Below are 57,671 nucleotides of genomic sequence, written 5' to 3'. Positions count from 1 at the left end.
GTAGCACCGTTATTCTCATTAAAATCAATCTTTTTTGTATACACATTCGTTTGAGGGTCCCATTCAAAAATTACACCTTTATCATAATTACCACCTCCCAGCGTCATACCATACAATTTGCTGTTTTTTACAGTTAAACTTCCAGATGAGCTACTTCCATTGGCCCGGATCAAATCAATCTTTTTTGTATAGATATTCGTAACCGGGTCCCACTCAAATATTACAGCCTGCCTATTGTTTCCCCCCTGAGATGTTATACCATAAAATTTTCCTGCATACAGTGTTAAGTTGCCATGAGGATTGCTGCCATTGACAAAACTTAAGTCAATCTTTTTTGTATACCCGTTAGTAGCTGGATTCCATTCAAAAATCACCCCCTCATCATTGTTTCCTCCTATTGGTGTCATCCCGTAAAACTTTCCTGCATGCAGTGTCAGGCTGCCATGAGGATTACAACCGGTAGCCGTACTAAAATCAAATCTTTTTGTATAGGCATTTGTTACAGGATCCCACTCGAAAATTACTCCTTGACGATTCTTCCCGCCCGTGGGTGTCATACCATAGAATTTTCCATTATATTCTGATACTTCTCCAAGGGGAGTAGCTCCTGGGTTTATATACTTAAACTCATGCTTTACTTTAAAATTATTGCCTTTGGCATTCAGATTGAATATAACGCCTAAATCATCCTCACCGCCTGTGTTTGTCAATCCCCACATTTGGTAAATACCCTGCGCATTAATTACAAAAGAAACTGTGAATAGCAATAAAAGCAGTGACCCCACCTTTTTCATAAAGACGAATTTTGGTTGAAATAAAAAAAATTGAGGTAAAACAGGAAGGAAACTAATTATCTTTTTGACGATTGCATCTAATCCGGCTTTCGCCAAAAAATTCTGCTCTAACTCAATACTAAACGGAACAGGGGTTAACCCAGGATGGAAGTGCGGAGATTAATGGGATAGATGGATGAGCTGAGATTGCCCGCGCAATATAGAATACAAAAGGCAATAAAAAAATACTCTCAAAGGAGACAAGATAAAGAAATACCATTTGATTGAATAATGCGTGGGCATTAGTCACTTAAAAGCTTTTTCGGGTTTACATTGACTCACTTTATCTCACAATCATAATATTTCCTTTGGTTTCTACTACCTGGTTGTTATCGCAAACCATCGCAAGGGTGTACACATATACATCAGGCGCTAATGGCTGCCCTTTGAAAGTTCCATTCCAGCCTGCGCTTTTATCATCCGTATTAAAGTTTTGTTTTTCAAAAATCAATTGACCCCAGCGGTTATATACCCGCAGATATTTCACTGACCGTATGCCATTTCCTCTTGGATAGAAAATATCATTTACCCCATCACCATTTGGTGTAAATGTATTCGGCACAAAAACACTTTCATTGTTGCACAACAACGTGATTGTGCGGGTATCACTTGCTTCGCAATGATGATCATTTTTAACTGTTATCTTATAAGGTATGTCTTCTCTGGGCATTGCTACCGGGAAAGGACAGCTGATACAATCAAGGTTGGTTGATGGTGACCAATTATATTCTTTCACATCGGTGCTATAGGTTGGCAGTAATGAAAAACTGCTGCCAACCATTACTATCGTATCCTTGCCAGCATCAACTATGGGAAGTGGAATCACATCTACCACGATATTGGCGGTTTGCGTAAAACAATCATTAGCACCATAGGCTTTTACAGTGTAAGTAACGAAACCAGATGCCGGCGTTGCTTTGACGACAGCACCTGTTGATTGGCTAAGTCCCTGGCCCGTCCATTCATAACGCACAGCCCCGGATGCCTGTAAGTTTACACTGGCGCCTGCGCAAACAAATGTATTGGCGCTGGTAGTTAAAGAGAAGGGCTGAATCACCTTCACAAAAATGCTATCAATGGCCTCACAGCCGGCTGCATCGGTAACGGTTACATAATAGCGGGTGTCTGTCGCCGGGTTAGCAACAGGGTCAGCAATAGTGGTGTTGCTTAATCCACCAGCCGGAGTCCATTGATACCCTGTCCCTCCCTGTGCATTCAATGTGGTGCCTGTACCCGCACATATTTTTGCCTCTGCTCCATTCAGTCCTGGTACAGGTAGCGCTGCCACTTTTAATGCATGCTCAACTGTATCTGAACAACCGACAGCATTTGTTGCAATCAAACGTATCGTATAATTGCCGGCAAGCGGATACAACTGAGCCATCGGGTTTTGAACTGTGCTTGTTGCATTATTTCCAAAATCCCAATTCCATTTAATGCCGGTAGGATTATCTACCTGTCCTGTAAAAGAAGTGCTGGTTCCCGCACAGATTTGTGGCAATCCTTTAATGCTTGCGGTCGGCGTTTCACTTACTATAATCGTTTCCGAACTTTCGCTTTTACAACCATTGGGTGTTGTCACTTGTAGTTTTACAATATAAGTTCCGGGCTGCTGGTAAGTGAAAGATGGATTTCTTTGAGAAGATATATCGGTTGCAATGTCGGTTCCAAAATCCCATTGCCAGTTTACGTTCACAGTGTTATTGGTAAAATTTACTTTCAACGAACCACAACCTGCTTTTGTACTCGTTGTAATCTTTGCATCAGGTAAGGCAGTTACATTAATCGTAATGGAATCGATAGCCGGTTGCACCGTGCAACCGTCACTTACGGTTAGTTTATATTTCGTTGTTGTGATCGGACTGATCGTAATGGAGTTACTATTGCTATTCGATCCGGTCCAGCTATAGGAGTATGGTCCTCCGTTACCACCTGTTACTATGGCTGAAATTGTTGTACTGCCTCCACTACAAATATTTTTATTTCCGCTCAAGGTAACTGTCAACGCCGGCCTTACAGAAATAGTTGTGATAATGATACTATCGCAGCCATTCAATGTTTTTAATGTATCCCTATAAACACCGGCAGCATTTACAATTTTACCTAATGGCAGCGTATGGCTTTCACCATTGCATAGCGTTATTGATTTTTCTTCTTTGGTTGCATTGTTCACCTGCAGGTTGATGGTGTAATGCAGACTATCGCAGCCACGGCTATTGTGTAATGTGTCAAGATAAATTCCTGCCGTATACACTAACCTACCCGAAGGCAGTGCATATTCCTGGTCTTTACAAATTGCAGGATTAAGCGTTTGTTTTTGTGGCGCATCAACAATTACTGTAATTGTGCTGACAAGGCTGTCGCAACCAGTTATTGACCGGGCCGTGTCTTTATAGATAGCCGCTGTACTTACAATACGGCCTGAAGGTAACTGATAAACATTGCCCTGGCAGATATAAGCTGTTTTTGTTTCCTGCAAAGGGGCCGTTACTTTCAATGTAATGTTTGTTATCAAACTATCACAGCCGTTGGCATAGCGAAGTGTATCCCGGTAAAGGCCATTCGCATTGACAATCCTTCCCGACGGCAGTGTGTAAGTTTTGCCGGAACAGATGATAGCATTGGCCGTATTGACAATCGCATTATACACTTTGAGATCCACTGTTGTTATCACACTGTCGCAACCACTCTTATACCGCAGTGTGTCATTATAGATGCCTGTAGCGTTCACTCTTTTACCTGAAGGCAATGTATAGTTACCGCCGCCACAAATAAAGGCATTACTGTTTTTGCGGGCAACTGATTGCATTGTCAGATCAATAGTGCTGATCAAACTATCGCAACCAGCAACATTGCGAGCTGTGTCTTTATAAATAGCAGTTGTATTCACCTGCCGTCCTCCTGGTAAAATATAGGACTGCCCTTCACATACAAATACTTTTTTATTTTCGATTATAGCAGTGCCTATACTTACGGTAATATTACTGATCAGGCTGTCGCAGCCATTTACATATTTTATAGTATCCTTATAAAAACCGCTGCTACTAACTACACGACCGCCGGGCATGGTGAAAGTTTTACCGAAACATACGGAAGTAGTATATGTATTTACAATGGGTGATAATATTCTCAGGTCAACAGTCGTGATCAAACTGTCGCAGCCCGCCCTGGCTTTTAAGGTATCGCTGTAAACCGCTTGGTTCATTACCGTTTTTCCGGATGGCATCGTATAGGACTGCCCTTTACAGAGCGTTACTGATTTATTTTCACGTTTTACATTGGCAACTGTAAGATTAATTACGCTGATAATACTGTCACAGTCCCGAATATTTCTAACGGTGTCGGCATATGTATTTGCGGTTGTAACCATTTTCCCGCTAGGTAAAGTATAAGATTGACCTGCACAAATGGAGACATCGGTATTGATCCGCTTAATCATATCTACAGCAAGCGTAACCGTAGTGATGAGGCTATCACATCCGCGGATATTTTTCAATGTGTCTTTATAGGTAGCTGCCACGGTTACAAACCGGCCACCGGGTAATTGATATTTTTGACCTTCACATATAGTGGCTTTGACAGTGGCTGTCTTAAAAGAATCAACTTTTACCATCAATGAATCGCGGAATGTGCAGCCGCTAAGGCTGATATCCACCCAGTACACCCCTGGCTTTGTAACACTGAATGTTGCGGAGGTTGTCCCGTTCTGCCATTGATAGGCGCTGGCGCCGCTAACTGTAGCGTCGGCAGTGTAAGGCATATTGCCCTGGCATACTGTTATATCTTTTCCCAATGGCCGCAGATCAGTGCTCACGACCAGGAATGAATCACGGATGGTACAACCATTCAAATAGAGATCAACCCAATAATAACCTGGCTGACTAACTTCTATTGAATAAGTAGTAGCACCTGTATTCCATTTGAATTGCTCACCGTAACCCCGATTGCTATTGAGTGTTACCTTGTCTACATTACAAAGGGCGACGGTTTGCAAATCTTTTTTAGCAACTGGGTTGATCCAAATGTTCACGGTATCACGGGCTACGCAACCTTTATAGGTTATCTCCACCCATGGATTTTGTGTATAGGTCCATGTTGCTGTAGGCTGCGTGCTGCCATTGTACCAATAGTAGGTAGCGCCGCTATGTGAAGTAACATCATAACTTATGCTGGCCCCATTGGTGCAGATAACCGTATCTCTTCCAAGATTAACCGCAGGTCTTGCCGGAATGGTTACAGATTGTGTTATGGAATCTTTTTTACCACAGCTTGTATTGGTAACGATCAGTTTTACATTATATGTTTTCGCTGTTGTTAATGCGGGGTAAAAGAACTTTGGTGAAACAGCATTGCTCTTTTGATTGTTATAACCAAAATTCCACTCGTATTTGATATCAGAACCATAAGTGCTGAAGTTGGTAAAGGTTACATCACGGTCTTTAGTGCAATCAAACTCGGGTGTAAAGTTGGCAACCGCAATGCAGTTAGCTGCCGGAAGACAAGTGTCAGCATGTTTTACTGCTGAAATATTTAAATCAATATCGCCCGTCACCTGGTAATAGTTACTAATTAGTTCCGGAGTGAAAACCTGGATATAATAACTATTGCCCGGCGCCAGGCATTTGTAGGTATTTCTTGTGAGTGCATCCTGCACGCAGCTTTGCTCCTGCATGGCACCACAGGTTCCTGTCATCATCCGGTATTTTATATCTGTACTGCCGGCATTTGTTTTTTCATTGATGTAAACGGTTACATCAAGTGTGTCTTTTCCTCCGATATCGAGCCTGTACCAACTGGTTTTGTAATCTGAAGTTTTACCTCCTGCCGGGCAGGTAAGGGTAGGATTGAATTCGCCATAATCAGTTCCGATGGTATGGCAATCTACCGTGACCGAAACCACTTTAGTGCCGGCGCCATTCAGGTTGGTAACCATCGGTGCGCTGCAAAAATCGCCGGCCTGTGGTATGATTTCGATTTCAGGATATACATCTTCATTGAGTGCATTACAGCCCGGTAAAATGATATAGTATGTGCCGGGTGAAATACATTGTTGTGCCCAATTGCCATTGTTGTAATAAGTGGTAGTATAGGGCATATGCTGTAAACCTGTACTGGAGGAGTCATTGTCCTTTATTTTCCGGAACAACTGGATATGATCGTAGTAGTATTGATATTGGCCTTTAAAGAATGCGGCATATCTTATTTGCCCGGTAGTGGTAGTGGTAAACTTATACCATAATGTTTTCTGACATTGTGTATAGGCATATAGCGGATCAGGCAAATCCCGCGTGGCGCAAGTGAAATTATCCGTTGCTCCTTTTTTCTTACCGCTATTGACCGTGCTCATATCGTTGGCCTGGCTGTAATGGTCAAACTTTGTGGCAATAGCATCCGCCTGGTCAAGCAATACCGATACTTCTACCTGGTGGTTGGGATTCATATCATGCACGTTGCCGTAGCCATAGGGATTGCGATTTTCCACCAAAATGTAATAGCGGGTAGGCTTGAAGCTACAAGGGTCGTTGTAAAAACTTATATCATTTAAACTATTGCAATAATAGTAGTAATAAAGGTTGTGGCCTACAAAACTCAAACCCTGCAGTAGCGTAGAATCTACCAATCCGCTACTTACCACCGAACTAAAAGGCAGTCCTCCATCCACATCGCTTTTATACACTGCGAAGGGGTATTGCCAGGTTTTACCGGCCGTTTTATTATCCACCTTTATTCGTACCGTTCCGGGTTGATTGATCGTAAAAGTGTACCAAAGATTACGCCGGTCAATCTCGTAGTATACGGGAGATTTGGCATTGTCAGGATGCATCACCACATTATCACCTGCTGTATATATTTCAGGATTGTATTTTGACATACAGGCAGCATCGGCGGGATCTTTTTCCTGGGCCCCGGTAGTGCAATAAAAGAAATCGTTGCTGGCAGCCCGCCCCGTATTCAACGGATTTTTATCACCCGGCTTGCCATTATACCAAATACTGTCAGCTTTAATCGTTCCAAAATCGTATGAATTTGATGCATGATCAAAACGGCTATAGCCTACCTGGTCAATATAAATAGTTGGTGTTACGGTATGGCATGTATAGCTGGACGGCGCAAAAAATACCAATGTGTATTTACCGGGTTGCAGTTTACAAATTTGAATTTGTCCGCCTTTATTTAAGCAGGTTTGGAACGGTTGATCTGTTTTTAATTTAGTTGAATCCTTTGTTCTTACGTCAAAGTCATAAACAGCGCCCCAAAGCCCATCCGGGATTTCAAGTTGAACAAAAGACTCCTGAGTTGTTTCAAATACATAGAACGCCACTTTCACATTCTCCGCGTTGCATTTTTGCATATACTGCCTGATAAATGCGGTATCCTCCGTGCAGTTTAAGTTTTCCTGGTCAAGTGTATATTTTTTATAGGTAACCGGATAGGCTGCTGTATGCCCGGTTTGCGGCCCCCATTGTATCAGGTAAGGTTTTTTTGTAACCGTATCAACCGATGCTTTATGGGGACGATTAAATTGAGGATCAGGACAGGGCTTGGTAAGCCTTATATAAAATCCATTTTCCTGGCCCAACTCTCCGAAATACGAGTCACTAATACTGCTTCTCGTCGGTTCAGCAAATGATGGCCCTCCGCCATACGATACCACCGTGTACCAGCCGGCAGGCAATGCGTCACATTGCCCATCACTATTTGCACTGGTGAAACAAGTCCATTTAGTGCCCATGGTCTTCAATGTTGCGAGGCCATCAGTGGCCTTGCCTTTAAACAATGAGTATCTGCCTGAAAAACTTTTGCCGTAGTAGTAGTAATAATTGGTAATGTAAACCAAGGCAGGTTCGTTGAGATAAAACTGCCTGTAAGCTAGTTTCTGCGTTGGTTTACCAGCATTATCGTTGCAAGGGGCCAAACCATCTATGGTAGCCGGATTATCGTAGCAGATAAAAGTGTCCACGGCACTCATTGTTACCCCGTCTGAACCTAGCTGATCCCAAAGACTGCCCATATCCAGGGCTGTAGCGGGACTGGCAAATTTTGCTTTTGTTTTTCGAGGCGTCACTTCAACTGTTGATTCCAATCTCATTCTATTGTCAAGCGAAACCAGCGTATAAGTGCCGGACGTGATGCAGGCATACTTGCTTTCATATCCATTAAGGCATTTCGTATAAGGAGTAAGCCCCGTAATTTTTTCCGGATAATCAAAGGCCGATTGTGCGACAGCCAGGTCATTGGCATTTCCTTTATATAACTTGGCAATCCATGTCGGGGATGGCAACTTTATCTGTAACATGAAACTATCTGTCACTTCAAATTCACGATAAGAGGCTTTGGTCATTGGTTCTCCATAAGGTGACTTACAAATCCCATTATCGTCTGGCAAAACAGTATTGGCGCAACCAAAGGTATCTTTAGCGGAAACATATTGCTGGTAAGCAACCAATGGCTTCATTACACCAGCCACAGCATTCAGTTTATCAAATTTTCCGGAGGCGCTGAGAGAAAACTTATTGGTCGTTATTTCCGTTATGGCCTGAATATTAACAGTAATAGCATTTCCAAGGTTTCCCATTATATTCATGGGATATGCTGAAGTATAAAGATGACCGTAATAGTAGCCACTCTTTCTTAAATCAAAAGTTGTATCAACTCCCATCACCTGCAACACATAATCGCCGGGATCAAGACAGGTCATGCTCAGGTAGCTGACGGCATCCCCAATTAGATTTACTGTATCGAGGTCTGTACACGCAGTTGTTAATTTCTGTCTATACAAACGGAGCAAAGGCCCGGGGCTTCCTGTATTAACCGATATATTCAGAGAAGAAGTACCGGAAAGCTTAAAAGAAAAGAAACTGCTCATGTTATAATTCCATCCACTAACGTTGATTCCTTTTACCGGTAATGTTTTTGGACAATTGTATAAACTGTGCCTTGCATTGCAGGCAAAGTTGTCGGTTGCAGTATTGTTAGTTCCATATGCACTGGCTGAAAGTGTACCCATATTATTTGGGGTGGACAGGGTTACCGGTTGAGGACCTTTGGTAGCAGCAGTACCATTCCAGGCTACAGCCAGCCGCATGGTGCGCATAAAATCTTTGTGATATAAAAACTGGATCGTGTAGGTGGTGTTTGTTTTAAGCTGACCGCATTTATACATTTTTTGATCGGGGTAATAGCCGTTGGTTTTCATACTATCACACCCGCCGAGTAAAGTCAATGAGCCAACTGATGTTGTACTAACATCGCCTTCATAAATGCGATAACCTACTGTGTAAGGGTCGTCATAATAATTAGTAGTGTAATTTTCAGATAACAACACACTAAACCAATCAAAATAATCCGGCGTTTTAAAGGTATGCCAGGTACTCTTTGTAAAATCTTTTAAGGAACCGTTGGGCGAACAGTTTTCAGCAGCGTTATCCAGTGTTTGGCATTCCACATAAAAATCAACCGCCGTTATCTTATTCGTACTCACCTTGCCAAATTTTTGTGCCGTGGAAGGTTTATCATACAAGGCGGGAGATGGTTCCGCTATTTCCACAGTTATATAAATCTTACCGTTTGCCGCATTATTGCCAGACACCTGTACCAGGTAATCACCCGTTTCAACACAAGGATGAAAGGTGTTACCGAAGGTTTCAATGGGAGTAAGTTTAGTACTGATCTGCCCATTGAGCGGTACGCAATTACTGGCCTTATAAACGGCAAAGCCAACATTGCCTGCTTGTATGGCGCTACCGGGTTGAAGCAAGCTCACCCTCATACTGCGTGTAGTGGGAACGCTGAACTTGTACCAAACACTTTTTTTGTTCAAACCGGCCACGGTAATGGATGGTGCGAAAGATTCACCTGTTTGCTGTGTGGCGGATGTCATATCTTGTTGCGCACTGGTGAATGTGCCTAATGCATAACCGCCATCGCCAATGGTAATAGGCGTTGCATTAGCGCAATTATCGTTTGCCGGTTGTGCATTAGATTTTATAGATTGAAAAAGAAAGATCAGCAAAAGAAAAAATATTCCAATCCTTCTCATCATCTTAGTTCGTAAAAAGCTTACCCGGTTACAGAAATTCATGGTGGTGAGTCAGTTTATGGCTGGTGATTATACTTTGATTTTTTAAAACCGGGGACATCTCATGTAGGAAATTGTATTACTCCTGGTGAACGCCCGGTAGCTTAATGATAATTCGTATCCGCCGCGACCACGACTGGCTACTTTCAGATCGGAGATATTAATATCATAGCTAAGACCTATATCAAAATGATTATAAGAAAGCTGTACTTGCGGGATCAGGGCATCATTCACCCGCATAAAAAGACCAGCACCGATTGATGCATTGCTAATACGGCTATCACTGCCCAATTGATCATTGAAGGAATAAAATAAAATAGCGCCGCCAACTGTCTCTCTATAGTTCGCCTGCATAAGATGATTGGCCTCGGCTTGTAGTGAAATGAAATCACTTAAGCTGGCTCGTACACCGGCATTGAATTGCCATTTAGGATCAAGTTGTATTCGCCTATCGGAAAGAAAATTCGCTTTGGGCTTATTAAAATGCCAGAGTGAGGCGCCGAGATAATAATTGGTGGCTTCGCCAATGCTACTATTATAGCTAAGACCCGCCGCAAAGTCAGCAAAACTTCGCCTCATGCCGGTAAAGCTCTCACCCGAAAAAGCAGCCGGGTCATATCGCCCATTATTATACTGGTTGTCGAAGGTTAAATATTTGCCATCAAACTGGCGTTGTACAATACCTGCCATAAAACCAGCTGACAAATAACTGCTCTTATTTTGACTTAAACTTTTATGATAGTTAAGCGCAGGCATCAACTGCAATGTTTTTAATCGCATGACTCCGGCAACATCATAAAAGCAGCTAAGACCTGTGGTTATAAAATCATCATTATCTCCGACAGCAAACTTGTATTCCCCGCTCAATGCAGCGGTCTGGTACGGATAGCCGATACTTTGCCATTGGTTTCTATAAACAGCCTGGAAACGGGTGTCACCCGTAAAAATGCCGGCCAGCGCAGGGTTGCGCAACAAGGGAGTGCTTGAAAATTGTGACAGGTGAATATCCTGTGCATTGCCATTTATAAGCGATGTCCAAAAAAAGATAGCAAGAGCTGTCCCTTTTGCGAAAGACGGAATTCTCATTTTACAGGTTCGTTTATCAGTTATCAGATTGGTTTCTGATAGTACAGATCAGGTTTGTTCGAAGGAAATGTATTCGAGAGGCTGGCTGTCATGGATAAATAATCGAAATAACTGGGTGCAGACATTAGTTCATGTCTTCATAGAAATCACCGGCAAGTGGAGATTTATGCTAAGCTATTGGATAGAGCGGGGCTAAAATAGAGTCTATTTTTTTATTGTGCAATACCAACTGATAAGTTTTTTGTGGCAAACTAAAAGAAAACAATATTCTTTGAAGCTCTTGCCCACCTCTTTTTTGCCAGGTATTAGTCTCCTTTAAGCTTTTTAAATCTTTCCCCATTGATAACAGCGTAATTTTCGTCTGTCACTACAGTAACACCCATCAGGTCATACTTTCCCGTTGGATAATTGCCATTAGCGCTTTCACCATACTTTACCAGCAGCGTTATTCTAAAGCGGCCATTATCGCCTTGTTGTTTTCGCACAATGCCCTTGTCATCACAATCAAGCCAAAACTCCATGGGAACAGGGGCCACCTGGTGAGGTTGAAAAAAACCGGTGCCATCCAGGTTGAGTTGTATAATGGGTTCTTCCCCATTTTTCCCCCACTCATAGGTATATTTTCCCAGTATTGGTTTTAAGTCATCTGGGATCTGTTTGGTAACGGTGTAAACAGTTCCTTTTAATTCAATTTTCTCCACGGCGCTTTGGGCCTGTAATAAAAAGCAGGAAATAGAAAGTAACTGTGTAAAAATTATCTTCTTCATAAATTAAGAAGTTCATTGTTTGATGAATTGTTTCCGTTCATTAATAGTTTCACCTTTCAGTTCCTGGTAATACATGCCGCTGGCTAATCCTTTTATATCAACAGATAGGGAAGTGCTGACGGGTGATAAAAGAAACTTAACCCTTGACCTTGATTGAATAATTACTGGGTTTCGCTCCGATAGTAAATTTCAATTTTATTGTTTGATGAATGGTTTTCGTTCATTAATAGTTTCTCCCTTTAGTTCCAGGTAATACATGCCGTTAGCCAATCTTTTTATATCAATAGATAGGGAAGTGCTGCCAGATGATAAATTCCATTGCTGTTGCCTGACTATTTTTCCAGCATTGTCAATGATCCTGGAGCAGACTTGTTCCGGCCCGTCAATGGTTATGGTAAGGTTGGCATCATTGCTAACAGGGTTGGGATAAAAAAGAACGATGTGCTTTTTATAGTCAATGGGCAAGGCAATGATTTTGGAATAAGTAAAGCGGCCGTCAATATCTGTTTGTTTAAGCCGGTAATAAATAACCGATGCGCTTAAAGAAGTGATATCATTATCGGTGAAATGATATTGATGAACGCCGGGTTGGTTGACTGCAGCTATATTTCCAATAGTGATATAGGTTCTGCCGTCTGTGCTTCTTTCAATATCAAAAGAATGAGTGTTTTCTTCATCAGTTGTTTTCCAGGTGAGGAGGCTGCTGCTGTTGATGAGTCGCCCTTTGAATTCTAATAGGGAAAGTGGTAAGGGAAATGCATCATTTAAAAGTGAAACAAGACCAAAATCCCTTCCCCCTTCCGTAAAAACATTTCCTGCTAAATAAATGCGATCAGAATAGAGTTTTAAAGCGTATGCTTCCTCATTGCCTTCTGAGAAAAACTCAATACTCTTTTTGCCGTCACTGTTAAACCCAGCATCCAGGCTGCCGTCTGTATTGTAACGAACAAGGACAAAGTCATTATTGTTGCCATTAAAACTTGTTCCTCCTGCCATAATCTTTCCATCGTTTTGGATCACTACCGACGTTGCCTCATCCAACCCTGATCCTATAGCGGTTATTAGTTTACCGTCGCCATCAAAACTATTATCCAAAGAGCCGTTCGCATTATAACGGGCCAGTGCGAAATCATAACTGCCTCCGTTTAAAGTTCTTCCTGCCAATATTATTTTTCCATCTGCCTGGATAGCTATAGATCGAACTAAATCTTCAGACGTGGTAATAGAAGTAACTACTTTACCTCCTGTTCCAAAAGAAAGGTCGGGTGTACCGTTTGTATTGTAACGGGCTAATGCAAAATCCCAGTTACTTCCCGTAAAAACCTGGCCGGCAACCACTATTTTTCCATCGGTTTGAATAGCCATCGAAGTTGCTTCATCGCTATCTGGTCCTATTGGAGATGTAAGTTTGCCGTCGCCGTCAAAACCGGCATCCAGGCTGCCATCCGTATTATAGCGGGCAACGGCAAAATCAACGCTGCTCCCGGTATAACTATTCCCAGCCAGCAATATCTTTCCATCGCTTTGTATGGCTGTCGCTCTGGCTACGCCGTAGCCGGCACCGAAACTGGTGGTTACCTTGCCATCACCGTCAAAACCGTCATCCAGGCTGCCATCTGTATTATAACGGGCAAGGGCAAAATTATTATTACCTCCAATATTAGCGTATCCTCCCGCAATTATCTTTCCATCGCTTTGAATAGCTATTGAACTGATGTAATCATGTGATGTACCAATCGACGTTATAGTTTTCCCATCTGCATCGAAACTGGCATCCAGGCTGCCATTGGTGTTATAACGAGCAAGAGCAAAGTCATAGTTGACACCGCTATACCCTGCCACAACAATTTTCCCGTCATTCTGAATGGCCATTGACTCAGCATATTCATTAGATGAATTTATTGCTATAACCAGATTTCCATCGCCGTCAAATCCGCCATCCGGGCTTCCGTCTGTATTGTAACGGGCCAGGGCAAAATCATTACCGCTTTGACCGGCTACTACCAGTTTTCCATCGTTTTGAATGGCGATTGATCTAATTAAACCCCCAATCGAAGAGGCCAGCTTTCCATCGCTGTCAAAACTTACATCAAGACTGCCGTTCATATTAAATCGTGCAAGTGCAAAAAAATTGTTGCTACCATTATTACCGTATCCACTGGTTACAATTTTATCATCGCTTTGGATGACGATTGAAACAATTGCGTCGTGATAAATGCTCATGGAAGTTGTCAATTTTCCATCACTATCAAAACTAGCGTCCAGGCTGCCATTTGTATTATATCGGGCAAGGGCAAAATCATAATAGCTTCCGTAACTATTTCCCCCAGCCACAATCTTTCCATCGTTTTGAATGGCTATCGAACTTATAGCATCGTAAGATGAACCTATTGCTGTTGTCAACTTGCCATCCCCGTCAAAACTTGCATCCAGACTACCATTCGTATTATAACGGGCAAGAGCAAAATCATAATTGGCCCCGCTTATATGGCTATATCCGCCTACAACAATTTTACCGTCAGTTTGTAAAGCAATTGAGGCTGTTAAATCATCGGAAGATCCGAATGAGGTTATCAACTTGCCGTCGCCATCAAAATCTTCATCCAGGCTGCCGTCTGCATTATAGCGGGCAAGTACAAAATCATAATTAGCTCCAATTATGCCAGCTCCGCCCACCACAATCTTTCCATCACTTTGGATTGCAATAGAACTCGCCCAATCATCCTGTGTACTTACAACAGTCACCAGTTTACCATTGCCATCAAACACCGGGTCCAAACCGCCATTGATAGTGAGCCTCGCAAGGGCTATATCATTAAGACTGATGTTGCTGTACCTGCTGCCTGCCAACACAATTTTACCGTCATTTTGTATGGCCATAGCGCTTGTGCTTATACCAGCGATATAAGCTATTCCATCGCCGTCAAAACTTATGTCAGAACTACCATCCATATTAAAACGCATCACAATGGTAGAGTTGGAATTACCCCCGGCCCCGGCTACCACAACCTTACCATCAGCCTGTATCGCGACAGACGATGCCAGTTCAGTAAGTCCATTATAGTTTTGTATGTTGGTAAAAACTTTTCCTCCATTTCCAAAAGCAGGATCCAAAATACCAGCCTGAGAAAATCCATTTGCAGAAAATATCAATAAAGCGATTGTTGTAAAAGTTCTATTCATGGTCTTTTATTAAATCAATACGGTGTTTAAAAATTCAACGCTTACTGGTTTTTACTCAGGATAGTAAATTTCAATTTTGCCGGACCTTGCAGCAACAGGAATAAACCCTTTTATCCGGGTGTTTTTCCCGTTCTTATTGCTTTCAACAAAGGGTGGGAGGGTTTTAAAAAATAGTGCCTGTGCTACAGGCATACATTGCTATAACAAGCTGTGATATTCCGGGAGGATATAAGAAGATAGTGCGAAACTAAAAGGGGAATAAATTTGAAACAATACCTATAACTCGGTATTTATTTAATACTAAGGCCTGCCCTGGTTTTTAACGCAAGCAGAAAAGGCTCTTAAAAAAGAATGCTGACTTATTAATCACAAAGACTAATGACTGGCTTGTTTAAATCCATCCTTTTTTGATGGCAGTAGAGGTAAGAGCTGCCGTATTGATGCAGCCGGTTTTTTTAAGCAGGTTTTTACGGTGTGTATCCACCGTTTGTTTACTGATGCTACACACCCGGCTAATATCCTCACTGCTTTTACCGTCAGCAAGCAAGTAAAGTATTTCGTGTTCCCGCCGGGTTAACCCTGAAACACGGGTGCTAACTTTCTTTTTCACGTCAATATCCAAATAGGAAGGTTCTCCGTTTAAACCGATAAACGATAATACCGGTGTGCCGTTTTGTTTTAAATGGGAAATGTCGGTATGCACCCCAAATGTGCGCAACACAGGATTATCATTATTATATTGGATGGTAACGACCTGTTGTAATATGCGTATATATTCCCCATTTTTTTTCTTAATGCGGTAATCATAACGCACTTTGTAATTCGGAATCTGCTCCTGCGACAGAGTGGAAAAAAATTCCATTACTTTATTTTCAAAATTCAAAAACCAGGGTTGATCTTCAGGATGAATTGTATTTATAAAAAACGGAACATCAATTTCTTCAGTAGTGTAGCCGAGAACATTGGTAATCTCCTGGCCGAAAAAATCAAAAATGGCCTCTTTTACATTAAAAATGTAGTAATAATAATCACCCACCATAAAAAAATTCAACAACCCTTTATAGATCTCCAGTTCGAATTTCAGCTCCTCTTCGGAGGCGCCATTTGCGAGGCGTTTCCATATTATACCGGCTTCTTTAAAGTAATCGGGTTTCATTGCATTTCCTTTTTGTTTATCAGGAGCCAGCCAGGCCGTCATGAGACATTAACTTTTCGCAAATTAAAAGTCCAGCGGCTTTTGGGAATACCTACAAATGAGTATTTTTAAAAGAAAGACCCTTGCTGAAATATGTTTACCAAAAATTGAAATGATAAGCCACGAAACTCATAATAAATTAATGACCGGGATAGACCGTCTTTTTCCGGGGCAAATTAAAGTGTATCGCCTTGACGGATTGAAAAATAGTTTTATCAATCCTTCGGCTTCCCTGCTTCACCGCCATTTCAGGGAGCCGCTAACAGAAGCCATGCGGCAGCAACTGGCCAAAGAAATAGCCGGCTTGCTGGCGGATAAAGAACCGGGCGAAACCTATAGCTTTTTTTACCGGTCGGTTAATAAGAAGGGCGACTATGTTTGGCATATCACTGCCAGCCGGCTTAATAAGAATAGTAATAACGTGCCGGAAGAGGTTGTAATGTTCACCTACGACCTGGATTTCCTGGGCGAAATGAAAAAAAGGCTGTACCGGGTTTTGGAAAATGACGGATTTTTCAAAGAAAATTTCAATAAGGTTTGTTCGCTTACCAAAAGAGAAAAAGAGATAGCAGGCTTGCTGGCCAACGGCATGAGCGGCCGGGAGATAGCTGCTGCTAAATATATTTCCCTTCATACCGTCAATACACACCGCAAAAAAATTAGTGATAAACTCGCTATTCATAATTTTGCCAGCCTGCTGAAATTTGCCGAAGTATTTGATTTAACCGCCACCACCGAATACAACCAATGAGACCTGTATTAACGAACCGTGAAATAAATGATATCAGCAGCCAGCAGGTTTATACCCTGGAACGAAAAATACATAAGGGGGAATTTTCTATTGAATCGGTTGGCGATTATTTACCCGGAAATGTGCTGGTAACCGATCTCAGCAAACTGGCTACCGTATATATGAACAAAAGCGGTTGCAATATCCTAAAGCATAGTGTGGAAGAATTGGAAGCCCAGGGCCCGGAATATTTTCAAAATTTTTTTGTGCCGGAAGAGATCAATTATATTGTTCGTACTTATTTGGATATGCAGCAAAAACAAAACCCCGCTGGCATCTTCAATTTTGTGCATCGTGTAAAGGCGCCGGCTAAACCCGCTTATAAATGGTATTTTGCTTCTGCAAAATTGCTTTACACGCCAGGTGAGATTGTTTCAGATAAAGTGATCGTTATTGTAAACGAAGTGAATTCGCTGGGCACTATCGCCAAAAAAATAAACAGTGTGCTGGAGGAAAGTGATTGGATGAAGAAAAACTTTAAAAAATTTTGCAGCCTCACAAAACGGGAAAAGGATATCATTATACTGCTGGTGAATGGGAAAAACAGTTCTGAAATTTCTGATGCCCTATTTATTTCAAAACTTACCGTCAATACCCACCGGCGCAATATTGCTGCAAAACTGGAAGTAAAAAATTTTGCCGGGCTTTATAAGTTTGCGATAAATTTCGGGCTGGTCAATTAAGCGGGTTACAAATCTTTGGCAGATGTTTTTTTGATATTACCTTTTTTGTCAGCGATGATCAACTAGTGATTTAGTTTCATCCAATCTCCCCAAAGAGAGACTTAATACCCAATTAATTTCTGAATTGTATCTTCCAACCTCGCCTTCGCCAAAAAATTTTGCTCTAACTCAATGCTAAAAGGTATAGGAGTATCTAATGAAGCGCAGCGCATCACAGGTGCATCTAACAGATGAAAACAGTTTTCAGCGATCCACGCAGCGATCTCACCACCAATGCCACCAGTCAGTGTGTCTTCATGTAATATTAAAATACGACCTGTTCTTGCCACGGATGCACGGATAGCAGCATAATCAAGCGGCAATAATGTTCGCAGATCAAGAATGTCTATCGAAATTTCAGGATGTGCTGCCGCATAATCCCCGGCCCAATGCACGCCGCTGCCATAGGTAATGATGCTGAGCTCATCGCCTTCTCTTACATGGCGGGCTTTACCAATTTCTATTTCATAATAGTCAGTTGGCACAGGCCCGCTAACACTTCGGTATAAGGCTTTGTGTTCAAAAAATAATACCGGGTTTGGATCATTGATAGCAGCTATCAACAATCCCTTTGCATCCATCGGCGTGGAAGGATAAACTATTTTTAAACCCGGTGTATGTACAAACCAGGCTTCATTGCTTTGGCTGTGAAAGGGCCCGGCGCCAACACCGCCACCAGTTGGCATTCGTATAACCACATCTGCATTTTGTCCCCAGCGGTAATGCAGCTTAGCGAGGTTATTGATAATCTGGTTAAAGCCTACCGTTACAAAATCAGCAAACTGCATTTCCATCATAGCTTTATAACCTTCAAGACTCAGACCCAATGCAGCACCAACAATAGCACTTTCACAGATAGGCGTATTTCTTACCCGATCTTTTCCAAACTCAGCTACAAAACCTTCTGTAATCTTAAATGCACCACCATATTCAGCAATATCCTGGCCCATTAAAACCAGGTTAGGATGTTGCTTCATTGATTGATAGAGGCCTTGTTTAATAGCATCAATCAACCGGGCCTCCTCCCCGAACTTCGTTCCTAACATTTGGTTACCTCCCAAAGAGGAGGCCACCATTGCACCTGCCTTGCTTAATGAAAATTCGCTATTAATGGCTGAATTGTCGATAAGCAGGGGCTGTGTTTTGGTTTCTTCCCCTTGGGGGGAGTTAGAGGGGGCCGCGTAAATATCTTTGAGTTCGTTTTCTGTATCAACCAGAATCGGCGGCGCATTAAAGCCAATAGCTAATTCTGCTTCTATCTTTTCTTTGAGATCGTTTTTAATATTTTCTATATCCTCGGCAGAAAGAACATTTTCCTTCAGAAGATATTGCTCATAATTTTTTACCGGGTCTTTTTTCTCCCACAACTCAAACAGATTTTGAGGAACATATTTGGTACCACTCGCTTCCTCATGTCCACGCATGCGGAAGGTCATGGCTTCTATTAAATATGGTTTTTGATACTTGATGCAATATTCTCTTACACCTTTGATGGTATCATATACACCCAGCAGATTATTGCCATCTATCTGCACGCCTTCCATGCCGTAGCCTTTTGCCTTATCCACTAAGCTGATACAGCGGTACTGCTCAGTGGTTGGTGTGCTCAAACCATAACCATTATTCTCAATTAAAAAGATCACGGGTAAATCCCACACCGCTGCTACATTCAGCGCCTCGTGAAAATCGCCTTCACTTGTACCACCTTCGCCCGTAAAAGCCAGGGCGACTTTTAATGCTGAACCTTTCGAAGCGTTGCGAAGTTTATGTGCCAGCGCCACGCCATCTGCAATCGCCAACTGGGGACCCAAATGTGAGATCATGCCACACACATGATGCTCGCTGCTACCAAAATGAAAACTTCTTTCTCTTCCCTTACTATAGCCTTGTTGAGAGCCCTGCCATTGCATGAATAATTTACTTAATGGCATGTTGCGGGTAGTAAATACTCCAAGGTTGCGATGCAACGGCATAATCCATTCATCCTCATCCAGCGCTAATGTAGCTCCCACCGCTATTGCTTCCTGGCCAATGCCACTAAACCATTTGGAGATTTTTCCCTGGCGCAAAAGGATCAGCATCTTTTCCTCTATCATCCGGGGATAAAGAATGCTGTGGTAGAAATGGATAAGCTGGTCGTTGGATAAGTTTTTTCTGTCAAAGGCCATACTGCGAATTTCAATGATTACAAAATTAGCCCCCATCCCCTAAAGGGGCGGTATGAATCTCATAAAACTATCTAATATTCTTATGACTCCGAAGACATAATATCAAATTAAACCGCTCCCACATAAATCCGGCATTATTTTTTGGTTATCTTACAATTCGTTTATTAACCCTGGCAACTATGTTAAACCAACTGAAGAAACTGAGTGTAGGATTTTTATTGCTGGCTGCTCAATATGCATTTGCCCAAACCGGTAGTGTCAATGCCGACGATCAATATTACACTACGTTTGAAGAACAGCTGACAACACGGCTTTATCTTGCTAAAAAATACACTTCACTTATTATGAAAGCGCCAAACGAAATACAGTCGTTGCGCTATCGTCCCAATAGTTTAACCACCATGGGTATTAATGCGAGCTATAAATCCCTGTCGTTAAGTTTTGGGTCAGGCTTTGGTTTTCTGAATCCCAATAAGGAAGAAAAAGGCAAAACCCGTTCATTCGACTTCCAAACACATATTTATACCCGTGATTGGGTAACGGATGTCTATGCACAATTTTATAAAGGTTATTATCTTTCACTCGGTGGCCCCGAGGGAACGGCGGATAAAAATTATTATAAACGGCCGGACATAAAAGTAAACTTGCTAGGAGCTTCGGCCTATCGTTTATTGAATGGTGAAAGATTTTCTTATCGTGCCGGGTTCTTACAAAATGAATGGCAAAAAAAATCAGCCGGCTCGGTGTTGATCGGTGCTGAAATATATTATGGAACGATGAAAGGAGATAGTGCATTGGTCCCATCGCATTTAAATGCATATTATCCGCAACAGGGAATCCATCGGGTGAGACTGTTGGAATTGGGGCCCGGCGCTGGTTACGCCTACACAGCCGTATGGCAGGAAAACCTTTTCCTTACCGGCAGCCTAACCATCAATGGCGATATTAGCATGGTAAAAGAAGTGTCGGCTACAGGATCGGCTAACCGAACTTCCATCAGCCCGAATGCAACATTGCGGGCCGTTGCTGGTTATAACAGTGAGGAGTGGGCCGCTACCCTATCGTGGCTACATAACTCTACTGATGCAAAAGGAAAATCTTCCAATCATGAATACAGTGTAAAAACAGGTGAATTTAAAATTACACTGGCCAAACGCTTTACACCGGGCAGTAAATTGAAAAGAAGATTAGATCCTATTGTTGAAAAAATGCCCTGAAAAAGCCATGAGCACCGAGCTACGAGCCGCGAAACTTAGAAATTGATAAACTATTTTATTACAAACCAGCTCTTAAACCACCACCAATTCATAAAAATTCTCTGGCAATAAATATTTATTAGCGAGTTCCTGCAATTCTTTAGCCGAAATATTTTTGATCGTATCAATAGAATGATAAAAATAATTTTCGTCCAGGTTGTTCAGGATAATATTCTTCCAACGTGCAATGATATGAAAAGGTCCGTCGAGGTCGCCCAACACGGTTCCGATCAGGAAATTTTTAACCAGTAACAATTCATCTTCTTCTACCAGCTCTTCCCGCAATATTTTCATTTCTTTATACACTTCGGTAATGGTAGCCTCACACACATCTTTGCCAGCCTCTGTACTGATCATCCAGGCCGCATCATGCAGGTGATTTTGAAAATAGCTGTGTATGCCATACGTATATCCCTTGTCTTCCCGGATATTATCCATCAGCCTTGAGCCAAAGAATCCGCCAAACACAGTATTCAACACCTGGGCCTTCGTGTGATCAGGGTGGTGACGATTTATAAACGGCCTTGCTATCCGAATAGAGCCCTGTACCCCTTTTGGATCATTTGAAATGCGGAAGTTTTTTTCGGCGGCAGGATGGATGGCAAACTGATTTTCTGTCACCGGTTGATTGGTCAGATCACCAAAATGCTCATTGAGCAATTCTTCTAAATTGTTGGGTAATCTACCAGCAACAAATAGGACGAGTTTTCCCTGCTGGTAATATTTTTTATAAAAATCAAGTAACTGTTCCCTGGTCAGTGCATCAAAGTCTTCTTCTTTGCTGAAGCGGCCATAGGGGTGTTGTTCGCCATACAAATAGACATCGATCAGTCTGCCCGCAACAAAATCACTTTTTTTCAAATTCACCCGCAGACGTTGTTTCATATTCTGTTTTGCAATGGCCAACTCCTCCTCGGGAAAAATAGAATCGGTAAGCAACTCTTTTACTACCGGTAATAATTCCTGTATATGTTTGGTAAGACAATGCAGCGTCACGGAAGCTGTTTCGCTATGGCAAGTTCTGTTGAGATAGGAACCATAGTATTCAAAATGCTCATTGATCTGGAAAGCTGTTTTTTTCGAGGTTCCGTTTTTCAGCATCAGGTTGGTAGTAGCGGCTACCAGGTTTTTATCTTCATACCAGTTACCGGCATAATACACCCATTCCACCAACATTACATCTTCTGCTCCTGCTTCGATGGTATAGACATCTATATTATTCTTTAACGTAATTTTTTTATAGGGCTTTAAATGCAGGTCGAAATTAACTGCATCAACTATTTTTGGCGCCAGTGTTCTGTTGACCATATTTATTGTAATAAATCTTTTAAATGCGGATTGTTTTTTAAAAGCCGTGCACTGTGATGTATGGATAAAATAAAAATATCCGGATGCGAAAATCTATAGATAATCCTATATTTTTTAAAAAGTAATTCGCGGTATTGGTTGCCTGGAAGCTCCGGAACAGGTTTTCCTATTTCTGGAAATTTTGTGAGAATTTGAACCTTAGTATAGATGGCTTCTACCAACAATCCGGCTTGTAAAACAGAATCCAATGAAACATATTCCTTAATATCAATTAAATCGCTGTTTGCTGATTCTGACCAGATGATGGAAACCATGCTTTAATTATTTCTTTCATTTGCTCGTTTGTATAAACTCTGCCTGCTTTAATATCTTCTTCGGCGTTTTCTATTTTTTCGAGCAGGATCAACCTTTCCAATAATACTTCTATCTCCACAAATTCATCCTCAGGCATTGCCTCTATGGTTTGAATTATCTTCTCTTTTGTAAGCATACAATAGTTATTTATTCAAAAATACAATTTAATCCCCGGAGCAGTAATAGAGAGTATTGCTATTCTCCCTCCTGAATATATTCCGGCTTTCATCTAAAATATCCTGCACAGTAACAGCTGCATATTTTCCCAATTCTGTGTTCATTAATTCTGCATCACCCAACAATTCGTAATAGGCAAGACTATTGGCCCGGTTCATCACACTCATGTCTTCAAAGGCGATCATGCTTTCGGTTTTGTTTTTTACCTTTTGCAATTCTGCCTGTGTTACAGGGTTTTGTTTTAACTGTTCTAAGACTTCTTCTACTGCTCTTTCAGCGTCTTCAATCTTTACGCCTTTCACCAGCTTTCCTTCAATGGCAAGCAAACCGGCATCCGTACTGCCGAAATGATGACACTCGATATTACTGAAGAATTGTTTTTCTTTTACCAATGCCTGGTATAATCGTGATGAACCACCCCCACTTAAAATTTCTGACAGCAAATCGGCGATATAATATCTCTTGTCGAGCCTTGAGTATATGTGCCAGCATTTATAAAAAGCATCCAATGGCACATCTGCTTTTACAGTCTGCCTTCTTTCTTCATTTTGTACAGGTTCCGGCAAAATGTTTCTTTCATATTTTTCACCGGCAGGTATATCGCCAAACCATTTTTCTGCCAGCTCTTTCACTTTTTCTACCGTCACGTTGCCCGCTACAACCAGGATTGCATTCACAGGCCGGTAATGTTTAAAGAAAAATTTCTTTACGTCATCGAGCTGCGCTGTTTCGATATGTGAGAGTTCCTTACCGATGGTCATCCAACGATAGGGGTGTGTTTTATAAGCCAGTTCCCGCATCTTGTGCCAGGCGTCTCCGTAAGGCTTGTTGAGATAATGTTCCTTAAATTCTTCCACCACCACCTTACGTTGCACTTCGAGGCTTTTTTCGCCAAAGGCAAGGGATAACATCCTGTCACTTTCTAACCAAAAACCCGTCTCAATATTCTCCGCGGGGATTTGTAAATAATAATTGGTAAGATCGTTCGTAGTATATGCATTGTTCTCCCCACCGGCCATTTGCAAGGGTTCATCATAGTTTTCAATGTTGACAGAACCTCCAAACATCAAATGCTCAAATAAGTGGGCAAATCCTGTTCGATTCGGATCCTCATCTCTTGCACCAACATCATACATGATATTCATCACGGCCATAGGGGTTGACTCATCACGATGAACGATGACACGCAATCCGTTGGCCAACGTAAATTTTTCAAATTGAATCATAGCTTGATAACAGCGGGTAAAAAAGAAAGTTTAAACCTTTAAATACAAGGTCTCAAAAGTATTAAACTCAACGGATAAACAATTGAATAGTTTGCGATGTTAAATGGAGGCCAACCAGGACCGATGTTTTAATTAAAATATACTTTTCACCTTCATCTCGGCTTGAATCAACTCTTCACCGCGGCGCAGGATGAGCTTGACTTTCGTATTTGGTGCAAGCAGCGCAGTTTTATATCTGCTAAAATTTTGAGACATGTCATTATTCACTGAAATAACGATATCGCCTTGTTTAATACCGGCCAGTTCGGCAGGGGAGCCTTTAGCTACGCTACCCATTTCTATCCGGCCATCAATATAATACAGTTCAATGCCGGAATAAGAGTAATCAAAGGGATCACGGTAGTGCGAATTCGGGACCAGGTGAATATCTCTTTTCGGGTAGTTGAAGATCACATTAAACCGTCGCAGCAAATCATTGCCGATCAAACCAGCGAGGTATGGATAAGAAGTGACATTAAAAGCATCATCAAAAATATAGGTGGGCACATTCCGAAACCTGTAAGGACCCAACTTAAATTCTTTCACGATCGTCAGGTTCATGCTTACTTTCCCACCTATTCCTTCCCCATCTTTGGGCCATAGTTTTCTTTTTTTCTGTATTAATGCGCTGTCGTTGACAAAATCTTCAGAAAGCATCAGGCAAACACCGGCGCCAATATCATGTAAAAAACGGGCCTGGAATGTCCCCTCATCTTTGATCCTTCCAAATTGAACGGGTAGCGTACTGATGATTGGTTTAAAAAGATAACCGCCGCGTGGATATTTAATGGTACCCTTGCTGCAGATATTTATTTTAAGACTATCATAATTAATTTTTATAATATAACGACTCAATAATGAAAACCCGATAATGCCGTCGATCTGTTCACCATATACACTGGTGAGCACGGAATAATCATTAACATGAAAATTTAAGCTGTCAACCGTGAGATTGGGGAAGCGAAGTTTTCGGTTATATAAAAACCCTACTTTTTTTATACCGGCTATACCACGGATAGTGCGGTCAGAAGCTTCCGGGTTTAATTTGAAATAAGCTACCGTGGTTGAGTCGAGTGAGATGCCGCTACTCCCACTATCCAAAATAAAATTAAGCGTATCGGGAAAATCATCCAGTTGGGCTTGTAATATCACTACACCCCCGGTCAGCTGCGTAAATGGAATGGTAGTTAGCGTCCTGGAAGTTGGTTCTATAAACTCCTCCTGAGCACTGGCAAATGATACGGACAGCAGCAGCACGATAAATAACTTTAGTTTTCTCCTTTTCATATGGTGATATCGGCAATTTCGACTGTAATCAATGTTTTGTGAGACAAGCAGAATGGGTAAAATGACGCAAAGCCGCTCATGTTCCAATAAATTTAGTTGTTTGGCCTGCTAAAACAAAACCGTTCATCTTATTTCTTGTTATAGCGTTGTATTTTTGCAGGCCGGTTTACCTGAAAGATAAACACCGGTATATTTTCCAGGCAGCGTGTAAAAAAAATGAAAATGGAATTACCTGATCTGTTGGCCCGTGCATCGAAGTTTGAGTTTCTATCTGTAGAGGAAGGTGTTTATCTCTATCATCATGCGCCACTTACTGACCTGATGTTTGTGGCGGATGAACTAAGAAAAAAACAGGTGCCACATGGTAAGGTGACCTGGCAAATCGACCGCAATGTAAATACGACCAATGTTTGTATTGCCAACTGCAAGTTTTGTAATTTTTTTCGCATTCCCGGGCATGCCGAAGCCTATATCACCGAAATGCCAGTCTACAGGAAAAAGATTGAAGAAACGCTAAGGTATGGCGGCGACCAGCTACTGTTGCAAGGCGGCCATCATCCTGAACTTGGGCTGCAGTTTTATGTTGATACGTTTCGCCAGATAAAAAATGAATTTCCCACCATCAAGTTGCATGCACTCGGACCACCCGAAGTAGCACATATTACCAAGCTCGAAAAAAGCCGGCCGGCCGGCAAGGCAGGTACGCATAAAGAAGTGCTGACGGCATTGAAGGAAGCTGGCATGGATTCATTGCCGGGAGCCGGTGCTGAAATATTGGTAGACCGTGTACGCCGCCTTATTTCGAAAGGAAAATGTGGCGCACAGGAATGGCTCGACATTATGCATGAGGCCCATAAACTGAATATCACTACGTCTGCCACCATGATGTTCGGCCACGTGGAAACCATTGAAGAACGGTTTGAGCACCTGGTGAAAATAAGAGAAGTGCAAAGCCGCAAACCGGCTGATGCAAAAGGTTTTCTTGCCTTTATTCCCTGGACCTTCCAGGATGTAGACACCTTGCTGGCAAAGATCCGAGGCGTACATAATCTCACAACGGCTGATGAATATATCCGCATGATCGCTTTAAGCCGCATCATGCTGCCCAATATAAAAAATATACAGGCATCGTGGCTGACAGTGGGCAAACAAACAGCACAGGTATGCCTTCATAGTGGCGCTAACGATTTTGGCTCCATCATGATTGAAGAAAATGTGGTGAGTGCGGCCGGCGCCCCGCATCGGTTTACCTATAAAACTATTCAGCAGGCCATTCGTGAGGCCGGCTTTGAACCACAGTTGCGCAACCAACAATATGAGTGGAGGGAAATTCCGGAAACGATAGAAGAACAGGTGGTGAATTATTAAACCCTATTCTTTGTGGCTAAAAAGAACAATTTTTTTATTACCGATGCCGACAAAGAATGGGTGCATGAAAACTTTACATGGCTGAAAGAATTTTATGGTTATCCCGATCCTGATTTTTCTCCGGTTCTTTTTACACAAGAGTTTTTCCCCAATGCCATTGGACAAAAATCAGCAGCGATTGAACCCCTCATTAGGGATCTCTGCAATTTGTTTGTCATTGATCCAACTATTATTTCTTTCAACGTAGAAGAAGATATAAGAGATTCGCATGGAACTCCCTATGAAATACAAGGAAATCCATTCGAGTGTGAGCTTGAGGTAATATCAATAAATTCGAATCCTCATTACAAATTACATTTCTCAAAATCTCTTTTAAATAATCCAAAGCGACTGGTTTTTAATTCTATATTCCATTTTATCCAGATCAAAATGGGAGGTACAGATAGTGAATGGATAGGAAATGAAGAATATCACCTGCTGTTCTACCTCATAGGGATTTACACAGGATGGGGACTGATCCTTTCTCAAACAATGACTGATGTCGGGATGGAAACCGATGGATTCTGGGAACGAAGCTGGAAATATATCTCTCCCATGCCCATACCTGTTATGGCGTATAGCCTTGCTCTGCACAGCGATATGACAGAACAAAAAAGGCCAGACTGGGAAAAATTTTTGCCCACTGAAATAAGAAATCAATTTCAAAAAGCGATTGAGTATATCGGTAAAGAAGGTAACCCTGCTTTCAATAAGCAAGAATTAATGGCTAAAACTTTATTTAAGCAGGCACAAAACGAGTATGATGCAAAAGATTTTGATTCTTCAATTGAAACTTATCAAAAATCTCTTTTCCTTACCGCAGATACACCCTTGATAGCTACAATTTATAATAACATCGGTTACAATTTGCTCTGGAAAAACGAATTCGCCAAAAGCATTGAATACTTTAGAAAGGCATTCGAAACAAACCCGGAGTTTGCGTATGCATATGACAATATAGGATTTGCATTCATTATGCTAGGAGATACGGACAGCGGAAAACATTACCTTACCCTTGCATTGGAAACAAATAACAATGACCGGGCTTATTCTTACAGGAACCTCGCTTTATATCATCAAAAAAGAAAAGAAACAACAAAAGCGAGGGAATATTTTCAAAAGGCTATGGATAATATTACTCAGCCGGTTGACTTTCTGGAATATTATTATGCCCGCTTTCTTTTTGAACAAGGCGAACATCAGCAATCTTTACAATATTTAAAAATAGCAGTAGAAAAAGAAGAACCCCTCGCTATTCAATGGACAAATGAACTTAATAAAAACATATAGTTAATGAAATCAACAAAAACATACAATTGGTTTAGAAAAATCGCATTGGCAGAGGGTGTTTCCTTTCTTGTTTTATTATTGATAGCAATGCCATTAAAATATCTCGCAAACTGGCCAATAGGAGTTACGATCATTGGTGGCATACATGGCCTTTTGTTCGTTGCATTTGTAGTAATGGCATGGGAAGTGAAGAAGGAGTTTAAGAAAGACTGGGCATGGTTATCCAGGTCATTTATTGCTTCTATTCTTCCGTTCGGCACTTTTGTGATGGATAACAAACAATGGAAAAAGGAAGAAACAATCGCCGAAGGAACCGTCGCCTGATGAGTTTATAGTTTAACCGGGTAATTCCAATTTAATCCATAAAAAAAGAGATAAGCAGTGCCGGGAGCCCAATTCCCGGCATTGTCGTTTTTAACCCTCTAAAATGTCGCCATCACCATCGCTGTTACAGTTTGCCCCTCTCTAAATTTGATCGGCGGAGCGACTAACCGAAACAAGCGGGTAGTATTCCTGATTATAAGCCTTAATTTGAACTAAATTCTTAACTATTAAAAATGATTGTATGGCAAAAATGAATCCTTATCTCAATTTTGATGGCACTGCGGAAGCCGCATTTAATTTTTATAAATCTGTATTTGGCACCGAGTTCCTTGGTGGGATACACCGCATGGGTGATGCACCCGGCTGCGGAGAGCTGCCGGCTGAAGAAAAAAACCGCGTCATGCATGTGTCTTTGCCTATCAACGACAGCGGCGACATCCTGATGGCTTCTGATATCATTCCGTCTGCGGGTCATAAATTGAATGTCGGCAACAATGTATACGTATCGCTTCACCCGGTGAGTAAAGAAGAAGCTGACAAACTTTTCAATGCATTATCGGCCGGAGGCGAAGTGGAGATGCCGATGGCCGATATGTTTTGGGGTGATTATTTCGGCAGCTTTACCGACAAGTTCGGCATCAAATGGATGATCAACTACAGCAAAAGCCAGGGAAACTAACTATCACTGAAAAAACAAAATTTTTGAAGGAGCCGCGACACCGGCTCTTTTTTTATTTATGGGCGGGTTACCGTCTGATTTAAAAAATATACATTACAGCATTAAATGCCAGCAACAATGCAACCGCAGAAATTACCTATTGGGTATTGGATAAAAGAAGCTGATAATCTTTTGACAGCGGGAATAGATGCCATTCATTCCAATACAGGCATTACACGAACCGGCTGGCAGGTGTTAAACAGTATTCATGAAAATGGTTCTCTTCAAAAGGCGGCTTTATTCAGTCTTTTGAGTCCATTTGCAAATGAGGAAGGCCTTGAACAAATTTTATTGAAGCTTGCCGACGACAACTTGATTGAAGTAAAGGACGATATTCTGTTTTTAACCTCCGAAGGAAAAAAATTGCACCAGCAATGTTTTGAACAACAAAAGACTTTTCGCCAAAAAATCATGTCTGGTATTACCGAACAGGATTACCAGGTAGCGGTTCTGACCATGCAAAGAATTGTAGAGAATCTTAAAGTACAACAGCCAGGTTGATTATGAAAGGTTTCAACTTCAATCCATTCCCGGTTTTAGAAACGGAGCGGCTTTCACTGCGACATTTAAGATCCGATGATGACAATGAAATTTTCTTCCTCCGGTCTGATGAACGGGTATTGAAATACCTGGTGGCTCCAAAAGCTAATAATATTGAAGACGCCCGGGCATTTATCCGCAAGATTATTGACAACGATTGTGTATACTGGGGCATTTGTTTAAAAGATCAGCCACAACTGATCGGCACCATTTGCTTCTGGAACATTGCTAAAGGAAATAAAAAGGCCGAAATAGGTTATGTGATGCATCCCGACTTCCAGGGTAAGGGACTTATGTGGGGAGCGATCAGCAAAGTGATACTATATGGATTTGAACAAATGAAACTTCACATCATAGAAGCCATTCTTGATCCCGAAAATAGCCGGTCGGTAAAATTGCTTGAAAAAAACAATTTTGTTTATGACAGGCTGGAAGAAAAAGCTGCCGTCTATGTGCTGAAAAATCCTTTGCCGAAGTAAGGCTGAAAAAATGTTGACTTGCTAAAAACTAAAAGAAAAACCACCGTACAACCTTCCATTCAATACTCCTGATTTACCTTTTCTTTTTTCATTTATCAAAAAATCATTGTCATCAATATAAGCAAGGCGGAAGTGTTTTAGTCTTATGGCAAATGAATAACTCAATTGCTTCACTGCGATGCCGGCGGAAATCAGGGCATCGTTAAATGGAACATAATTGACACCGAAAGCCGCATCATAAAAATCATCTTCGGTAAATAAAAGATCGGCGCCAAAGTTGAACCGCTGCCATTTATAGCAAAGCCCGAGACCAAAAGAACGTTGATTTTGCAAAGGGATATTTTTTTGATCAGGTGCGAATGCCTCCGCGTGCAATTTTGCACCTGCAAGGTTCATGGCATTAAGACCAATCTGAAATGATTTAGAGACTTTATACAATATTGAAAAATCAACATCAAATTTTTGTTCCTTTATCGTGCTGTCAAAAAATTCTCCGAACGTTCCGGGCTGTACCTGAAGGGAATCCGGGATGGTAAAATCCTGCCATAGCGATTTTACAGAAACCCCAATGCTTATCTGATTATTTATCTTATACGCCGGGCTAATATATACAGCATATTCTGTTAATTTCATTTTTACTGAATCAATCCTTGTAGGACCATTTCCGTTATCAGGATCATCATTATAAAACACAGTACGGAACTCATCTTGCGTTGTAAAAATAGCCCCACCGCCCATACTAAATTTATCTTGCAGTTTAATAAAACCTGAAAGCTTCGCATTGTTTTTTACATTGGTCGATAAACTAATGTTATGGTATTTTTTATTGCTTACCATCGCAGCAGGGTTCCAAAAAACGGTTTCTGATAAGTCACGATTGGGAGAAAAATTAAATCCTGTATTCCCACTATGAAATAAAGGGGAGGCAAAAAGAAATTCTCCATAATTTATTTTTCCGGGCACCAATGTTACTGCCCGAAAAGTTCCTCCGGCAGCAATAGGACCAGCGGCTGCGAGTGTAGTCAACAAATTCAACAACGCAGGTGTTCCAGCCACAGCCGTTGCATTTCCTAACTCACTCAATTTTACATCAGGCTGCTTCATTACGACATTTAAAACACTATCTGCTTTAAATGAAGACAACTCCACTTCTTTACAATTTTTTTCTACCATCCATTTTTTGATCGTTACGTAGGATTTGCTGTCATCCCTGTTTTGCCGGTCCTGGTCCTCGGAAATAAATATTCTTTTTACCATATCCTTACAATTACTGCAGCGGGAAATGAGATTAATGTTCACCTGCTTGTCCTGCAGTTTTTGCAGATCTGTTTTGGTATTAAATTCAAAATAACCCGAAGGACTCGAGGCCGTAATGGCGGACCGGGATGGCATAAAAGTGGGAACCACCACTACGTTTTCAGCACCCTTGGTAGAATTAGGAGTTTGATTGATGCACCTGATCCTTCCTTTTATGATCAGGTCCTGGCTGGTTGCAGCATCATACAATAGCAGGAGCATTGCGAGGTAAAAAAATTTTTTCATGATAAGATTGTTTAATGATTTATCGGATTCAATACAAAGTCAACATCCCTGATCTCCGGCGAATTGATGCGGATGGCTCTTGTTTTGTCTTCAAAACCTTCATGGGTAGTGGTGATCGTTATCTCATCGCCAAGTGTATATTCCTCAAGCCGGAGCGTATAAGTTCCATTGGAAATAGAATGCGCAACATACCTTGTTCCGTCGACATTAATCTCCACATCACCGATGGGTGTTTCATTCGCTCTTTTCACCTGGCCGGAAATAAATACTACCGCCGTAAGCGGTAAGGTCAGCTCAATAACACCGGAGCGATTCATGACCGTATCAAACTGCCTGGTGGCATAGCCCGGGCTCGAAACTTCGATTTTTATCTTGCTTTCCGATGCTCCGGCAGGAATACCGGTAAATAATGCCTGTCCCATTTTATCGATTGATTGGTTGCGGATATATTCTTTCAGGTAAACTTTTACATCGCCTTGCGTGACAGGATTTTTCTTTTTATCAAAAACCCTGATGGTTATTGTTTTCACAGCATCACGATGAGGAAGATAAAAGCCACCGAAAACTGTAAGTACTACGCCTACAATAGGACCGGCAAGCTTAAACTTTGTATTGAATTTTTCTCCTCTCAGTGTTGCGTAGGAGTTCATCACGCCAAAGATGACCGCACTGGCAGCTATTCCAAAAACGATTAGAATGAGATAAAAAACCCGTTGATCCGCCTGGTCATTTACCTTGCCCTGTATAAAATTTAAATAATAGTAAATGGCGAATAAGGAAACAATAAACCCGATGACAGCAATCGCAATATATCCTTTAGCGGCGGAGGGATTGATCAGCTTTTCGTTTAACTTCCATTCACTGGCTTTTGGTTTATCTTCGGAAACTCCCTTTTTTGTTTTATTCTTTTGAATGATTTGCTCAATAGAGCTAAATAACAAAGGCAACTCATGATGGTCCAACTCGCCTTTCCAATCCATCAGCAGTGCAGCTTCGGTTCGTTTGAATGCAAGCGGGAGGGGAACATTTTCTAATAAAATAGGAACCAATTTGCCCGCCTGTAAGGCTTCATTTGCTTCATTCTTTACCCACTCCGATGCCACGGAGCGTTTAGTCCAGATCACAATAACACAAAATGCAGCGGTCAGTTCTTCTTCGATCACCGTATCAAATGGCCGGCCATGTGGTATATCACGGTCCCACCAAACGCTCCAGCCATGCCGCTCCAGCAGCTCTGCAATTAGTTTTACATTGGTTTTATCCTCACTCGAATAGCTAATAAATATATCAGCCATAGCGATATTTTTTTCAACGGCTATTGATCAACAACAAAACCGGTGGCGGAAAATTTGCGTTGCCATCCAAATCATCGTGTCATTTATACAACCGGAATGTTGTTATATAATGCTACTATTGCTGGCGAGCCATGGTGGTGGGTAGAAGGACATATTGAAATTACAACATTAATTTCAATACAGAATACCACTAACCGTCTATTAGCGTATTACTCATGGATGATCAACAGCGCAAAATTCTTAACTTTCGGCTACATACCGCTTTACTTCTATAACCGGATCAACCTGGTCAACAAGACTTCTTCACGTATCAATCTTTATTGCAGTTTCGATACCGTCCGCACTCAATTTAGTCGGCTTAATTAAGGTGGGGTAAACTAATATTCACAATAAACCTCTTTTATGAAAGTATTCATCAGTCATTCCTGGTCATTATTTACCAAAATCGTTTCAATCTATTAATTGAACAACATCATTCTCCTGATTTAATAAAACCATTTTAGCCCGGTAGCCTTTTTCAATCTTTCCTAATTCTTTATCCAGGCCCATCACTTTTGCCGGGTAGAGGCTACACATTTTGAGAGCTTCGTTCAGCTCTATGCCTGCATGATTCACTAAATTTTGTATAGCTTTTACCATCGTTAAAGCTGAACCACTTAATATTCCACCCGCTTCATATTTATCACCAGCCAGGTAATGCTGGTACCCACCTTTGTCGGTCGTCGTTACCGCATCCGTTATAAAAAATAATCTTTCCTTCATCACTTCTTTAGCAATGCGGATAGCTGCATAATCAACATGGTGACCATCTGGTATAATGCTGGACATTACCTTCCCGTGATCCATAGCTGCCCCTACCAACCCCGGCGACCGGTGTTGCAAAGGGCTCATAGCATTGTATAAATGTGTGACAGTGGTAATTCCGTTTTCAAAACTATGAATAGCCTGCTCATAGCTGGCATTGCTATGTCCCGCTGAAATAACAACGTTGTACGAAAGGATCAAATCGATTACTTGCTGGCTGCAGACTTCGGGAGCCAGTGTAATCATTTTGATCACCCCTTTTCCATATTCCAGCAGATCCTTCACCTGTTGTACAGTGGGTGAATGAATCAGTGATTCAATGTGTGCCCCTCTTTTTACCGGGTTGATCCAGGGGCCTTCCAGGTGAATACCCAACACTCCCTCTCCACCCTGGTTCCAATAATCCCGGATTGCATCAATAGACTGGTGAAAGACCTTGTAGGCATTCGTAGCAACAGTTGGCAGGCAATAAACCGCTCCACCTTTGCGGCAATATTCATTCAGTTTAAAAAGGGAGTCAGCTTCCGGGTATACAGCCAGCAATTTTTCATAAGCACCATAAATCTGCAAATCAATAAAAGCCGGAACAAGCGAGCCACCAAAGTGTTCAATTTTTATAGAATCGGGCAATGATGAAATGGGCTCTACCGCGGTTATCCTATCCCCTTCGCTTAATATCGCATGGTCACGAAGCCATATCTCACCGTTAAAAATCCGTGTTGCCGAAACTGCTTTTGCTAATGCCATGCCTGCCCGATTTTTTGGATTACAAAAGTAGAATAGTCCAGTACAAAAAAATCAATCGGCAACCATTGTTGACCTTAGTGCATCTTCATATGTGCAAAGCCTTTCACTAAAATTTTGTTGACACCTTACCATATTAAAGAAAAATCATTTATCGCCAGGCTGGCTGCGTTAAAACTGGGCAGCAAAAAGGTCGCTATTGTGATCGGCAAGACTATTCACCTGCATAACACTTGCCGGGAGGAATTTTTGGAGAACAAAAATTGGCTGCTTCACGAGCTAAAACATATTGAGCAGTTTCAACGGTATGGATTCATTCGTTTTATTTTTCTATATACCTGGGAAAGTATTCGTAATGGCTACACGAATAATAAATATGAGATAGAAGCGAGGGAAGCAGAGGCCCCCTCCAAACCTCCCCCCAAAGGGGAGGCTTGCTAACCCACAAAGCCTGCTTCCTTAAAATTCTTTATGATTATTTAAATACTTCTTCGCAAAGCGAGGTAAGAGCGATGGTGGTCCCGACGTTTTTATCGGGATCGGGAGGGGGCCACAAACCGGTAGCCTATTCCCTTGATCGTGATAATTTCCAATGAAGGGTCTTCTTTTAAATAGCTTCTGAGTTTGGTGATGTAAACATCTAAATTGCGGGAGTTGAAAAACGAATCATTTCCCCAAAGCAAATTCAGGATGTCCTTGCGGTCAATGATCTTGTCCCGGTTTTCGTATAATAACTTCAATAATTCATTCTCCCGGTATGACAGCTTGCGATCCTCTTTCCCATTACTGAGTAGCTGGCGGTTCAACTGAAAGTTATACCTGCCTATCATCACTGAGTCTCCCATGATTTTTTGATTCGGTGCCGCTTTATGCCGCAACGCATGTTGTATGCGGACAATCAACTCTTCCATGCTAAAAGGTTTGCGGATATAATCATTGGCGCCCAGTGTAAACCCTTTTACTACATCTTCGGTTTGAGTTTTCGCCGTTAAAAAGATGATCGGCACTTCTTCATTCAATTCCCTTATTTCATCGGCAATGGCAAAACCATCTTTATTGGGCAACATTATATCCAGCACACAAACATCCGGAAGAACTTTTTTAAATGCTGCTGTCGCTTTGGCGCCATCGCTTTCCATCACCACTTCAAAGCCGCGGCTTTCAAGGCTTTCCTTAACTATTTTCCCAAGGAATAGCTCATCCTCAACGTAGAAAATTTTTGTTGTCGCCATTTATATTTTTTATGCGTTAGCTGTTTTCGGTAGTCGGATGGTGAACGTGCTTCCCAGGCCTTCGTGACTATTCACATCAATTGAACCATGGTGACGCTGAATCACCTTTGCCACATAGCTTAACCCCAAACCATGTCCTTTTGCATTGTGTGTATCACCTGTCGGCACCCTGAAAAATTTTTCGAATATTTTCTCCCGGTATTCGGCCGGGATACCGATACCATTGTCTGTTATTTTTAACTCAATCACATTTTCCTGTTCTTTAATATCGACCTGTATGGCAGTATTGCCCTTACTATATTTTAAAGCATTGTCCAGCAGGTTAAATACAACACTTAGCAAATGTGTGCGATCGCCTTTGATAAGCAGGTTGCCTTCGGTATTCACAACGATCCTGGCATTGTATTTTTCAAGTTGCAACCGCAATGATGCCACCACTTCGTTCACCACTTCTTCCAGGTCAAACAATTCATACTTTAACTCCATCTCTTTGTTTTCGAACATGGAAAGTTTTAGAACCTTATCAACCAGCAATCCCAATCGCTGCAGTTCATTCTGTGAAATGTCGAGGTATTCCTTTGTTTTGCTGGGATCCTGCATAGCATTAAAATTTTTTAACGCTTCAATGGCCACAGCAACGGTTGCAATAGGCGTTTTTAATTCATGGGTAATGTTACTAATCAAATCATTTTTTAATTGAGCCAACCTGTGTTGACGCAAAAGACTCCGGTATAAAAGAATAAAAGAAGCAACGGTCAGACCTACCAGGAACACAGAGAAAAGAATAGGTAACGATATTTTTTTGAGCAAAAAAGAAAAAGCATTCCCCAGCTGAATTTTGTAGCCTGCGAAACTATCCACAGGTGGAGCCCTTCTAAAAAAATCTTCTTCTAAGGGAAACGTTTCGGGTCGATACGAAATGGTGAATGGAACAGCCAGGTTTTGCTCCTGCAGTTTTTTGCTGAAAACTGAACTGATTTTTTCTACGGGTATCGAGTCAGTAAACAGCGAGTCAATCCTGATCCTGAAATTATCCCCGTCACCTGTATTAAAATAAATAGTGCTGGGTCCGGATCTACTTTTACCAATGCTGTCCTTTGCTAATGTACCTGCTACGCTAATTTCACGCACCTCATCTTTTTTTGCCTGGTTTTGAGGCAGTGATGGATGATCCGTTACGACGATCATTTTATCAATTGTCCGGGGTTGCAATGAATCAAATATGACTCCAGGTTTTCCAGAGCTGTCCTTCTTCCGAAATGCTGCGTCTTTATTTAGTGAAATAAAAACATCCTTTTTCCCTTTCGATGAATCCCGTAACAGCTGCTTATTGAGAATATTCAAAACCCGTGCGGTGCGGGGCGGATTGCGTAAAGCGACCTCATCACCATCCAGTGATCGTTTACGGAATCGGGTTTTTACCGAACTATCTTTCAGTACGTCTCTTAATTTATTTTGCAAAACAGAATCCTGCATATCCCGGACCGTTTCGCGGAAAAGTGATTGCACTCTTATTTCAACAGACTTTTGTTCCCGCTTATAATTATCCCTCAGCCAGTACACCTGGAAGCCGGTTATCACCAGGATAACCGCACCCATCAAGATTGCCAGCCAGCGAAGTCTGTTCATACCATTTAATTGCTGTACAAATGTAATTGAATGCTGGCCGCATTTTAAACCGCATTAACCTTTATTAACCTTAATGCAAGGCTGGTTAACCGACTGTGTTTTCCCTGTATAGTAGCTTCGGTTTAAAATCAACTACAAATGAACAAGATAGTTTTTTGTGTACTGGCAATGTTTTCCGTGGCCAGCTTGCAGGCACAGCAAAAAGAAGGTAAAGTAATATACCAGCGAACCGTCCAACTACAAATTCGGATTGCAGATGATGCTGGTCCTGAACGGGAAATGCCCAGGACCAGGACCGATAAGTTTGAAATGGATTTTGCCAATAGCCAGATGATCATCCGGCAAATGGAAGATGAAATGCCCGAAGAAAATCCGGGAGGTGGAGGAATGATGATTCGTGGTTTTGGCGGCGGCGCCGATGATGTCACATTCTGTGATCTTGAAAAATCAAAAAAAGTGGAGCTCCGCGAATTCTTCGATAAAAAATTTTTGATCACCGATAGTATTCGGCGGGGTAATTGGAAACTAACCGACGAAACAAAAACCATCCTGGATCATCTCTGCCGCAAAGCCACTTCGCAACGAATCGGCAAAAGAATGATGATGTCAATCGACAATGGAAAAATGGTGCGAAAGGAAGTTGATGATACATCCGCCATTGTGGCCTGGTTTACTACGGATATCCCGGTTTCTGTTGGTCCCGAAGTGCAGGGGCAATTACCGGGTCTTATTTTAAGCCTCGAAACCAACAACGGAAGGACCATACATACTGCAGTGGAAATTTCTCCCAAAGCAGATATTGCTGCCATCAAAGAACCAACCAAAGGAAAGAAAGTAACTCCGGATGAGTTTATCAAAGAAAGAAATAAGATGATGGACGAAATGCAAAAAAACAACCAGGGCGGAAATTTTAGAGTACGAATGGATTGATGATAATAAGCTTTAAAGAGAGGGTGTCGGGAAACTGACACCCTTTTTTGCATGCATCCAGGACTTGCGAGGATCATACTTTTTCGCCACACAGTTTTATCATGCATCTGTCGAAAAAGGGAACTGATGTGACGATGATACAAAAATTGTATATCCGCTGGATAATTTACTATTAAAGTGAATTGTATTTGCGCTACTTTTATGAATAGCGTTTTTGTGGCTAAGTAGCTTGAAAAGAGATAATTGAAAAAATTGTGTATTAATGTTAGTAACGTATTTTACATACGAGCACATGTTGTGTGTCATGCTAAAAAGACCCTAAGACTATGAGCATTTCTAACTGGTTTGAAACCTTCAATAATAATTTGAGAATGTCGACCGATATCGTTGACAAAATCACCTACCGATACAAAAGAATTACAAAACAATTGAACAAAGACTTTTGGAATACTGACTTTCATATAAGATTTGTAAGTTTTTTCAATAGTTGTTTTAACCGCCTGTAACAAAGCAGATTGGCCATTGACATGGAATGTACCAATTGGAGGCTTATTAATTGACACACTTGCATATAACTTCATGAAAGACTACCAATACAAAGGTAAATCGTACACTTACTTTGATTGGATTAGTAGAGACTTTTTTGAATATCTGAAAAATCAAAGCGAAACTCAACAATACTGGTTAGCTGTTGGTAGCAAGCAATACGTCTATACTAAAGGCAACTTTCAGTATAAAGCTTTACGGTGTTATAATATTTCTCGTGAAGCTATTGAGAAAGAGAAATATGAAACTACAGCAAAATCTAAATGGAGAGAAATTTATGGAAAAAAATTCCCCTTATAGCGATTATGAATTATTAGACTCTCAATTGCGAGAGAATTATGGTAAAATTGTTTACTCTCACAAAACACAGGAGAAGTGTGCAGATATTTTAACAAGGAGAAACAATCAAATCAAAAATGCTCAAATTATTTTGGCTGCATTAATTACAACAGGTTTACTAGTTCGTGTATTTAATGGACAGCAATGGGCATTAATCGTCAGTACGATTTTATCTGCAATCCAATTTGGCCTAACCAGCTTTTTGAAAGAATATAATTTAGGCGAAACAATCCAAAAGCATGTGACAGCGGCACTTGAATTGCTTGAAATACGAGAACGATACTTATCGCTTTTGACAGATTTGAAAGCAAGACTTGTTACACCAAGTGAAATAATATTAAAACGTGACGAGTTGCAAGGTGAGCTAACCAAAACATATAAAGGTTCCCCAAGAACATTTAGTAAAGCCTATGGAGATGCACAAAAAGCACTTAAAATAAACGAAGAGTTGACATTTAGTGATGCAGAAATTGACAATTTTTTACCATCGCCTCTACGTAGGACATAAGTACGAACACACAACAAAAGTATTTGCATAAGCATTATAAACCCTTAAAGAATGTCGACCGCTTCAACATTAAACTTAAAAGATAATCTTCAAGATAAGTTCGTCGCCTTTCTTGATGTAATGGGATTTAGCAATTTCGTTAACAGAGGTAATACAGATAATTTAGAGTCTTATTCCGGTTGAAAGAGACGAAGTATATGATGAGATTTTTGAGCAAGCGGAAAATTTTAAGAAGAACAGAATGGCAGATTAGCCTACGCTAAACCCGGCATTCCGCCTTTTGAGGAACAAGACATACAAAAAAAACAATGCCCGAACAACAAAACATAGAATACAAACAAAGCTGGCATGATGATTACCTGAAATGGATTTGTGGATTTGCAAATGCCAATGGTGGCGTTATTTATATCGGTAAAGATGATAATGGCAATGTGGTTGATGTTCCCGATTACAAGAAATTGATGGATGATATACCCAATAAGATCAGGAATGCAATGGGTATTACCGTGGAAGTGAATCTGCATGAAGAGCATGGAAAGCATTTAATTGAAGTCATTACACAGCCCTACTCTGTCCCCATCTCGGTAAGAGGCAGGTATTATTATAGAAGTGGAAGCACCAAGCAGGAATTGACAGGAGCGACACTCAATGAATTTCTTTTAAAGAAATCCGGTAAAACATGGGATGATGTTGTTGAGCAAAGAGCAACGTTTGATGATATTGATGAAAAAGCAGTGAAGACATTTCTTGCTGCTTCTGAAAATGCTGGTCGCCTTCCTGAAAACAATCATGGACTTAGCATTCCTGAATTATTTGAAAAGTTGCGGCTTACTGAAAACGGTCAATTGAAAAGAGCAGCCATTATTTTATTCGGCAAAGACCCCGGCAAATTCTATCCGAACATTTTTGTAAAGATTGGACGGTTCGGACAAGATGATACAGATATAAAATTTCAGGAAACAGAAGAAGGGAATTTAATTGTACTGCTGCAGGCAGTTTTAAATCAGCTCAATCATAAGTTTCTTATCCGTTCAATAGAATTTGAAGGGATACACCGAATTGAAAAAGGCGAATATCCTTTACCTGCTCTTCGTGAAATGTTATTGAATGCACTGGTGCATCGCAACTACATGGGAGCACCCATTCAAATCCGTGTGTATGACGACAAAATAAGTATCTGGAATGAAGGCACTTTACCAGAAGGTCTGACATTAGCTGCATTGAAACGTTCTCATTCTTCAAGACCGAGGAACCCAATAATTGCAGACGTTGCTTTCAAAGGAGGTTACATTGACGCATGGGGTCGTGGTACTATCAAAATTCTGGACACCTGTAAACAGGCCGAATTACCAGAACCCGAAATGCAGGAATTGGATGGAGGATTCAGTATTACGCTTTTCAAAAACATCTTAACAGAGGAACAGTTGAAAAAGTTGGGGCTTAACGGCAGACAGATAAAAGCAGTTTTGTTTGTGAAAGAGAAAGGAAAAATAACTAATAAAGAGTATCAGGATATTTTGGGTGTAGCAAGGATTACCGCTACAAGAGATTTGCAATCGCTGGTAAAAAAAAGAATTTTGAAGTCGTCAGAAACAAAGGGTGCCGGCTCGTACTATGAATTAGGAATTGCACCATAATTGCATCAATTGCATCATAATTGCACCATAATTGACTCAAAAGGCTCATGAACGGCTATAAAATATTTCGTCCAACCGGGGTCTCCCTTTACCACAATCAGACTCTGTCTCACCGGGGTTTGGCCCAAGCCAACCCCGGTGTATAAGCCTCTACAACAATCGGTAATCAAAAGGCTCATAACCTCCCGCCAATCCGGGTTCATAGAATGAAGCACTGCTATGTTCATATTCGGTGTAATCTTTTACCAGGTTCCAATTACCACTCACAGGATTTCGATGTATATATTGAAGCTTCTGGTTAAAAAATTTTGATTGTAAATGCCTTTGGCATCAAAGGAATCTGTAAACACCTTATGCAATTGGCTCTTTTTCTTTTCTCTTTCGGTCACAGCACCGGCAAGATGATTCAATATGGTTGTTTCATTTAACTGCTGTAACCGGTCTACTATTTCATAAGCCCTGCCTGCCTGCCGGCAGGCATGAACCGCTTAGCGTTTCCAATTATCTTATTGAGATTAAACCCTGCTTCGGGGAAATAGAGTATCATATGCACATGATTCGGCATGATTACATAAGCTACAGTACCATAGCCCTGATCCTTTAAATAGTCAAACCATTTATACACCAGGTCATATCCTTTTACCTTATCGACTAATGGTAACCAGTTGTAGCAAGTAAATGTGCAGAAGTAGAAGAGGGTACTGTCATCCTGTTTCCGCCGTATAGCCATTTCTAATTCTAAATATATGAAGAGTCTCACTCGCCGGGGGTTGGCTTGGGCCAAACCCCGGCGGGACCGCTTACTTTTATTGAGAATTGGGGAGACCCCGCATGAACTGAAAGTCCTCAGCAACACTCAACTGCAACAGAGAGATTCGCGGAGAAAGAAAATCTACAATCGTCTTTACAAATACTTATCCCTCGATTATTTTTTCCGGGTGAGAAGATAATCCACACTTTGTAAATTGGCATAGACATGATTAATTTTTCCTGATGAATTGCTGAAAAATATCATCTCACCAAACAGGCCAACAAAAAATTTATTGGGGCTACGAAAAAACAATCTTCTGTCGGGCTGACCGGGTTGTTTGATCCAGAGATAATCGTCTCGCCAAACAATACTCAATTCTTTTTCACTTGAGTCAACATAAGTGCCTACAAAAGCAGCGGGGTCAAAAGTATTTACCTTGGGTACTGATGCAATTCTCAGTTTTTTCATATCATCCCGGATACCTTTAATATACCATTCAACAACCACTTCTCCTTTTTCCCTGGTTGCAAGTGTTGCATCGCCATAAATTCCCAAAGGGTGATAAGTACCTCTTCCTTCCGGGGTTGGTGACCATGGCCCGGATTTTTCGATGGTTGGAATTTCCCGGGCGGCTTTAGTCATATCAACAGTTGTGGGAGCCATGTATAGCATCATGGATGTTTCAATTTCATCGGCGTGTGTGCCTTCGGGTTGTTGCCTCACTTTTAATTCTGCATCTTTTATTAACGAAAGCGGGTCGGAGTACATCATCAAAATGCCCATGTTTGCCAATTGCTCCGCTGCAATTTTGAGTGGCATGGTAGTTGAAACGCCAGAGTTCAGGATGTAGAATCTCTTTGGACCTTGTCTTGAAATGATCCAGCAAAGGTTTACCAGCATATCCACACTTGTTTCGATTGAAAGAGAAGTTGAGCCGGGATATTCTATAAAACCGGGATAAAAATTATAGTTGATAGTGGGATATATAATAGCTCTTTCTTCCTTTGCTATTCGTTGAGTAAGGTAATCGGTGATTAGCCAGTCGTTTTTCAGCAACAAGTGTGGTCCATGTTCTTTGGCGGCTGCACCTAGTGGAATTACCACCAGGGTAGAGTCATTTAAAAGATTTTTCGCGTCAACCCAGGTTTTATCTTCGATGAAAATGGATTTATAACCGGGTTTGGGTTGAGCAATAGCAGTTACCGTGTAATGGAATAAGAATGCCAAAACGAAGATTCTCATAATATTTGGGTTATAATTTCAAGTTGACTTTCCTCAAACAGGAATACGACTATTCACCTGTACAAAGTACAACAGGAAGTTGTCAATGCAGTGGGAGTTGCAGTAAAATTCTTCGACCTTCTAATTTTTGTCCTTCCGGGGTCTCCCTTTACCACAATCAGACTCTGTCTCACCGGGGTTTGGCCAAGCCAACCCCGGTGTATAAGCCTCTACAACAATCGGTAATCAAAAGGCTCATAACCTCTCGCCAATCCGGTTTCATAGAATGAAGCACTGCTATGTTCATATTCGGTGTAATCTTTTACCAGGTTCCAATTACCACTCACAGGGTTTCGATGTATATATTGAAGCTTCTGGTTAAAAAATTTTGATTGTAAATGCCTTTGGCATCAAAGGAGTCTGTAAACACCTTATGCAATTGGCCCTTTTTCTTTTCTCTTTCGGTCACGGCACCGGCAAGATGACTCAATAGGGTTGTTTCATTTAACCGCTGTAACCGGCTTAGTATTTCATAAGCCCTGAACCGCTTAGCGTTTCCAATTATCTTATTGAGATTAAACCCTGCTTCGGGGAAATAAAGTATCGTATGCACATGATTCGGCATGATTACATAAGCTACAGTACCATAGCCTTGATCCTTTAATTAAATAGTCAAACTCCGCCCGGACGACCGGTCGGACGGGCATTTATACACCAGGTCATATCCTTTTACCTTATCGACTAATGGTAACCAGTTGTAGCAAGTAAATGTGCAGAAGTAGAAGAGGGTACTGTCATCCTGTTTCCGCCGTATAGCCATTTCTAATTCTAAATCTACGAAGAGCCTCACTCGCCGGGGTTGGCTTGGGCCAAACCCCGGCGGGACCGCTTACTTTATTGAGTATTGGGAGGACCCCGCATGAACTGAAACTCGTTGATGGCGGAAATGCCGCGGATAACAAATTGGCCGAATTGGCCACCAAATAACCGAAATGACCGTTGATTGTCCGTTAAATGTCCGGATAGAATTGGCTTAGTTGGCTCACAATGGGCTCAAAGTTGGCTCAAGAGATAATTGATTGGCCGAATTGGCCGCAGATTGGCCGGAAATTGGCCACTTGTGCAACGAATGCATCATGAATGAAAACTTTTCATTTCAAAATATTGACATCTTTTTTTAACTCTACCTCCGTTGCATCGGCACATGATTATCGAGGTATTTTTTTACCGCATTATTCCAGCCATTCAGGAAAGTTTCCCGTTCTTTATTCAGCTGGTTGTTCAGCGCATTAAAATTATGGGCAGCCGAATTGATATCATTCACCGCTTTGTTAAACTGGTCAATATCCTGCTGCGTTCTTTTAGCGCCGGGTTTTGAATCAAACTGTTTCTTGAGTTTTGCAAAACCTTCTTCTTTCAGATAAAAATCAGTGAGCGAAGTGCTTTTCTTTGCTTCATCCTTATAAAAATTGAGCATATTTCTGCAGGCAACGATCAATGAAGGATCGCTGTTATGGCCTTTCATATCCTTTAATTTCTCCAGTCCCTGTTCGGCGAAACTTTCGAGTGAATTAAAATTCTGCTCAATGCTATTGATGTTTTTCTGATTCATCGCATCCATCAGGTAGGCTTCCTGTTTGTAGGGTTTAAAGAAAATCAAATAAACTTCATTATAATGTTTCATCACCTGGCTGGCAATTTTCATTTTTGCTTCTGTTTCTGTTTCTCCATCCACCAGGGTAACATTATGCCTGGCAGCAAATTGTTTTTGCACTTCCACCTGGCGGCCCGAAGCCTCCTGCAATTTTTCGCTGGCTTTCTCCTGCGCCAGCATATAAGCTTCCATCAGGTCATAGCTTTGCTCGGCTATTTCTTCCATGTTGACGATCTTGCCATAATCTTCGTTGAAGACACTGTTTAACATTTTCAGGTAGGCGACCGTTGTATCCTTTAAACTTCTGTCACCCTTATAAGGTGGCATGCCCATGATGGCAAAACGGGTATCACTGATTGCCTGCAGCACTTCCTGTCTTCTCTTTTCTACTTTCCTGGCGCTTTTACCATGCGACATGCCACTGAGATAAAGCATATATTTTTCTGTCAGTGCCTGCCTGGCTTTTCCTATATGCTCCATATATTGAACAGGTGTTTCAAAGGTTTGCGCCATCGTTTTTGTAGCAGTCATGCATAAAAGAATAAACACGGCAACACTGGTTCTTAATTTCATGTTCGTTGTTTTTGACGGTTAAGGTTTGTTAGTTTTTAGTTTGTTGCAAAAGAATGAGGTCGGCTAATACAGCGAATGTTTCCTGTATATAAATATCATCAGCAATCGATGTTAACCAGCCGTTATTTATCTCCCTGGCGTAAGCAGTAGTTGACAGCAAAGTCTTATCAAGGCTGTGATTATCTACAGTAAACAAATTAGTTTTCGCAGCGGTATGGCCTTTAATGGCATTCAACTCTTGTTCCCGGAGTTTTACCCATTGCTCAAAAGCGTCCGCTTTCAATGGAATGGTTTCGGTTTTGTTGCGACGGCTGCGTATTGCCCCGGTGATCTTTTTTATATCCTGGAATTCAGGAGAAGCATTTACCCTTTCCTGGCTTTTTTTCGCCACCTCAGCGGCAGGCAAAGATGTCAATGGTTTATAATAAGCATTCTTCGTCACCTTATCGGCCATTAACGCATAGGGTAAAAATTTTTCCCTGTAATCCAGTCCGTCAAACGCATCCGGTAATACGATATCAGGAGTGACACCATTTAACTGCGCCGTTTCGCCGGAAAGGCGATACAATTTACCCACCGTGACTTTGACAATATCTTTTGTACTGGCTGTTTGATTTGGTTTGCTGGTGATGGTGTCCAATACCATCATTTGCTGCATCGTGGCTTTACCAAAGGTGCTGCTACCTACGATCAGTGCCCGGTTATAATCCTGCAGGGATGCGGCGAGTATTTCAGATGCAGATGCACTTTGGCCATTTACCATCAAGGCCATTGGACCATTGTAGATAGTACCGCGGTTAGGATCCTTCAGGTACATCACTTTATCTTGCCGTTGTTTTTCGCCCATTATTGGTCCTTCATCTACAAAGATGCCGATCAGCTGCAGCGCTTCACCAAGAGATCCGCCTCCATTGTAACGGACATCCAGTATCAAGCCGTCAATATTTTCTTTTTTCAATTTCACTATCTCCTTGGCCACATCATTGGCACAACTGGAACCGCTTTCGTTTTCCCACTGCGTATAAAAAGCAGGCAACAAAATATACCCGATCTTCTTTGTTCCTTTTAATACAAATCCCTTCACTATGTTTTCTTCATTCTCCATTTTTTCTTTCCGCAGCAATACGATTCGTTTGGTACCATCTTTTTTTCGAAACTCTAATACCAGCCGTTTATCATCAGCCTGATCCAGGATATCATATACATCTTCCAAACTTAATCCGGCTACTGTTATAGCTTGCTTGCCTTCCCATTGCAGACTCAACAGTTCATCACCTTCATTCAGATCTCCGGATTTCCAGGCAGGGCCGCCCGGCGCCAGTTTTTGGATCACGATCTCACCTCTTTCCGTTTCATCAAAACTAAGTCCAAACGAAAGAGCTTCAGTGCTGAGCTCTTCTTTAAATTTCTCCTTCTCTTCCCTGGAAAAATAATTGGTATGCGGGTCGAAACCCATAGCGATCGCATTGAGGTAGAGTTGAGAAACATAATCCGAAAAACCGGCAGGATGATCCAACATCTTTTTTAAGCCCTTGATTTCAGCCAGCTTCAGCCGCTCTCTTATTTTACTCTCCGATTGAGCAATAACATTTTTCAAATTTGCATTTCCATTACTATCCGCTTGCGCCATTTCATACAGCTGGTTCAGCGCTTTATATTTCAGGTATTTTGACCACCGTGCGGAAAGCGCCGTGATATCAGCGGCGAAGTTGAAAGTTTCGTCTCTTGAACTCGTGATGGTCTCATTAGCGGAAAAATCAAATGGTTTTTGCAACAGCTTATTGATAATGGAGTCTGCCCTGAGCAAGGATCTTTTATAAATTGCTTCAAACAGTTTCAGGAACGCCCAGCCGTTTCCCTGCAACTCATCATCCAGCCTGGTGGCAAACGCAGCCAGGCTTTTATACTCAGGCTCTGTAAACAGGAATCTGCGCCTATCGGCCATTTTTAAAACAGAACGAAACAGAGCCACGGAGAAACTATCATCAACGGGACGTGGTGAGATATGATTTAATTCAATCATCCGTTTCACCACAATCGCTTTGGCTTGTACGGGATCCGTTTGAGCAAAAATGCACGAAGAATAGAATAGCAGGAAAGCAAGGAGTGCCGGACAAATCTTTCTCATGAGCAGGGTGGTTGAAAACGGTCCTAAACTAGCTAAAGTTTTCAAAAACCCCTATATAAGCTGTCGCTTTTTCTCAGGCAGTTTGTCATTTTAACGGGCAATGATTCTTACATCCCGGTTGTTGCCATTACTTAATCCTGTCTTAGTGAGGTTATAAGTAAAGGTTAGCAATGCATAGCGACGCAGGGTATTCACTCTCGAATCTTCAATATAGTTCTGGTTGCTGGTTCTGCTTACTCCTACATTCCGATTCAGCATATCATTGACCCGTAGCTTCAATTCACCACGGTTGAATTTCAACACCTGTTTACTCATCGAAACATTCCAAAGCGGCACTCTTGCGTTAAAGCCATCGTTTAGCTGGTTGTTGACCGTATAACTGAAGTCGGTACTAAAATAAAAACCAGCCGGCAGTTGCCAGTTAAACTCGGTTTCATATACCTGCGAGAAATAACTGGTATTGAAAACGGGCTGCAGCGAATAGTTTGTTTTATTGTAATTCATCCCGGCTGAGAAAGAAAGATCGATCTTATCGGTGGGGCTCATATCAATACCCAAACGAGGCCCGGCACTGAACGTAGTGATAGTATTGCCAATGCTATTGATAAATTGGCGTCCCCGGTTATAGCCAATATTGCTACCTATCCGAAATGTTCCTTTTAAAAAACGGGCAGGCAGGCCCAGGTTGATATCGCCGGATAAATTATATACACCATCTACATTCACCGGTTTTGTTTTTTTAATGCCCGTACTGTACAGGGTATCTGCATTCACAATTTTATTATCGGTGCGGCTGAGATTGAAAAAGGCGAAGAGGTTTTTATTTTTAAAAGGATTCACACCCATATAATTGATCTGTACATTATGAATAAATTCCTGTTTCAGATCGGGGTTACCTTCCTGGATATTTAATGCATTACTGATATCAGGTACGGGTTGTAATTGAGAAACCGTGGGTTGATTGGTGTAGGAACGATAATTAACCACCAGGTTTTTAAAGCGGGTAAAATTGTATTGAAATCTCGCAGTTGGTAACAGGTTGGTAAAGCTTTTTGAAATAACCGAGTCTTTAATACCACTGATGATCTTTCCTTGCAATTCGGCACGTTGCCAGCTAACACCTATTGCATAATTATATTTCTTTTTTTGTGTACGAAGCCGAAGTCCGGCATTGGTAAAGCCATAAGTATTTTCAAAATCATTGGTTAGTGAGTCATTTACCTGGTCATATTTTCCATTTCCTTTATTGTAGTCATAAGTGATCTTTTCAGCCGTGCTCTTATTCTGGCTTTTACCGGCACTGAATTCCAACAGCGAACGTTTAAAGATTGGCTCGGTATATACTGCTCTTGCCGTATAACCGGTTAAATCGCTTTGGTTTGTTATAAACTGATTAATAGAATCGATACGACTGGCTCCATTACCCCGGGCAAAAAATTCATTGACGGTTTCCAGGGTTCCATCGCCTTCGTTGCTATTTAATGTTGATTGAAGACTTAACGAAAATGTCCGGCCTCTTTTCCGGAATTTTTTCCGAAACAGGAGATCGTTCCTGAAATTATAACCCGTACTATTCGTTATCGAATGGCTGTAGCCATTATTACTTAGCTTCCCATCCGCCCCCAATTGACGATAGTCAGTGAGAGAATTATTCTTTGTTTGTTGATAGCCCAATGAGGGAGATATTTTCAGTGAATTAAAAGAATCGATCACATAATCGATGCCCAGGTTCAGGCGATGGGTATTATTAATGTTATTACTGAGTGAATTTTGATTATAGAAATAAGATGAATCGGGCAAAATGTATTGCCGTTGTACCTGTGATTCTTTTTTGGGATTGTAATGGTTGTAAAAATAATTGCTGGTAAAATCGATCTTATTACCAATGATATTATTGTAGTTCAATCCGCCACCCCAAATAGTACGAATCCCATTAATACTGCCTCCCAGGAGGGCTGCATTTGGATCATCTGCGGTGATATTAATGTTAACGTTTCCGTTGCCACCCCGCATCATGCGGTTAAGTTCACCAGTGAAATTCATCATATCCATGAATGAAAACCCTTCAGTATTGGTATTGTTGGCCATACCGATCGCCGACATTTGACGGGCTCCTTTGAATGAGTTGACGTTGAACCTGCCTTCAAATCGCTCATCGGTGCCACCGCCGCCCATGATCTTTCCAAAAGCCCCTTTCTTTTTATCTTTCTTCAGTTTCAGGTTGATGGTTTTTTCGCTGTTGCCATCATCAAAGCCTGTGAGTTGAGCCTGGTCGCTCATCTTATCATAAACCTGTACCTTATCTACGGCATCAGCAGGCAAATTCTTGGTCGCCATTTTGGGATCATTGCCAAAAAATTCTTTTCCATCCACCAATATTTTACTCACCGTTTGACCCTGTGCTTTCACGGTTCCATCTTTTTGTACCTGCACACCGGGAAATTTTTTTAACAATTGTTCTACGCTGGCATTGGGTTGTGTTTTAAAAGATCCGGCATTGTATTGGACCGTATCGCCTATCAAGGTCACCGGTGGCGCTTCATTGGTGACAATCACTTCTTCCAGCATTTTTGTCTTATCATTCATCACCACGTTGCCCAGGTCTATATTTTTATTTTCTTCAGTAACACTAAACATTTTATTGCTGTTGTGATAACCCACATGAGTGATCAGCAGGCGGTATTCTCCTGCAGGAATATTGTCGAGGTAAAAACGGCCCGCATGGTCTGTCATGCCGAAAGTGAGTAACGAAGAATCTTTTTTTACCAGCACCGTGATGGTCGCATCGCTCAGCGGTTTTGCGGCGATAGTATCATAAGCCACACCTTTTACAGAGCCGTTCTTTTGTGCATTAGCGATTGCAGCGCTGACGAAAACTAACAGTAGCAGAAAGTAAAATTGTTTCATTAGCCGAAGATTTAATAACGGCTACGAAAATATTCTTAACGATAAAGAATGCGGGTTAATTTGGTTTGGATTAATGTTAAAGAAGGTTAATGGCCTCCTCCCGACCTCCTCCCATAGAGGAGGCCATCCAAGCACAGCCCCCGCTTTGCGCAAATCGTGAACAAGGCATCCTTGCACTATAGCAGCCAGGGCTGTGCTTGGTAAGTCTTCCGTCAATTGGCGGAGAGATTTAGAGGGAGCTTTAGTCTTCTATATCTCCTTGTTCGTCGTCATCCCTTTCATGTTCATAGATAAGAACCCTCACTTTCCATTCCAGCAATTCATATTGCATGGAGATTTCGAGTTTCATTCTATGGGTGTTCCGGTCGGGATTTTCAAAGCGGAGAATAACACTGTTAAACTTTTTTTCTTCTACCGGTGGCTCATATTTTCCGCCGAGGTAAAATGTTTCGCCATAGTCCATTTTTACCCCCAGTTGATTGAACTGGTGATACAACGCCTTGAATTTTTTACTGGCTGTCTCAAAATCATCTGTTGTCAGCATCAGGGCCTGCCAACTGTAAACGTTACGGTTATTGGATGAATATTTGGTGATAGAAGAGCTTTCTGCTCCGGCTATTTTAAACGTGCAGTCATAACTGGTAGTCTGCGGATTTTCTTCTACCACCGGACCTTGAAGGCTGGTGAACTGGTGCGGATATTCCCGGATCACCTTGCGGATATCCGAAGCCAATGCATTGTTGAGAGGAAGTCGTAACTGGGAGTGGGAGTGGAAAGTAAAAGCAATAGCAATGAGTGTAAACAGTAGTGGTTTTAGAATTTTTTTCACGAGTAATGGATTAAACGGGTTAATAAGAGGCACAAATATTATGAAAATCAGGAATTATTATATACTTTAGGATTACTTTTTTCGTTAATTAGATCATTAAACAATCCAATATGAAAAATAAACACATTGCTCACTCTCACGAAGAAGCGAAAATCTACCGCAATTACTACAAACCTTCATTTAATTTATTGCGACTGGTAAAGTCTGTATTGGCCGTTTTTATATCCGGCTCCTCGCCTGCAGCCGGCACGGTGAGAAGGAAGTAACAATTCTCTACTAACCCATCATTATACTGAAATCCCCTCGTCAAAAGACGAAGGGATTTTTTTATTGATAATTTAACCAACAATTTGATTTAGCTAAACAGGTATTCCACATCTTCTCTTGACAAGCTCTTCACAAATGATGTATCATCCGCAATAAGGTCTTTCGCCAATGCTCTTTTCTTGTCCTGCAGTTGGAGTATTTTATCTTCAATGGTGTCGCGGCAGATCATGCGGTAAGCAAAAATATTTTTGGTTTGTCCAATACGATGTGTACGGTCAATCGCCTGTTGCTCTACCGCGGGGTTCCACCAGGGATCAACGATATAGACATAATCTGCTGCCGTTAAATTCAGACCGACACCTCCGGCTTTCAGTGATATTAAAAAGGCTCTTACTGTATCATCATTCTGGAAACTTTGTATCGCTTTCTCCCTGTCTGGGGCGGAAGTGCTGCCATCAAAGTATTCATATTTCACTCCCAATTCATCCAGCTTGGCTTTTATCAATGCCAGCATGCCAAGAAACTGTGAAAATACCAGGGCCTTGTGATTGCTTATATTTTCTGTGATCTCTCTTGCCAGCTCATCCAGTTTGATGGAATGGTTTTCAAATTTCTCTTCTTCATTTAATATCGCCGGTGAATCACAGATCTGGCGAAGCTTCATCAAACCCTGTAAAATTGTAAGCTGTGAACGCTGTATTCCCTGCTCCTGGATGGTGCCAAGGATCTTATCACGAAACTCATTGCGATAAGCATCATAAATTTTACGTTGCTCGTCTTCCATTTCACACCAGAGGATCATCTCCTGTTTTTCCGGCAGATCTTTCGCCACCTGCTCTTTGGTTCTCCGAAGAATAAAGGGATACAATATTTTTTTGAGGTGTTCCTTCCTGTCTTGTTCACCAAATTTATCAATCGGTATAGCAAACTCCTGGCGGAAAAATTCCATGGTGCCCAGCATGCCTGGATTCAGGAAATGCATTTGGGCAAACACATCAAATGTATTATTCTGGAGTGGCGTACCACTCATACAAAGACGATGTTTTGCATTGAGCAGGCAGGCTGCCTTTGTTACTTTACTGGCGGGGTTTTTAATTGCCTGGCTTTCATCAAGCACCACATAGTCAAAGTTTACGCTTAACAATAACTTGATATCGCTGCGTAACGTGCCATAAGTAGTAATAGTAACATCATGATCCACGATCTCTTCCTTCGATCTTGTTCTTGCCGGGCCATGATGAATCCGATAGGTAAGTTCAGGGGTGAATTTTTTTATTTCATTTTCCCAGTTATAGATAAGTGTAGTAGGACAAACCACCAACGCTTTGAGACTACCATGCTCATTACGATAATGATCCAGGAACGATAGGGCCTGCACGGTTTTACCCAAACCCATATCGTCCGCTAAAATGCCACCCCATTTTATTTCGGTAAGATAGTTGAGCCATTGATAGCCGGCTACCTGGTAAGGACGCAGGACCGCTTTCAGCGTAGAAGGCGGATCAATCTCTTTGATTGCATTGAACTGTCTTAAATTATCATACTTTTCTTCCAGCTTTACGATCAACTCTTCCTCATCTCTTTCTTCATACAATTCATCCACCACACTCAGGTGGTAACGGGAGAGCTTGAGATTATTTGAATTTCCTTCACCCACCCGGAAGAGCAATGAATACTTTTTGAGCCACTCATCAGGCAGAATTCCCAAAGTACCGTCGTTGAGTTGAACAAATTGTTGTTTATTCGCCAAAGCTCTTTTGACTTCGGCAACAGTGACACGCTGATCGCCAAACACGATATCCACCTTGGCATCAAACCAATCGGTATTACTGCTAATGAAAATTTTTGTTTGTGGCTTGGATGTATTGAAACGAAAATTTTTCAACGCTTCAAAACCGAACACCGGCGTTTTCATTTCCTTCATTGCATCCACAAACAGGAAGAACCAGTTATTTTTTAATACGTCCGTACCTTTCAATGCCAACGAACCGTTCTCTTCGTTTACAATAAAATTGGAATGCAGGTTTTGCAATTTGGCGATGAAAGCAGCTTCTGCTTCCCTGTTGCGATGAACAATTGTTACTTTGTCAGCCTGAGGCACGACAATTTCATCCCTGTCTTTTGCTTTTGTCTCATAGCCTTTATAGGAAAAAGAAGGTTGAAAAACGAGGTAATCCCCTTTCTCAATTAGAAATAGTTTTACTTCTGGTTCACCATCTTTTACTTCCTGTACCAATGATTTATCAAAGTCGACCCGGTATTCTTTTGTCAACGGTAATATAAATTCCTGCAGGCTCTTGCCCCACTCATCCTGCTGAATCGATTTTTTTCCCGACGGCAAAAATTTATCGATCAAATGAACAACCTCGTTATTCTTCCAGATGCTTAACTGGTGATTGTATAAAAACAACAGGGGACTATTGCTTTCATTTTCGCCGAGATCATGTTCAAGACCTTTTAATTTAACGCGGCAAAAAATGGTATAATGTGAATTTTTCTTAACCTGGAAATAAGGTTTTGCTTCTTCCTGGATCAACTGCAGGGGTTGAAGATTGGCCGTTTTAAAAGGCTTGCCGGCTGCCAGTAAAAAGAACAACGAATTACCAGCTTGCTCAACGCATAGTTTTTTCAACCGCGGAAAAAGATATTCCGCCATCAGTTCTTTGGTTTCTTCAGGGAGATCGTCTGATTCCTGGTGAATAATATTCTCCCAGATACCGGAGAAAGGTGAGTTGCGGCTGATGTATTTATTGATCTCCGTATCCTGCAATTTTCTGACAAGCGTCAGAAGCTGCCGGTCTTCTTCAGACATTTTATCTGTATCCAGATAGCGGGTGATATCCGGCTTTTCAACATGACCGGCAAAGGCATCGTTGGTTTCGTTGGGCTCGCCTATGACTGCGTCAATCGTAAAATAGGGAAATGCTTTTTTATTAAAGTTGAAAACGATGCCCAATTTTTGTGTGGGCGTAGCGGCTTCTTCCTGTATAATTTCGGCAGTTTCTACTTCTTTCTTTTCTCTTTGAGGAATGATCACCGGCCTTGTGGGAGCAGCTAACGGAGCCACTCTCTTTATATTTGTATCCAGCACACGTAAAAAAGGCTTGCCATCTTTATACGCAAACTCAAATTTTCCTTTCAGATCGTCGTTCAACGAATAGCCATAGGCCTCCAGCAATTTATTCTTGTCCTTATCCCAATTGCGGATGCTGTCAAAATAATTAGGTCCGTGTTTTTTAAACAACTGCAGAAAGACGATTATTTTGGGCAGACACAATAAATGTTCCTCGTCATCGAAATCGCAACTGGTGTCAAAATTTCTTTCTTCATTTTTCCGGATGATAACAGGGTAAGTATTGCCATATAAGTTGATAGACGCTTTCACTACTTCATTCTCGGCACTTTCAATCTTTGCTTTGTGCGTCTCCAGGTAGGTTTCCGCCTCCTGGTAAATTTCCGGCGACGAAAGCAGCCGTAAGGTTTTGGGATCGATCGTCTTCATTTTTGCCACCGTGTGCCGCTGATCATATTTTACACCATCAGCCTGCAACTGGCCTCTGTCAATCATTTCCTGTAGTTGGAAGAGTGCCGCTGTTTCGTGCCGGCAGATATCACCGATATTGTAAGGACAGCTACAGCGAAGAGAAAGGTCTTTTGGATCTTTGAATCGCTGAACATTCACTTTATAATAGGTGGAGTAGCTATCATCTTTTACACGGAACACAGCAGAGCTAAAAAGATCATCATACTCAACCAACTCAACAAAGCCGAGAGAATGAATTTTCTTCCCGCGACGGATCACTTCATCGGTTCCATGGGTGTATACATGTTTGAGAAGATGTGGTAAAGCCATAGTACAATTTGCGATTGACCCCGATTTTATATCGGGGCATATTGCCCGTTCACAAAAAAGGGCAATCGGCAAATCTAAATGAAATGATGGCGGATTTCCTTATAAAAAAGGAGAAATTATAAATAAATTTTAAGCCACATCTATACCGCAAAAATGGACTACCTTTATCGGTTTTTTCGCCCGGTAAACAGACCCCCGGTTAAGACTGTTGTTTAACGATCAACTTTCCTTCTTCATATACTGGCAGCACGTTTGCGCCATCATTTGTAAGGCAGTAGCGAATATCTTTTTCAAGACCAAAATTCATGAGACGATGATAATGCGAAGCGTTGTTCTTTTTCATAAACTCAAACAAATCTTTCTTAGCCTTTTCATACATCGTTTCAGCAATGTGCGATGAATCGCAATTGATCGAAAAATGTTTGCCGATTGCTGCAATTACTGCCCCGGCAAAAAGCATATCTTCAATATTGACACGGTCTTTCCAGGCAGCGCAGCCAAGAATCACATTTTGCTTTTTTTCAAGCAAGTGATTACATACGGCTGAAAGATTGGGGAAGGAGCCTGTAATAATTTCTTTGGCGCCTTTTTCCAAAGCCATATGCAATAATCTTGTTCCATTGGTAGTGGTGAGCACCAATGTCTTTCCTCCAACGAACTCACGGGGATATTCAAAGGGAGAATTCCCATATTCCAGGCCTTCGGCAATTTGCCCATCCCGTTCCCCGGCAGTAATGCCTTCAATTTGTTTGCCTATTTCAATGCACCTGGATACACTGTCAACTGGTATCACGCATTTGGCGCCGTTGTACAATGCAGTAGCAATAGTGGAAGTAGCCCGTAGCACGTCGATGATCACCACGACACTATTACTGACATCATATAAGTTTAAGAGAGAGGGAGAAAGAGAAGTGTAGAGGGATGGTTTATTAGTCATGCAAAATTTAAAAAAGTAAAGGACGGATTTTTATATTATTTGTTCAACAATCTTTTCCATTTATCACTTTCGGCAAACTCTTTCAGCACTTTGTTTTTATCTTCCAATAAGTTTTTCAGATAGCGGGTCAGGTATATTTTACTAAACAAATTTCCAACGCCGCCATAAGGTGGCTCAAACTCCACCAGGTCGATCATAATGGTGCCGTTGTCGCAAGGTTTGAAATGGTGTTCATGCTTCAACATTTTAAAATCACCCTCTACCTGTTCATCAACAAATACCTGCGGCTTTACCATCTTCGTGATTTCGGAGCGTAAAAACCTTGTTTTAAAAAGATGTTTTGCCTTCCAGGTCACTGTTTCATTTTTTTCGATCAGGCCAAACCGGGTTCCCGCTACCGCTTCTTCGTTATGTTTTTTCATGGCCTGTTTGTGCAGATCAACGCTCCGGGCAAGGTCAAAAACTCTTTCAACAGGGGCAGCAATAAAGGTTGTCAGGTGAATGGTGGGCATAATTAAAGTACGAGGTTAACTATGAAGAACGGAGTCTGCAAAAATCAAGCCTGTCCTGATTTTGGAAGCTTAAAATCAATCCCCGACCTTTCTTTGGCTGATCATAGTTGACCCAGGCTATGAAAATGGCATTTTTACCACTTTTGCCTGTAGTAGTTTATCTCTTACTTTAATGAAAATATTCGAATCGATCGGTGAGTACGCTGTACGAACATAGCCCATTCCTATTGCCTTACCCAATGAAGGAGATTGGGTGCCCGAGGTTACCACGCCGATGGTGGCGCCTGAATAATCTTTTATTTCATAGCCGTGACGGGGTATTCCTTTGTCGATCATTTCAAAACCTACCAGCTTTTTTTCAACGCCAGCCGCTTTTTGTTTTTCAAAAAATTCTTTAGAAGTAAACTCCTTTGAGAATTTAGTGATCCAACCAAGTCCGGCTTCGAGCGGTGATGTGTTATCATCAATGTCGTTTCCGTACAAACAAAAACCCATTTCCAGTCGCAACGTATCCCTGGCGCCCAAACCAACCGGTTTTATTCCCTGTGCTTCATCCGCATTGAAAATAGCGTCCCAAATTTTTGCAGCGTCATCATCTTTGTCTT

At 41.5% G+C, this 57,671-nt stretch carries 44 protein-coding genes (2 of these 44 cut by a window edge); 16 read left to right on the top strand and 28 right to left on the bottom strand.

Annotation, left to right across the window (positions count from 1 at the left end; translation table 11 throughout):
• The 6 genes from P2W73_RS21735 to P2W73_RS21710 all read right to left on the bottom strand — a co-directional run.
• Positions 1 to 794 carry the start of a T9SS type A sorting domain-containing protein gene (locus P2W73_RS21735; protein ID WP_276504214.1) on the bottom strand. 2,158 nt of this gene lie to the left of the window's left edge, so the window shows 794 of its 2,952 coding nt (coding positions 1–794); it begins with the start codon at positions 792 to 794; its stop codon lies off the left edge, out of view.
• Positions 795 to 1,116: 322 nt separating this feature from the next.
• Positions 1,117 to 9,873 carry a T9SS type B sorting domain-containing protein gene (locus P2W73_RS21730; RefSeq protein ID WP_276504213.1) on the bottom strand — a complete coding sequence of 2,919 codons (8,757 nt, stop codon included), beginning with the start codon at positions 9,871 to 9,873 and terminating at the stop codon, positions 1,117 to 1,119.
• 84 nt (positions 9,874 to 9,957) lie between these two features.
• Entirely contained in the window at positions 9,958 to 10,998 is a 1,041-nt protein-coding gene (locus tag P2W73_RS21725) for a PorP/SprF family type IX secretion system membrane protein (protein WP_276504212.1), read from the bottom strand.
• A gap of 305 nt (positions 10,999 to 11,303) precedes the next feature.
• Positions 11,304 to 11,765, bottom strand: a complete 462-nt coding sequence (locus P2W73_RS21720; RefSeq protein ID WP_276504211.1) for a hypothetical protein — start codon at positions 11,763 to 11,765, stop codon at positions 11,304 to 11,306.
• Positions 11,766 to 11,960: 195 nt separating this feature from the next.
• On the bottom strand, positions 11,961 to 14,948 hold the full coding sequence (locus P2W73_RS21715; protein ID WP_276504210.1) for a T9SS type A sorting domain-containing protein: 2,988 nt from the start codon (positions 14,946 to 14,948) through the stop codon (positions 11,961 to 11,963).
• 391 nt (positions 14,949 to 15,339) lie between these two features.
• Positions 15,340 to 16,146, bottom strand: a complete 807-nt coding sequence (locus tag P2W73_RS21710) for a LuxR C-terminal-related transcriptional regulator (protein WP_276504209.1) — start codon at positions 16,144 to 16,146, stop codon at positions 15,340 to 15,342.
• Positions 16,147 to 16,255: 109 nt separating this feature from the next.
• Between P2W73_RS21710 and P2W73_RS21705 the strand changes: the two genes are divergently transcribed.
• Both P2W73_RS21705 and P2W73_RS21700 read left to right on the top strand, forming a co-directional pair.
• Positions 16,256 to 16,894: a helix-turn-helix transcriptional regulator gene (locus P2W73_RS21705; protein WP_276504208.1), complete on the top strand. Its 639-nt coding sequence runs from the start codon at positions 16,256 to 16,258 to the stop codon at positions 16,892 to 16,894.
• Positions 16,891 to 17,616: a response regulator transcription factor gene (locus tag P2W73_RS21700; protein ID WP_276504207.1), complete on the top strand. Its 726-nt coding sequence runs from the start codon at positions 16,891 to 16,893 to the stop codon at positions 17,614 to 17,616. The genes P2W73_RS21705 and P2W73_RS21700 overlap by 4 nt, the downstream gene beginning before the upstream one ends.
• A 101-nt stretch (positions 17,617 to 17,717) precedes the next feature.
• On the opposite strand, the gene P2W73_RS21695 is transcribed toward P2W73_RS21700, so the two are convergent.
• Entirely contained in the window at positions 17,718 to 19,823 is a 2,106-nt protein-coding gene (locus tag P2W73_RS21695; protein ID WP_276504206.1) for an alpha-ketoacid dehydrogenase subunit alpha/beta, read from the bottom strand.
• Between the two features lie 179 nt (positions 19,824 to 20,002).
• Here P2W73_RS21695 and P2W73_RS21690 point away from each other — a divergent pair, with 179 nt between their 5' ends.
• Positions 20,003 to 21,040 carry a DUF4421 domain-containing protein gene (locus P2W73_RS21690; protein ID WP_276504205.1) on the top strand — a complete coding sequence of 346 codons (1,038 nt, stop codon included), beginning with the start codon at positions 20,003 to 20,005 and terminating at the stop codon, positions 21,038 to 21,040.
• A 72-nt stretch (positions 21,041 to 21,112) separates the two neighbouring features.
• Here P2W73_RS21690 and P2W73_RS21685 read toward each other — a convergent pair whose 3' ends face one another.
• The 5 genes from P2W73_RS21685 to P2W73_RS21670 form a co-directional block, all read right to left on the bottom strand.
• Complete coding sequence (locus tag P2W73_RS21685; protein WP_276504204.1) at positions 21,113 to 22,387, bottom strand: M16 family metallopeptidase; 1,275 nt, start codon at positions 22,385 to 22,387, stop codon at positions 21,113 to 21,115.
• A 2-nt stretch (positions 22,388 to 22,389) separates the two neighbouring features.
• Positions 22,390 to 22,701 carry a type II toxin-antitoxin system RelE/ParE family toxin gene (locus P2W73_RS26560; RefSeq protein ID WP_369127536.1) on the bottom strand — a complete coding sequence of 104 codons (312 nt, stop codon included), beginning with the start codon at positions 22,699 to 22,701 and terminating at the stop codon, positions 22,390 to 22,392.
• Positions 22,659 to 22,877: a hypothetical protein gene (locus P2W73_RS21680; protein WP_276504203.1), complete on the bottom strand. Its 219-nt coding sequence runs from the start codon at positions 22,875 to 22,877 to the stop codon at positions 22,659 to 22,661. Before P2W73_RS21680 ends, P2W73_RS26560 begins: the two co-directional genes overlap by 43 nt.
• Before the next feature lie 28 nt (positions 22,878 to 22,905).
• A complete protein-coding gene (locus P2W73_RS21675; protein ID WP_276504202.1) occupies positions 22,906 to 24,144 on the bottom strand; it encodes a M16 family metallopeptidase in 1,239 nt (412 codons plus the stop codon).
• 132 nt (positions 24,145 to 24,276) lie between these two features.
• Entirely contained in the window at positions 24,277 to 25,470 is a 1,194-nt protein-coding gene (locus P2W73_RS21670; protein ID WP_276504201.1) for an aspartyl protease family protein, read from the bottom strand.
• 222 nt (positions 25,471 to 25,692) lie between these two features.
• Here P2W73_RS21670 and mqnC point away from each other — a divergent pair, with 222 nt between their 5' ends.
• From mqnC to P2W73_RS21640, 6 genes are all read left to right on the top strand, one after another.
• Entirely contained in the window at positions 25,693 to 26,838 is a 1,146-nt protein-coding gene (gene mqnC / locus P2W73_RS21665; RefSeq protein ID WP_276504200.1) for a cyclic dehypoxanthinyl futalosine synthase, read from the top strand.
• A 12-nt stretch (positions 26,839 to 26,850) separates the two neighbouring features.
• Entirely contained in the window at positions 26,851 to 28,167 is a 1,317-nt protein-coding gene (locus P2W73_RS21660; protein WP_276504199.1) for a tetratricopeptide repeat protein, read from the top strand.
• A gap of 3 nt (positions 28,168 to 28,170) precedes the next feature.
• Positions 28,171 to 28,491, top strand: a complete 321-nt coding sequence (locus P2W73_RS21655) for a DUF3817 domain-containing protein (protein ID WP_276504198.1) — start codon at positions 28,171 to 28,173, stop codon at positions 28,489 to 28,491.
• Positions 28,492 to 28,732: 241 nt separating this feature from the next.
• On the top strand, positions 28,733 to 29,170 hold the full coding sequence (locus tag P2W73_RS21650) for a VOC family protein (RefSeq protein ID WP_276504197.1): 438 nt from the start codon (positions 28,733 to 28,735) through the stop codon (positions 29,168 to 29,170).
• Positions 29,171 to 29,287: 117 nt separating this feature from the next.
• Entirely contained in the window at positions 29,288 to 29,710 is a 423-nt protein-coding gene (locus P2W73_RS21645) for a MarR family winged helix-turn-helix transcriptional regulator (protein WP_276504196.1), read from the top strand.
• A 2-nt stretch (positions 29,711 to 29,712) separates the two neighbouring features.
• Positions 29,713 to 30,228 carry a GNAT family N-acetyltransferase gene (locus P2W73_RS21640; protein WP_276504195.1) on the top strand — a complete coding sequence of 172 codons (516 nt, stop codon included), beginning with the start codon at positions 29,713 to 29,715 and terminating at the stop codon, positions 30,226 to 30,228.
• 21 nt (positions 30,229 to 30,249) lie between these two features.
• Here the strand turns inward: P2W73_RS21640 and P2W73_RS21635 are convergent, their stop codons facing one another.
• Together P2W73_RS21635 and P2W73_RS21630 are read right to left on the bottom strand one after the other, a co-directional pair.
• Positions 30,250 to 31,770 carry a PorV/PorQ family protein gene (locus P2W73_RS21635; protein WP_276504194.1) on the bottom strand — a complete coding sequence of 507 codons (1,521 nt, stop codon included), beginning with the start codon at positions 31,768 to 31,770 and terminating at the stop codon, positions 30,250 to 30,252.
• 11 nt (positions 31,771 to 31,781) lie between these two features.
• Positions 31,782 to 33,065, bottom strand: a complete 1,284-nt coding sequence (locus P2W73_RS21630) for a toll/interleukin-1 receptor domain-containing protein (protein WP_276504193.1) — start codon at positions 33,063 to 33,065, stop codon at positions 31,782 to 31,784.
• Between the two features lie 42 nt (positions 33,066 to 33,107).
• Between P2W73_RS21630 and P2W73_RS21625 the strand changes: the two genes are divergently transcribed.
• Positions 33,108 to 33,431, top strand: a complete 324-nt coding sequence (locus tag P2W73_RS21625; protein ID WP_276504192.1) for a hypothetical protein — start codon at positions 33,108 to 33,110, stop codon at positions 33,429 to 33,431.
• 84 nt (positions 33,432 to 33,515) lie between these two features.
• Here the strand turns inward: P2W73_RS21625 and nagA are convergent, their stop codons facing one another.
• Complete coding sequence (nagA, locus tag P2W73_RS21620; RefSeq protein ID WP_276504191.1) at positions 33,516 to 34,616, bottom strand: N-acetylglucosamine-6-phosphate deacetylase; 1,101 nt, start codon at positions 34,614 to 34,616, stop codon at positions 33,516 to 33,518.
• A gap of 114 nt (positions 34,617 to 34,730) precedes the next feature.
• Here nagA and P2W73_RS21615 point away from each other — a divergent pair, with 114 nt between their 5' ends.
• Positions 34,731 to 35,054 carry a DUF4157 domain-containing protein gene (locus P2W73_RS21615; RefSeq protein WP_276504190.1) on the top strand — a complete coding sequence of 108 codons (324 nt, stop codon included), beginning with the start codon at positions 34,731 to 34,733 and terminating at the stop codon, positions 35,052 to 35,054.
• An 89-nt stretch (positions 35,055 to 35,143) separates the two neighbouring features.
• Here P2W73_RS21615 and P2W73_RS21610 read toward each other — a convergent pair whose 3' ends face one another.
• Positions 35,144 to 35,845, bottom strand: coding sequence for a response regulator transcription factor (locus P2W73_RS21610; RefSeq protein ID WP_276504189.1), 702 nt, complete (start codon positions 35,843 to 35,845; stop codon positions 35,144 to 35,146).
• 9 nt (positions 35,846 to 35,854) lie between these two features.
• Positions 35,855 to 37,474, bottom strand: coding sequence for a sensor histidine kinase (locus P2W73_RS21605; RefSeq protein ID WP_276504188.1), 1,620 nt, complete (start codon positions 37,472 to 37,474; stop codon positions 35,855 to 35,857).
• Between the two features lie 138 nt (positions 37,475 to 37,612).
• Here P2W73_RS21605 and P2W73_RS21600 point away from each other — a divergent pair, with 138 nt between their 5' ends.
• The 4 genes from P2W73_RS21600 to P2W73_RS21590 all read left to right on the top strand — a co-directional run bounded on the left by P2W73_RS21600 (position 37,613) and on the right by P2W73_RS21590 (position 41,434).
• A complete protein-coding gene (locus P2W73_RS21600; protein WP_276504187.1) occupies positions 37,613 to 38,404 on the top strand; it encodes a GLPGLI family protein in 792 nt (263 codons plus the stop codon).
• 326 nt (positions 38,405 to 38,730) lie between these two features.
• Complete coding sequence (locus tag P2W73_RS26555) at positions 38,731 to 38,910, top strand: SMODS domain-containing nucleotidyltransferase (protein WP_369127535.1); 180 nt, start codon at positions 38,731 to 38,733, stop codon at positions 38,908 to 38,910.
• A gap of 281 nt (positions 38,911 to 39,191) precedes the next feature.
• On the top strand, positions 39,192 to 39,797 hold the full coding sequence (locus P2W73_RS21595; protein ID WP_276504186.1) for an SLATT domain-containing protein: 606 nt from the start codon (positions 39,192 to 39,194) through the stop codon (positions 39,795 to 39,797).
• Positions 39,798 to 40,105: 308 nt separating this feature from the next.
• A complete protein-coding gene (locus P2W73_RS21590) occupies positions 40,106 to 41,434 on the top strand; it encodes an ATP-binding protein (RefSeq protein WP_276504185.1) in 1,329 nt (442 codons plus the stop codon).
• A 445-nt stretch (positions 41,435 to 41,879) separates the two neighbouring features.
• Here the strand turns inward: P2W73_RS21590 and P2W73_RS21585 are convergent, their stop codons facing one another.
• The 7 genes from P2W73_RS21585 to P2W73_RS21555 all read right to left on the bottom strand — a co-directional run bounded on the left by P2W73_RS21585 (position 41,880) and on the right by P2W73_RS21555 (position 51,497).
• A complete protein-coding gene (locus P2W73_RS21585; RefSeq protein ID WP_276504184.1) occupies positions 41,880 to 42,194 on the bottom strand; it encodes a hypothetical protein in 315 nt (104 codons plus the stop codon).
• Between the two features lie 165 nt (positions 42,195 to 42,359).
• The gene (locus tag P2W73_RS21580) at positions 42,360 to 43,427 is read right to left on the bottom strand and encodes a creatininase family protein (protein ID WP_276504183.1); all 1,068 of its coding nucleotides are present in this window, start codon (positions 43,425 to 43,427) and stop codon (positions 42,360 to 42,362) included.
• 322 nt (positions 43,428 to 43,749) lie between these two features.
• Positions 43,750 to 44,019 (bottom strand): hypothetical protein, encoded by a 270-nt coding sequence (locus tag P2W73_RS21575; protein WP_276504182.1) that lies wholly within the window; start codon positions 44,017 to 44,019, stop codon positions 43,750 to 43,752.
• A gap of 570 nt (positions 44,020 to 44,589) precedes the next feature.
• The gene (locus tag P2W73_RS21570) at positions 44,590 to 45,633 is read right to left on the bottom strand and encodes an LIC11966 family surface protein (RefSeq protein WP_276504181.1); all 1,044 of its coding nucleotides are present in this window, start codon (positions 45,631 to 45,633) and stop codon (positions 44,590 to 44,592) included.
• A gap of 28 nt (positions 45,634 to 45,661) precedes the next feature.
• On the bottom strand, positions 45,662 to 47,761 hold the full coding sequence (locus tag P2W73_RS21565) for a carboxy terminal-processing peptidase (RefSeq protein ID WP_276504180.1): 2,100 nt from the start codon (positions 47,759 to 47,761) through the stop codon (positions 45,662 to 45,664).
• A 90-nt stretch (positions 47,762 to 47,851) separates the two neighbouring features.
• Positions 47,852 to 50,668, bottom strand: coding sequence for an outer membrane beta-barrel protein (locus tag P2W73_RS21560; protein WP_276504179.1), 2,817 nt, complete (start codon positions 50,666 to 50,668; stop codon positions 47,852 to 47,854).
• 241 nt (positions 50,669 to 50,909) lie between these two features.
• On the bottom strand, positions 50,910 to 51,497 hold the full coding sequence (locus P2W73_RS21555) for a hypothetical protein (protein WP_276504178.1): 588 nt from the start codon (positions 51,495 to 51,497) through the stop codon (positions 50,910 to 50,912).
• 110 nt (positions 51,498 to 51,607) lie between these two features.
• On the opposite strand from P2W73_RS21555, the gene P2W73_RS21550 reads away from it, so the two are divergent.
• On the top strand, positions 51,608 to 51,763 hold the full coding sequence (locus P2W73_RS21550; protein WP_276504177.1) for a hypothetical protein: 156 nt from the start codon (positions 51,608 to 51,610) through the stop codon (positions 51,761 to 51,763).
• An 89-nt stretch (positions 51,764 to 51,852) separates the two neighbouring features.
• On the opposite strand, the gene P2W73_RS21545 is transcribed toward P2W73_RS21550, so the two are convergent.
• From P2W73_RS21545 to gcvT, 4 genes are all read right to left on the bottom strand, one after another.
• Positions 51,853 to 55,617 (bottom strand): DEAD/DEAH box helicase, encoded by a 3,765-nt coding sequence (locus P2W73_RS21545; protein ID WP_276504176.1) that lies wholly within the window; start codon positions 55,615 to 55,617, stop codon positions 51,853 to 51,855.
• Between the two features lie 199 nt (positions 55,618 to 55,816).
• Positions 55,817 to 56,554: a 2-phosphosulfolactate phosphatase gene (locus tag P2W73_RS21540; RefSeq protein ID WP_276504175.1), complete on the bottom strand. Its 738-nt coding sequence runs from the start codon at positions 56,552 to 56,554 to the stop codon at positions 55,817 to 55,819.
• A 35-nt stretch (positions 56,555 to 56,589) separates the two neighbouring features.
• Positions 56,590 to 57,066, bottom strand: a complete 477-nt coding sequence (locus P2W73_RS21535) for an SRPBCC family protein (protein WP_276504174.1) — start codon at positions 57,064 to 57,066, stop codon at positions 56,590 to 56,592.
• 117 nt (positions 57,067 to 57,183) lie between these two features.
• Positions 57,184 to 57,671 carry the 3' end of a glycine cleavage system aminomethyltransferase GcvT gene (gene gcvT / locus P2W73_RS21530; protein WP_276504173.1) on the bottom strand. 598 nt of this gene lie beyond the right edge of the window, so the window shows 488 of its 1,086 coding nt (coding positions 599–1,086); the start codon falls outside the window, past its right edge; it ends in the stop codon at positions 57,184 to 57,186.

Origin of the sequence: Terrimonas pollutisoli (assembly GCF_029360765.1) — a bacterium.
Taxonomy (GTDB): domain Bacteria; phylum Bacteroidota; class Bacteroidia; order Chitinophagales; family Chitinophagaceae; genus Terrimonas_B; species Terrimonas_B pollutisoli.
This window is presented reverse-complemented; position numbering and strand designations above follow the sequence as displayed.

Bases quoted from the DNA above. Each gene is read 5' to 3' on its own strand.
- P2W73_RS21610 (WP_276504189.1), bottom strand. From the start codon at position 35,845: ATGGCGACAACAAAAATTTTCTACGTTGAGGATGAGCTATTCCTTGGG.
- P2W73_RS21590 (WP_276504185.1), top strand. From the start codon at position 40,106: ATGCCCGAACAACAAAACATAGAATACAAACAAAGCTGGCATGATGAT.
- P2W73_RS21730 (WP_276504213.1), bottom strand. From the start codon at position 9,873: ATGAGAAGGATTGGAATATTTTTTCTTTTGCTGATCTTTCTTTTTCAA.
- nagA (WP_276504191.1), bottom strand. From the start codon at position 34,616: ATGGCATTAGCAAAAGCAGTTTCGGCAACACGGATTTTTAACGGTGAG.
- P2W73_RS21540 (WP_276504175.1), bottom strand. From the start codon at position 56,554: ATGACTAATAAACCATCCCTCTACACTTCTCTTTCTCCCTCTCTCTTA.
- P2W73_RS21695 (WP_276504206.1), bottom strand. From the start codon at position 19,823: ATGGCCTTTGACAGAAAAAACTTATCCAACGACCAGCTTATCCATTTC.
- P2W73_RS21605 (WP_276504188.1), bottom strand. From the start codon at position 37,474: ATGAACAGACTTCGCTGGCTGGCAATCTTGATGGGTGCGGTTATCCTG.
- P2W73_RS21705 (WP_276504208.1), top strand. From the start codon at position 16,256: ATGATAAGCCACGAAACTCATAATAAATTAATGACCGGGATAGACCGT.
- P2W73_RS21675 (WP_276504202.1), bottom strand. From the start codon at position 24,144: ATGATTCAATTTGAAAAATTTACGTTGGCCAACGGATTGCGTGTCATC.
- P2W73_RS26555 (WP_369127535.1), top strand. From the start codon at position 38,731: ATGAGCATTTCTAACTGGTTTGAAACCTTCAATAATAATTTGAGAATG.
- P2W73_RS21600 (WP_276504187.1), top strand. From the start codon at position 37,613: ATGAACAAGATAGTTTTTTGTGTACTGGCAATGTTTTCCGTGGCCAGC.
- P2W73_RS21630 (WP_276504193.1), bottom strand. From the start codon at position 33,065: ATGGCTGATATATTTATTAGCTATTCGAGTGAGGATAAAACCAATGTA.
- P2W73_RS21670 (WP_276504201.1), bottom strand. From the start codon at position 25,470: ATGAAAAGGAGAAAACTAAAGTTATTTATCGTGCTGCTGCTGTCCGTA.
- P2W73_RS21715 (WP_276504210.1), bottom strand. From the start codon at position 14,948: ATGAATAGAACTTTTACAACAATCGCTTTATTGATATTTTCTGCAAAT.
- P2W73_RS21720 (WP_276504211.1), bottom strand. From the start codon at position 11,765: ATGAAGAAGATAATTTTTACACAGTTACTTTCTATTTCCTGCTTTTTA.
- P2W73_RS21550 (WP_276504177.1), top strand. From the start codon at position 51,608: ATGAAAAATAAACACATTGCTCACTCTCACGAAGAAGCGAAAATCTAC.
- P2W73_RS21535 (WP_276504174.1), bottom strand. From the start codon at position 57,066: ATGCCCACCATTCACCTGACAACCTTTATTGCTGCCCCTGTTGAAAGA.
- P2W73_RS21635 (WP_276504194.1), bottom strand. From the start codon at position 31,770: ATGAAAAAATTTTTTTACCTCGCAATGCTCCTGCTATTGTATGATGCT.
- P2W73_RS21725 (WP_276504212.1), bottom strand. From the start codon at position 10,998: ATGAGAATTCCGTCTTTCGCAAAAGGGACAGCTCTTGCTATCTTTTTT.
- P2W73_RS26560 (WP_369127536.1), bottom strand. From the start codon at position 22,701: ATGGTTTCCATCATCTGGTCAGAATCAGCAAACAGCGATTTAATTGAT.
- P2W73_RS21595 (WP_276504186.1), top strand. From the start codon at position 39,192: ATGAAACTACAGCAAAATCTAAATGGAGAGAAATTTATGGAAAAAAAT.
- P2W73_RS21640 (WP_276504195.1), top strand. From the start codon at position 29,713: ATGAAAGGTTTCAACTTCAATCCATTCCCGGTTTTAGAAACGGAGCGG.
- P2W73_RS21650 (WP_276504197.1), top strand. From the start codon at position 28,733: ATGGCAAAAATGAATCCTTATCTCAATTTTGATGGCACTGCGGAAGCC.
- P2W73_RS21570 (WP_276504181.1), bottom strand. From the start codon at position 45,633: ATGAAATTAAGAACCAGTGTTGCCGTGTTTATTCTTTTATGCATGACT.
- mqnC (WP_276504200.1), top strand. From the start codon at position 25,693: ATGGAATTACCTGATCTGTTGGCCCGTGCATCGAAGTTTGAGTTTCTA.
- P2W73_RS21565 (WP_276504180.1), bottom strand. From the start codon at position 47,761: ATGAGAAAGATTTGTCCGGCACTCCTTGCTTTCCTGCTATTCTATTCT.
- P2W73_RS21560 (WP_276504179.1), bottom strand. From the start codon at position 50,668: ATGAAACAATTTTACTTTCTGCTACTGTTAGTTTTCGTCAGCGCTGCA.
- P2W73_RS21655 (WP_276504198.1), top strand. From the start codon at position 28,171: ATGAAATCAACAAAAACATACAATTGGTTTAGAAAAATCGCATTGGCA.
- P2W73_RS21700 (WP_276504207.1), top strand. From the start codon at position 16,891: ATGAGACCTGTATTAACGAACCGTGAAATAAATGATATCAGCAGCCAG.
- P2W73_RS21710 (WP_276504209.1), bottom strand. From the start codon at position 16,146: ATGACGGCCTGGCTGGCTCCTGATAAACAAAAAGGAAATGCAATGAAA.
- P2W73_RS21580 (WP_276504183.1), bottom strand. From the start codon at position 43,427: ATGAGAATCTTCGTTTTGGCATTCTTATTCCATTACACGGTAACTGCT.
- P2W73_RS21685 (WP_276504204.1), bottom strand. From the start codon at position 22,387: ATGGTCAACAGAACACTGGCGCCAAAAATAGTTGATGCAGTTAATTTC.
- P2W73_RS21690 (WP_276504205.1), top strand. From the start codon at position 20,003: ATGTTAAACCAACTGAAGAAACTGAGTGTAGGATTTTTATTGCTGGCT.
- P2W73_RS21645 (WP_276504196.1), top strand. From the start codon at position 29,288: ATGCAACCGCAGAAATTACCTATTGGGTATTGGATAAAAGAAGCTGAT.
- P2W73_RS21545 (WP_276504176.1), bottom strand. From the start codon at position 55,617: ATGGCTTTACCACATCTTCTCAAACATGTATACACCCATGGAACCGAT.
- P2W73_RS21680 (WP_276504203.1), bottom strand. From the start codon at position 22,877: ATGCTTACAAAAGAGAAGATAATTCAAACCATAGAGGCAATGCCTGAG.